Genomic DNA, 55,778 nt, shown 5'->3' with positions numbered 1-55,778 from the left:
TCGGCACGCCGATCACCACGGACAACACCACGACGGCCACCGCGACCTGCAACGTCACGACCAGCACGTCGAGCAGGTTCATCTCGGCCCACGCCGTCGAGTACCACGACGCGGTCAGCCCGGCGGGCCACCACGTGCCGAACCACTGGGTGGCGAACGAGTTCACGACGACCGAGGCCACCAGGCCGAACAGGTTGACCAGGAAGAACGCGACCGCGCCCCACACGAGCCACGCGGAGAGCCTCATCCCTTGCCTCCCGTCGCGCCGCGGTAGAGCCGGGACCGCCACAGCAGCACCAGCCCGATCACCGCGAGCATCACGACCGCCATGATCATCGCGATGGCCGAGCCGAGCGGGTAGTCGGAGTCGCGGAACGCGGCCTCGTACGCGGCGATGGAGATCACGCGGGTCTCCCCCTGCGGCAACCCGACCAGGTACGCGGACGGGAACACCGAGAACGCCAGCACGAACGTCAGGCAGAACGTGATCGCGAGGCCCGGCGCGAGCAGCGGCAGCGTGATGTACCGGAAGCGGCGCCGCCGGTCCGCGCCCAGCGTCGCGGCCGCCTGTTCGAGCGTGGGGTCGATGCCGGACAGGTAGGAAAGCGTGAGCAGGAACGCGAACGGCAACCCGGTGATGATCAACGAGAACAGCACGCCCCAGTAGTTGTGCACGAGCCGCACGGGTTCGTCGGCGCCGAACAGGGCGAGGATCTTGTTGAACCAGCCGACCGGGTCGAGGTAGCGGATCAGGCCCTCGGCGGTGAGGACGGTGCCGAGCGTGATCGGCACGACGAGGATCGTGGTGAGCAGCCGTTTGCCGCGGAACCTGCCACGCATTCGGTAGGCGATCGGGATCGACGCGAGCACGTTGATCAGTGCGGCCGGGAGCGCCAGCCGCAGGGTGATCCAGATCGTGTCGAACAGGTACGGATCGGAGAAGAACCTGCGGTAGTTGGCGAACGGGCCGCCGCCCTCGCTGGGCTGGAACGACAGCTGGAGTCCATAGAGGACTGGATACGCGAACAGGAGCACGACGAACAGCACGCCCGGCACGAGCAGCAGCAGGGTGCGGTCGACCCCGCGCTCGGCCAGCCGGTGCTTGACGCTCGGTCGGTCCGGCGCTGGTGCGGTGACGGTCATGGCGCGAACACCAGGACCCGCTCGCGCGGCACGTGGAACAGCACCTCGTCGCCGGGCGCGAGACGGCTCTCGGTCCGCACGTGCAACGGTTCGCCGCCGGGCAGTCGTGCCTCGACGGCCTGCTCGCGGCCGTGGTACTCGACGATCTCCACGGCCGCGCGCACGGTGTTCTCGCCCTCGGTGTCGGCGACGGTGACGTCGGTCGGCCGGAACGCGGCGACCGCGTCGCCCTCGGTGAGCCCGTCGCGGTTGACACCTGTCAGGTTGAACCCGTTGCCGGTGACGGTGTCGGGCGCGGACAACCTGACAGGCAGTAGGTTGCGGTATCCCATGAAGGAGGCCACGTACCGGTTGGCCGGGTGCGCGTACACCTGCTCGGGTGAGCCGATCTGCTGCGCCACGCCGTCCCGCAGCACGATGAGCCGGTCGGCGAGCGCGAGCGCCTCCTCCTGGTCGTGGGTCACGTAGACGGTCGTCAGGCCGAGTGTCTGGTGCAGGCGGCGGATCTCGGTGCGCATCTCCAGCCGCAGCGCGGCGTCCAGGTTCGACAGTGGTTCGTCCATGAGCACGAGCCGGGGTTCGAGGACGATGGCCCGCGCGATCGCCACCCGCTGCTGCTGGCCACCTGAGAGCTGTGCGGGGAACTTCGTGGCGTGGCCGGCGAGCTGCACGAGCCGCAGCGCCTCGTCGACGCGGCGGTCCCGTTCGGCGCGCGTCACCTTGCGCATGGCAAGTCCGAACGCGACGTTCTTGCGCACCGACATGTGCGGGAACAACGCGTAGTTCTGGAACACCATGCCGAAGCCGCGTTTCTCGGGTGGCAGTGTGTCGATCCGCCTGCCGTCCACGAGGATCTGACCGCCGGTCAACGGAAGCAGCCCGGCGAGGCAGTTGAGCGCGGTCGACTTCCCGCACCCGGACGGCCCGAGCAACGCGACGAACTCGCCGCCCTTGATGGTGACGTCCAGCTCGCGCAGCGCGACGTGCTCGCCGAACGCGCGGCTGACGTGATCGATGTGCAGCTCGGCGAAGTTCACTTGGTCTTCCCCGACCCGATCTCCCGGTCCCAGCGCTGGAACGCGGCCACCTGCTGCTCCGCCGGGAGCGACGTCTCCTGCGGGTTGTCCGCGATCAGCCGGTCGTACTCGGGCCGCCCGAACTCCTCGATCGCGTCCCGCGAGTCCTGCGGTGCCATGTCCAAGGTGACGTCCTTGACCGCGGGCCCCGGGTAGAAGTAGCCCTTGTCATACGCCTTCGCCTGCTGCTGCGGCCGCAGCATCCACTCGATCAGCGCGAGGTTCGCCGACAGCACGTCCTCCGACACGCCGCGCGGCACGACCGCGTAGTGCGCGTCTGTCACCCAGTGGAAACCGTCGAGCGTGGTCGTCTTCATGTGCGCGGGCACCGTGCCGAGCACGCGCGGGTTGATGTCCCAGCCGGTCGTGGTCGCGACCATGTTGACCGTGCCGTTGGCCAGGTTCTTCATGGTGTCGGTGGTGCCGGTCGGGTAGTAGTCGACGTACTTGCCCAGCTCGGCGAGGTAGGCCCACGTCTTGTCCCAGCCGTTCACCGGGTCCTTCGGGTCCTCGTCACCCAGCAGGTAGGGCAGTCCCATGAGGAACGTGCGGCCAGGGCCGGAGTTGGCGGGCTGTGCGTACTGGAACTTGCCGGGGTTGGCCTTCGCCCAGTCGAGCAGCTCGTCGGCGCTGGTAGGCGGGTCCTTCACCACGTTCGGGTCGTACTCGAGCAGCGGACCTGACGGGTAGAAGGTAACGGTGATCCCCTGTCCCTGCGCGAGCTCCTGCATGTCCGCGGCCGCGGGCAGGTAGTTCTCGGTCAGCTCCGGGAAGCGCGAGGAGAAGTCCGGCAGCAGCGTCAGCACGAGCTCCTGCTCGATCACCGACGCGAGCCCGTCGGTGCCGGTGAGCACGAGGTGCGTCTGCGACTGGCCGCCGCGCTGCTCGGCCTGCAGCTTGCCGGGCATCTCCGGCGCGGTCGCCTTGGTGTAGTTGACCGCGCTGACGATGTCCGGGTGCTCGGCGACGAACTCGTCGATCATGCCCTGCGTGAGCTGCAGGTTGCCGGCCACGTCGAGGATGTTCAGCTCGACCGGCGCCGACGGCTTGTCGGGTACGGTGCTCGGCGCGTTCGCGGGTGCCTTCGTCTCGGGCGCGCCGCATGCCAGCGCGGCCACCAGCACCGCGGTGAGCGCGAAGGTCGACCTCGTTGTCCTACGCATTCGCCACGCTCCCATGTCGGGCCACGTGACCGTCGGTCCACTGTGGATGATCACATGGCGTCGTGACCTCACTTCTGAGCGTAGCGGCAGATTTTCCTGAGGAAAAGGCTTTCCTGCCGTGCGCGCTCCCGAAACTTTCGCCGTCACCCGCACGGCGGCACGGCGGCTGCCGGTCAGGAGATGTCTCGCGAAATTTTCTGCGGCAGGATGTCCTCGGCGGTCCGGCGGCTCCGACGTATCGCTGTAAGCCCCCCGAACGAAGGAGTGACCATGAAGTACATCCTGCTGGCCTACACCAACGCCAAGGCCTGGGAGGAGATGCTGGCCAACTGGGACCCGAACCAGCCCATGCCCAAGGAGGTCCAGGAGGCCTGCGACTTCTACGAGGAGCTGGGCAAGGAGCTGACCGCGACCGGCGAGTTCGTCACCACGGAGGGCCTGTCGGACCCGTCGCACACGAAAACGCTGCGCAGGAGCACCGACGGCGTGGTGGCCACGGACGGCCCGTATGCCGAGGTCAAGGAGGTGCTGGTGAGCTACGCGATCCTGGACTGCGCGTCCCACGAGCGCGCCATGGAGATCGCGGCACGCGTGTGCGACGCGGTCGGCGACACGATCGAGGTCCGGCCCATCCCGTCCGGGCCGGGGCAGCTCTGAGCACGCCAGCCCTCGAGGACCTGCTGCGCGAGCTGGCGCCGCAGGTCCTCGGGGCGCTCGTGCGCCGGTTCGGTGACTTCTCCGCCGCGGAGGACGCGGTGCAGGAGGCGCTGATCGACGCCGCCGTGCAGTGGCCGCGTGACGGCCGCCCGGACAACCCGCGGGGGTGGCTGATCCGGGTGGCGCACCGGCGGATGACCGACCACCTGCGCAGCGAGATCGCGCGGCGGCGGCGCGAGGACACCGAGGGCACGCACATCCCGCGCGACCACTTCCTGTCCCCCGCCGCGGACGCGCCGCCTGCCGACGTCGACGACACGCTGACGTTGCTGTTCCTGTGCTGCCACCCGGACCTGACCCCGTCGGCGCAGATCCCGCTCACGCTGCGGGCGGTCGGCGGTCTGACGACGGCGGAGATCGCGAGCGCGTTCCTGGTGCCCGAGGCGACCATGGCGAAGCGCGTGACCAGGGCGAAGCAGAAGATCAAGGGGTCGCGGTTCCGGCTCCCGACCGCCGCGGACTGGCCCGACCGGCTTGGCGCGGTGCTGCACGTGCTGTACCTGGTCTTCAACGAGGGCTACACGTCGACGTCGGGCGAGTCGCTGCAGCGGGTCGAGCTGGCGGCAGAGGCGATCCGGCTGGCGAGGTTGCTGAACCGGATGCTGCCGGACGACCACGAGGTCGCCGGCCTGCTGGCGCTGATGCTGCTGACGGACGCCCGGCGCGCGGCGCGGACGGGCCCGTCGGGCGAGCTGGTGCCGATGGCGGAGCAGGACCGGACGCTGTGGGACCGCGCGGAGATCGCGGAGGGCGTCACGCTGGTGTCGAAGGCCCTGACGTCGACGGACCGCTTCGGCCCGTACCAACTGCAGGCCGCGATCGCGGCGGTCCACGACGAGGCGGCGAGCGACGAGGCCACGGACTGGCCCCAGATCCTGGCCCTGTACCACCTGCTGGCGGGCATCACGGACAACCCGGTCACCACCCTCAACCAGGCGGTGGCGGAACTGAAGGTCAACGGCCCGGCAGCCGCCCTGGCCACCCTGGACCGAGCGGCCGCCGACGACCGCCTGACCGGCCACTACCGCATCGACGCCCTGCGCGCCCACATCCTGGAAGCAGCAGGAGACCAGGAAGCAGCCCGCACCCACTACCAAAAAGCCGCCCAATCCACCCAAAGCCCCCCAGAACGCACCTACCTACAAAAGAAAGCCACCCCCAACCCCTAACACACCCCCCGGCGAGTCGCGCCCCCACACACACCGACACGTCAGATTCGTGCACACAGACCCCCAGCCAACCCCCCAAGCACCCACACAGAACCGCAACTCACCATGCGCCGAAGCGCGACTCGCGAAACCACCACACCGCGAGTCACGCCCCCACACACACCGACACGTCAGATTCGTGCACACGGGCCTCCAGACAGACCCCCCAAGCACCCACACAGAACCGCAACTCACCATGCGCCGGAGCGCGACTCGCGAAACCACCACACCGCGAGTCACGCCCCCACACACACCGACACGTCGGACTCGTGCACACGGGCCTCCAGACAGGCGGCCCAAGCGCCTGCATAGAACCGCGACTCACCATGTACTGGAGCGCGACTCGCGAGGTCGGGTCTGCACGAAACTGGCAACTCGTACTGTCCGGGGGCGCGACTCGCGAGGGGGTTACCTGTTGGTGGGGTTCTTGGTGGGCTTCTCTTCTGCCTTGGCTGTCTTCCGTGCTTCCTTGGCGGCTTCCTTCGCCGCCTTCTTCTCTGCCTGGCGGTCCTCGTTGGCGTCGACCTGTTCCTCGGCCTTCGTGTTGCCGAGCGGCGGCTTCGGCGGGACCGTCGACGGTCGCGTCGGCACCACCGCCGAGGGCGCTTCTTCGGCAGGGGCCGGCTCCACCACGGCGGGCCTTCCGGCGTGTACCGGCGGCCGCATCGACGGCAGGGGCCCGTTGATGACCGTTTCCGCGGCCGACGTCGGATTGGCGAGCGCGGGCACGTGCGCGAGCGGCGTACGCCCGCCGTTCTCGGGTGCCGACGCCACCGTGGTCACAGCCGTCGCGGCGATCGCGATCACGGCCGCGGCCTTGGCGACGAGCGTCTTCGCGACGGTCGCGGGCGCGGCCGCCGGCAGGTAGGCGGCGGCAAGGGACGCGCCGAGCAGCAGCGGCGCCACCGACGACCGCAGCTCGGCGTTGACCGTCGCGAGCGTGTCGGCGCGGGCACGGCAGTCCGCGCACCGCGCGAGGTGCCTGCTGATCTTGCGGCCGAGCGGGTCGGGCACGCTCCTGCGCACCCACCCGGCGAGCTTCGACACCGTCGCGCGGCACTCGCGGCCCTCGACGTCGGCCAGGTGCGCACGCAGGTACGCCTGCCGCAGCCCTTCCCGAGCCCGGTACGCGAGCGCCGCGACCCCGTTGGGCCGCAGCCCGAGCAGCGGTGCGATCTCGGCGGGCGACTCCTCCTCGACCTCGGTGTGCCACAGCACCGTCCGCCACCGCTCCGGCAGGCTCGCGAACGCGCTGGCCGCCGCGTTGGCGTCCCATCGGTGGACCACCGGATCACCACCCGATCGGGGGAGGTAGGTTTCCGGCACGTCCGCGTACAGCGACACCGTCGCGCCCCGCGCCCCGCTGATGGCGGCGTTGCGGAGCGTGACCAGCAGGTAGGCGCGGAACTCCTCGGTCGGTCCGCGGCCGTCCCGCAGGACCCGTAACACCCGGGTGAAGGCATCCGCGACCAGGTCTTCCCGTTCCGCGAGCGTGCCGGACAGGCACGACGCGGCCCGTTTGGCGGCCTGCAGGTGGCGCTCGTAAAGCGCGCCATACGCCGCGGAGTCACCACGGCGCACCGCGGCGATCAACTCCGCGTCGGACCTCCGGTCCAGTGTCACTCAACCTACCTACCCCGTGCCGACGCGCGCGTCAACGCCAGTCCACGACCTCTCGCATGAGCCCCGGATGCCGCCGCCGCACATATGCGGCGTATTCCGTCATGTGCTCACGCATGAGTTCCTCGGCCCTGGCCGCGTCGCCGTCGATGATGGCGCGGGCGATGTCACAGTGGACATTCATCACCGCGGGCCGTCGCGACTTGGGAAACAGCGGCGGGGAAAGCCGGTCGCGGACAATGTCGCCGAGCGACTGCCCGTACAGGCTCATCACCGGGTTGCCGGACATGGCGGCGACGAGCCGGTGGAAGTCGGCCGCCTCACGGGTGTACTCCTCGTCACCCGTGCGCGCCGGCCGGGTGAATCGGGACATCTCGGAGACCAGGTGCTGGTCGCTTCGTTGCGCGGCGAGCCACGCGAGCGTCGGTTCCATGATCACCATGGCGTCGAGCAGGTCGGCGAACGTCACACCGTCCATCTGGAAGAACAGGGTCGCCATGCGGCCGAAGTTCTCGGTGTGGACCTGGTCGACGGTGGGGCCGCCGCGAGGACCGGGTTTGATCGAGATCAGCCCGTGGACCTCGAGTATGCGCAACGCCTCGCGCAGCGAGCCGCGGCCGACCCGGTACTCCTCGAGCATCTTGGCTTCGGGCGGCAGTTGTGTTCCCGGGGTCAGCTCCTCGGCGCCGATTCGCCGGACGATATCTCGTGCGATCGCCTCTGACACCTTGTCACTGCGTCTGACCGGCCTCCTGGGCGTCCCCGCGCCTGTTGCTGCCACTCGCACATGTTAGCGACGTCGGCGAGATTGTCTCCCATTTTGGTCAGGCTTTTTCCAAAGGCAACGGGAAGATTCCGGGGCCCGGACCGCCGGATATTCCCGGGCAATGGTTTACCCACACGGGTGACGGGCCGACTCAGCATCGCCGCACGGGCCAGCGCCGTTACAAGTCTCGCCCAGAGTTGTCACGGAAGCGCGAAAAATATCACGTCGGCCGTCGTACGCCGAAATATCCACGGCCCGGCCTGTTCTCGTCGAAGGCGAGCGCGCCGCCCGAGGGTCCGCGGATTGGACGCAAGCCGGACGCCGTGGTGCGCCGAATGAGGGGCATGACTACGGAGAGGGTTGCCGTCATCGGGTCCGGTGTCGCCGGTCTGACCGCCGCCTACCTGCTGCAACGCCGCTACGACGTGCTGCTGTTCGAGGCCGCGCCCAGGCTGGGCGGCCATGCGCACACCCACGACATGCCGACGCGCGACGGCACGGTGGCCGTCGACAGCGGGTTCATCGTCCACAACGAGCGCACCTACCCGAACCTGCTGCGCCTGTTCGGCGAGCTGGGGGTGCGGACCCAGGACTCCGAGATGTCGATGAGCGTGCGCTGCCTCGGCTGTGGGCTGGAGTACGCGGGCGCGCGGCGGCTCCCCGGCCTGTTCGCGCGGCCGCGCAACGCCGTGCAGCCCCGCTACCTGCGGATGCTTGCCGAGATCGTCCGGTTTCACCGGCACGCGCGGCGGGTACTGGTGGAAGGCGGGGAGGAGGTCACGTTGGGCGCGTTCGCCGCCGGGTACTCCCGTTACTTCACCGAGCACTTCCTGCTGCCGATGGTGTCGGCGGTGTGGTCGGCGCCGGAGGAGGTGAGCCGCGCCTACCCCGTGCGGTACCTGTTCCGTTTCCTCGCCCACCACGGGCTGCTGTCGGTCGGCGGCTCCCCCACCTGGCGGACCGTGGTCGGCGGGTCCCGCGAGTACGTCGAGCGTGCCGCGAAGGACCTGACGGCGGTGCGCGTCGGCACGCCGGTGCGTGCGCTGCACCGCACACCGGACGCGGTGGTGGTCCGTGACGACGGCGACGAGACGCACACCGTGGACCGGGTGGTGGTGGCGACGCACGCCGACGAGGCGCTCGGGCTGCTGGCGGACCCGACGCCGGAGGAGAAGCGGGTCCTGGGTGCGTTCACGTACTCGCGCAACGAGACCTTGCTGCACTCCGACGAGTCGCTGCTGCCGGCGGCCCGCGGTGCGCGTGCGTCGTGGAACTACCTGAAGCCCGCCTGCCGCGGCGGCGAGAAGGTTCTGGTGAGCTACGACATGAACCGCCTCATGCGGCTGGGTGAGCCGCGCCCGTACGTGGTGACGCTGAACGCGACCGACCGGGTCGACCCGTCGTCGGTGCTCGCGACCATGACCTACGAGCATCCCGTCTACACGCCGGAGTCCGTTGCGGCGCAACAGTTCCTGCCCAACCTGACAACTGTCAGGACCACGTACGCGGGCGCCTACCACGGCTGGGGGTTTCACGAGGACGGCTGCGCGTCGGGGGTGCGGGCGGCGGCCGCGTTCGGGGTGACCTGGTGATCCTGTACTCGGCGAACCTGACACACGTCAGGTACCGGGCGTCGACCCGACGTTTCACGCACCGGCTGCGGCTGTGGCTGGTCGATGTCGACGACCTGCCGGTGTCGTCGCCGCTGTCCCGGCTGGTGTCGTTCCGCGCCGCCGACCACGTCGGCGCGCCGGACCGGTCGATCCGCGCGAACCTGACCGCGTGGCTCGCGACGCGGGGGGTCCCGGCGCCGGGGCGGGTGCTGATGCTGACGGCGCCGAGGTCGTTGGGCTACGTGTTCAACCCGCTGACCGTGTACTGGTGTGAGGACGACGGGGGCGCACCGCTGTGCGTGGTGGCGGAGGTGCACAACACGTACGGCGAGCGGCACTGTTACCTGCTGCGGCCCGACGAGCGGTGGCACGCGGAGACGGACAAGGAGTTCTACGTGTCGCCGTTCTTCGAGGTGTCGGGCCGCTACCGGATGCGGCTGCCACCGCCGGACGACCGGTTGGCCCTGACGATCACGTTGCGGCAGGACGACGAGCCTGCGTTCACGGCGACCCTGGTCGGCCGCCGTGTGGGCCCGGCCACCCCGCGACGGATGCTCGGGTACGCGTTTTCCCTTGCGCCGCAACGAGTGCGGTTCCTGATCCAACGGCATGGCATCGCGCTGTGGTTGCGCAAGCTCCCGGTGGTGCCGCGTGCTCCCCACGTTCCACAGGAGGGTGTGCAGTGACCACAACCATCGAAACCCTCCCGGCGGCACCGCCCCGCTCACCGTTCCGGGCATGGGCGGCGGAACGCGTCTTCCGGTACGCGGTGCGGGACCTGCCGGTCACCGTGTCCTTCCCGGACGGCTCCAGACTCGGCCGGGGCGGCCCGGAGCTGCGGATCGTCCGCCCGTCGGCGTTCTTCCACCGGCTCGGCGCACAGGCGAACATCGGCTTCGGCGAGGCGTACATGGCGGGCGACTGGACGGCCGACGACCCGGCCGCGGCGCTGACCCCGTTCGCCGCCCGGATGGCGACGCTCGTGCCCGCGCCACTCCAGGTGCTGCGCCGCTGGGTGGACGCGCGCCGCCCGGCGGCGGAACGCAACACCCCGGACGGCGCGCGGGCGAACATCCACCGCCACTACGACCTGTCCAACGAGCTGTTCGAGGCGTTCCTGGACGAGTCGATGACGTACTCGTCGGCGTGGTTCGAGCCGGGCGACGACCTGCACGCGGCGCAACTGCGCAAGATCGACGGCATCCTGGACTACGCGGGCGTCCGGGCGGGCAGCCGGGTGCTGGAGATCGGCACGGGCTGGGGCGCGCTGGCGATCCGAGCGGCCCAGCGGGGTGCGACGGTGACGTCGCTGACGATCTCCGTGGAGCAGCGGAGACTGGCGGAGGAACGCGCGGCGGCGGCGGGCGTGGCCGACAGGGTGACGGTCTCGCTGACGGACTACCGCGACGCGGGCGGCACGTACGACGCGGTGGTGTCGGTGGAGATGATCGAGGCGGTGGGCGAGGAGTTCTGGCCGGCGTACTTCGCGACGCTGGCAAGGGTCCTGGCCCCGGGCGGCCGCGTCGGCCTGCAGGCGATCACGATGCCCCACGACCGGCTGATGGTGACGAGGCGGTCGCACAACTGGATCCAGAAGTACATCTTCCCGGGCGGCGTGCTGTTGTCGGTGCCGGTGATCGAGGAGCAGGCGGCGCGGGTGGGACTGCGGGTCGTGCGACGCAGAAGCCTGGGGCCGCACTACGCGCGAACGCTGGCCCAGTGGCGTGCCCGTTTCGAGGCGGCCCGCGAGCAGGTGGCGGCGCTGGGCTTCGACGAGGTGTTCGGGCGGTTGTGGGAGTTCTACCTGGCGTACTCGGAGGCGGGGTTCCGTTCGCGGTACCTGGACGTGTGGCAGTTCGGCCTCCGCGCGGCCGGGTGAGCGTTCGTCACAGCAGGATCAACAGGAGCGCGAGCCCGCCCACCGTGCCCACGGCGACCGTGAGCACCAGTGCGGGCACGGCGAAGTCGACGGACCGGCGTTCCTCGAGCCGCCGGGCCGCACGCAGGTAGCGCGCGTGCGACCACCCGACCACCCCGACGGCGAGGAGAGCGGAGGCGAGCGCGGCCCCGACAGCCCAGGCCTCGTCGCGGACGATGGCCAACCGCCCGGCGAGCAACGCGCACGCGGCGAGCCCGAGCGCGGTGCGCACCCAGGCGAGGGAGGTCCGCTCGTTCTGCACACCGGGCGGCTCAGTCACCAGCACCTCCCGCAACCGTCGCTCCCCCGAACTGTCGGCCCACCAAGGTAAGCTTGAAATCGGGGGAACCCCTGGGGCCGCACGAATGGACCGTTCGTACGCCACCCGCCGCCCGCGGCCGTGCCGCACCGGCTCAGCCCCGAACGCATCTCGCCACCCCGCCCAACTCCCGCCCTGCGAGCACCGGAAATGTCGGTCCCCCACGGTAAAGTCGAAACCGGGGGACCCCCAGGCGAGCGAATGGACCGTTCGTTCGGTCTCCCAGGCCACCGACCGAGGACACCGCTGCGGCGGGCGAGCGCACCGGGAATGTCGGTGCCCCACGGTAGAATGAAAACCGGGGGTCCCCCGGGTCGAACGAATGGACCGTTCGTACGACTCCCAGATCGTGCCCGTGGATGCCGGAATCGTCGGTCCTCCAAGGTAAGTTGGAACTGGGGGTCCCCAGCCGAGCGAATGGACCGTTCGCGCGGTGCCGCGCCACCGCGCCCTTGCCAACGACCGCCAAACGCCTCTCGCGTGCCGACCCAGGGGTCGTGCCGCGGACACCGGAAATGTCGGTGCCCCACCGTAGAATGAGAACCGGGGGTCCCCCGGGCGAACGAATGGACCGTTCGTACGGGGGACGTCGCGGGTGGGCCGGGTCAACGCAGATTGGCCACCACCAGCAGCACGAACACCACCAACGCGACCGCGGCTATCCCGTACGACAACCATGGCGCCAATTTCGGTGGCGGCAACGGTTTCCGCTCCCGCATGGCTTCCTCGCTGCGCAACCAACGCCGGAACGCCGCCCCGCTGATCCCCACCCCCGCCAGCACCAGCAGCGCCGCCAGCACCTGCCGCAACCCCGGCACCGCCAGCGGTGGCGCGAACGCCTCCAGCCCGATCCCCGCGGCCAGCAGCGCCAGCGCGGTACGGATCCACGCGAGAAAGGTCCTCTCGTTCGCGAAACTGAACCTCGGATCCGGGTCCGAGCCCCGCGCACGCAGCCGCGACGCCCACCTCACCCTGCCCACTCCCCCGCCGGCAGACCCGCAACCCCCGCGTCCACCGCGAACAACGACCCCGCCGCCGGCTGGTCCGCGACATCCGCCAACCCCACCCGCGCCGTCGTGATGTACAGCGTCGACAACGTGGGCCCGCCGAACGCGCACGACGTCACCCGCTGCGCGGGCACCTCCACCGTAGCCAGCAACCGGCCGTCCGGCGCGTACCGGCGCACCGCCCAGCCGTCCCACAACGCCACCCACAGACAACCGTCGGCGTCGACGGTCATGCCGTCCGGCCAGCCGCGGTCGATGTCGACGATCCGGCGCCGCCGGGACAGCGCGCCCGTCGACGGTGCGTGGTCGAACGCGTCGACGCCGCCGGTCTGCGTGTCGATGTAGTACATGGTCGTCCCGTCCGGCGACCACGCCAGACCGTTCGAACAGGACACTCCGGTCACCATCGTGTGCAGTGACCGGTCCGGGTCCAGCCGGTACAGCGCGCACGCCCCGTGCGGGTCGTCCAGCATCGTGCCCGCCCAGAACCGGCCCCACGGGTCGGCCTTGCCGTCGTTGCACCGGCCGCCGGGCGGGTCGGTGTCCACGGCGTGCAGCAACGTCCGCCGCCCGCCGTCCTCCAGGCACGTGTACAGGCCGGTCGTCGTCGCGATCACCAGCCCGCCCGCGGCACGCACCGCGACCGTGCCGACGTCCTCGCCGACCTCGAAGAACGTGTCCACCCCCGTCGCCGGGTCGAACCGGTGCACCCGGCCCCGCAGGATGTCCACCCATCGCAGGCACGAGCTGCGGGCATCCCAGACCGGGCCCTCCGCGAGCAGCGCCTCCGCTGCCAGCACCACATCGACGATCACAAGCAGGACCGTACCCGGGACCGCGTGTTAGCGAGTTGTTAGCGCCCTCTCCGAGCATGGGTTCCGCTTGGGGAGGTTCATGCCATGGAGACGTACGAAGGCATCCGGTATCGCCTGCTGGGTCCGGTCGAGCTGTACCACGGCGGGTCCGCCGTCGACCTGTCGTCGACGAAGATCCGGTTGATGCTCACCGCGCTGGCGCTCGCGCCGAACACGGTGGTGTCGTTCGCGGCGCTCGGCGAGGTCCTGTGGGAGAGCGGTCCACCGGCGTCCGCCCGGTCCAACGTCCGCACCTACGCGACCGCGCTGCGCCGCGCGCTCGACCACGGATCCCGCAACCGCCTCGTCTCCAAGGGCGGCGGCTACCTGCTCGCCACCGCGCCCGAGGAACTGGACGTGCACGTCTTCGGCCGCCTCGCGGAGATCGGCCGGAGAGCGCTCTCCGACGGTGAGGCCGCGTCCGCCCGTACCCACCTGCGCCAGGCGCTCGGGCTGTGGCGTGGCCACCCCGGCGAGGGACTCCCACCTCGGAGAGCGCTCTCCGGGCACCTCGACGCGCTCGCCGAGCAGCGCCTCCTCGCCGAGGAGGACCTGATGGAGGCGGAGCTGGCCGTCGGCAGGCACGCCGAACAGGTCGGCGTCGCACGCAGGCTCGTCAGCGACCACCCGCTGCGCGAACGCTGCTGGGCGGCGCTGATGATCGCGCTCTACCGCAGCGGGGACGTCGCGGCGGCGCTGGAGGCGTTCACCGAGGCCAGGAAACGCCTGGTCGAGGGGCTCGGCCTGGAACCGGGGCCGCGGTTGCAGCAGCTGCACGCCGCGATGCTGAACCGGGACAGCGCTCTCCTCGCACAGCCGACCGCGACCGCGCCGGTCTCCGCGGGCAGCCGTTGCCAGCTGCCGCACCAGGCGCCGCTGGTGGACCGCGGCGAGGAGGTGCGGTCGGTCGTGACGTCCGCCTGCGACGCCACGACGGGCCCGCAGGTCGTCGTCGTGCACGGACCGTCCGGCGCGGGCAAGTCGGCGGTGGCGCTGCTGGCCGCGCACCAGGCGGCGTGGCACTTCCCGGACGGGCAGCTGTACGTGGACCTCGCGAGCGCGGGCCTGTCCGCGGAGACCGCCGCGCGCTGGCGCGAGTCGCTGGCCGGAAAGCGCTCTCTCGTCGTGATCGACCACTGCACGACCGCCGCGCAGCTGCGGCCGCTGCTGGTGTCGGAGCCGGGCTGCGCGTTCGTGGTGACGGCCGACTCACCGCTCGCGGCGGTGGACGCCACCGCCCGCGTGGCCGTCGAGCGGCTGAGCCCGGCGGCCGCGGTCGCGATGCTGAGCAGGCTCGTCGGTCGGGCACGGCTCGTGTCGGAGCGGCACGCCCGTGACCTCGTGGCCCGCTGCGACCACCTGCCGCTGGCGATCCGCGCCGTCGCGGCGGTACTGATCCAGAGCCCAGGTCTGCGCATCGAGGACCTCGCGCCGCGACTGCACGACCGCGACCTGCTCGACGAACTGGCGGTCGACGACCTCGACCCGAGGGCGCGGCTGCTGGGCCGCTACCGCGAGCTGACCGCGTCGGATCCCACGGCCGCCACGGCGTTCCGGCACCTCGGCGGCGGCATGCCGGTCGCGGACCTGCCACCGCACCTGGCGAGGCGGCTGGTCGAGTACGGCCTGCTCGAGGACGGCCGCATCGGCCTGTTCGCGAAGCTCGTCGCGGCGGAGCTGACCGAACAGGACACGGAAGCGAACGTCGTGAACGTATCCTGACCTGCATGCGCGTGACGATCGCCGAGGTCGCGAGAAGAGCGAGGGTCAGCAAGACGACGGTGTCGCGCGTGCTCAACAACAAGGGCGACGTGGACGCGGCCACCGCCATCCGGGTGCGCGAGGTCATCGCGGCGACCGGCTACACGCCGAGCGCGGGCGCGGTCGGCCTCGCGCGCGGGCGCACGCAGACCGTCGGCATGCTGGTGCCCGGGCTGACGTGGCCGTGGATGGGTGACGTGCTGCAGGGCGTGTCCGATGTGCTGGAGGCGCGCGGGTACGGCCTGCTGCTGCACACCGTCAACCGCGGCGAGCAGTCGATCACGCAGTTCCGGCGGCACGTGTCCGCGAACGCGTTCGACGGGTTGCTGCTGGTCGAGCCGCCGGACACGCTGTCGTACATCACGAGCCTGCACGAGAACGGTCTCCCGGTGGTCATGATCGACGACCGCGGCCACCACCCCGGCTTCCCGTCGGTCGCGACGAGCAACGACACCGGCGCGTCCGACGCGGCCGCTCACCTGCTGGCACTGGGCCGCCGCCGGCTCGCCATGGTGACCGGCCCGTCGGAGTTCGGCTGCACCCGCGACCGCGCGACGGGTTTCCGCGAGACGGCGGGCCCGTCGTGCGACCCGGCCTTGGTGGTGGAGGGCGACTTCACGAGGGGCGGCGGCCAGGCGGCGATCGAGGAGCTGCTGGCGCGGGACGTGTCGTTCGACGGGGTGTTCGCGCACAACGACCTGATGGCGGTCGGCGTGCTGGACGGTCTGCGCGCGGCCGGGAGGGACGTGCCCGGGGACGTGGCGGTGATCGGCTTCGACGACATCTCGATCGCCGAGCACACCCAGCCCGCGCTGACGACGGTGCGCCAGCCGTCCCGGGAGATGGGTGAGGCGGCGGCGACCATGTTGCTGGCCCACCTGTCCGGGGAGACGCCGCCGGAGAAACCGCTGGTGGTGCCCACGTCGCTGGTGGTCCGGGAGAGCGCCCCGGCCGTCTGACCCGCGCCGGGGCGGCCGCCGGCCCCCCGATTTCCAGCGTACGGCCCGGCACCGACAGTCCCGGCTCGGCAGGCTCGGGTTGTCCACAGCCGGTGCGGCCATCCCCAACCCGGCGCGACGACGGCCGTTCCCGTCGGTGCCCCTCACTACGCTGGATTCCGGGGGCCGGAGGCCGCCCACCGGGACCGATCCGAGCGCTCCCCCATTCGACGCCTTGACTGACCTGCTGAACCGATTGTTGAATGCATCACAGGTTCGGAACCGGTTCCGGTACCGGTTCCGAACCGCCGTCCGATCCATCCCCTGCACGCTTCTGGATCGAAACAGGTACGCCCATGAAACGCATCCTCGCCGCCGCGACAACGATGTTCGCGGCCGCGGCCCTTCTCACGGTTCCCCAGGTCCAGGCCGCGCCACTGGCCTGTGGCACCACCAACGTGGCGCAGGGCAAGACCGCCACCGCCTCCTCGGTCGAAAACGCCGGGACGCCCGCCTCGGCCGCTGTCGACGGGAACACGTCCACCCGCTGGTCCAGCGCCTTCTCCGACCCGCAGTGGCTGCAGGTCGACCTCGGCTCCTCCCGGCAGATCTGCCGCGTCGGGTTGAACTGGGAGACCGCCTACGCGCGCTCGTTCCAGCTCCAGGTCTCCGACAACGCCGCCACCTGGACCACGATCTACTCGACGACCACCGGCACCGGAGGCAACCAGGCGCTGGACGTCACCGGCACCGGGCGCTACCTGCGCGTCACCGGGACCGCCAGGGCCACCCAGTGGGGTTACTCGCTGTGGGAGCTGTCGGTCAACACCGACAACGGCGGCACCTCGATCCCGCCGACCGACCCGCGCAACCCGAACCTCGGGCCGAACACGTTCGTCTTCGACCCCTCGACGCCGCAGTCGACCATCCAATCACGGTTGAACAGCATCGCGGCCGAGATGAGGACCAACCAGTTCGGCACGCAGCGGTACGCCGTCCTGTTCAAGCCCGGCTCCTACAACGCCGACGTCGACCTGCGCTTCTACACGCAGGTCGCCGGGCTCGGGTTGCTGCCGGATCAGGTGAACCTCAACGGACACGTGCGGGTGGAGGCCGACTGGCTCCAGCAGGGCGACAACCCGAACAACCTCGGCAACGCCACCCAGAACTTCTGGCGCTCCGCCGAGAACCTCTCGGTCACCCTCCCCAGTGGACAGATCGAGCGGTGGGCGGTCTCGCAGGCGGCGCCGTACCGGCGGATGCACCTGCGCGGCCAGGTCCAGCTCTGGAACGGCGGCGACGGCTGGGCGTCCGGCGGTCTGATCGCCGACTCGCGGATCGACGGGGTCGTCGAGTCCGGGTCGCAGCAACAGTTCTTCACCCGCAACAGCGACCTGCGCGGCGGCTGGTCCGGCTCCGTCTGGAACATGGTGTTCACCGGCTCCACCGGCACGCCGCCGCAGCACTTCCCGAACCCGTCGCACACGGTCGTCGACACCACGCCGAAGATCCGCGAGAAGCCGTTCCTGTATGTCGACGGCACCGGCGAGTACCGCGTCTTCGTCCCCGCCCTCCGCGAGAACACCCGCGGCACGTCATGGGCGAGCGGCAACCCCGCAGGCACGTCGATCTCCCTCGCGGACTTCTACGTCGTGCAGGTGGGCACCCCCGCCGCCACGATCAACGCCGCGCTCGCACAGGGCAGGCACCTGCTGTTCACGCCCGGCATCCACCACCTCGACGACACGATCCGGGTCACCAACCCGAACACCGTCGTGCTGGGGATCGGGCTCGCCACGCTCACACCTGACACCGGTCAGGCAGCGATCACGGTGGCCGACGTGGACGGTGTGAAGCTCGCGGGCCTGCTGATCGACGCGGGTCCGACGAACTCGCCGGTGCTCGCGGAGATCGGGCCGGCCGGGTCGAGCGCGAGCCACGCGGCGAACCCGACGTCCCTGCACGACGTGTTCTTCCGCGTCGGCGGCCAGCACGCGGGCAAGGCGACGGTGTCCTTGCGCATCAACAGCAAGGACGTGATCGGCGACCACATGTGGCTGTGGCGCGGCGACCACGGCACCGGCATCGGGTGGAACGTGAACACCGCGCAGAACGGCCTGGTCGTCAACGGCGACAACGTGATCATGTACGGGCTGTTCGTCGAGCACTACCAGCAGTACAACACCATCTGGAACGGCAACAACGGCCGGACGTACTTCTACCAGAACGAGATGCCCTACGACCCGCCGAGCAACGCCGCGTGGGGCTCCAGCGGCGGCGGCTCGCTCGGCTGGGCCTCCTACAAGGTGGCCGACTCGGTGACGAACCACGAGGCGTGGGGTGTCGGGTCGTACTGCTTCTTCAACACCAACCCGTCGGTCGTCGCGAGCCGTGGCTTCGAGGCGCCCAACCGAACGGGTGTCAGGTTCCACGGTCTGGTCACGGTGTCACTGGGCGGCGTGGGCACGATCAACCGCGTCATCAACGACACGGGCGAGGTCGCGAACCAGCCGCACCAGGTGAGCTACGTGGCCAACTATCCGTGATCCGACTACAGCGCGGACGCCTGGGGACGGACTCGCGGGTCCGTCCCCAGGCTCAGCAGCGCCTCAACCGGCAGGGTGGCCGCGCCGACGGCCACCGCGTCCGGGCCGAGCTCACAGAGGACGATCGAGGTCTGCTCGTAGGCGTGCCGCAGGGCGTGGGCGGCCGTGGCGGTGCGGATCTCGGGCAGCAGCCGCGCACCCAGCGCCATGCCCGCCCACCCGCCGAGCACGATCCGCTCCGGGTTGAACAGGTTAACGAGGTTAGCGATGCCGGCACCGAGGTAGCCGACGGTCTCCTCCACGACGGCCGCCGCGATGTCGGAACGGTCCACCGAGGACAGCAGGAAGTCCAGTTGGGACTGTTCGTCGGTACGCGGGATCGCCTTGCCGCCACGGGCTTTCCGGAACCGGTCGAGGATCCCCTCGGCGCCAACGTACGCCTCGAGGCAGCCCATCGCCCCACACCGGCACAGGCGGCCACCGTAGGACAGCGTGGTGTGCCCCCACTCCCCCGCGCTGCTCGTCGCGCCCCGGTACGTCGTGCCGTCGGTGATCACCGTGGCTCCTATCCCGGACCCGATCAACGCGATCACCGCGTGCCGGGCGCCGCGCCCGGCGCCGAACCACATCTCCGCCTGCCCCTGCGTCTTCGCGCCGTTCTCCACGAACACGGGCACCGTGATCCCGTGGTGATGAACCAGATCCGCGAGCGCGACCCCGTCCCACCCGATGGTCTGGGCGTGCACGCGGATCGTGTCGCCCTGCTCGACCGTGCCCGGCACGCCGATGCCGACGCCCAGCAGCGACGACTCCGCCACCCCGGCCTCCGCGAGCAGCGCGCCGAAGCCCGCCGCGATGATCTCACCGACCAGCGCGACGTCCGGTTGCGGGCTTGCCAGCGGCCGGTCGACCGTGGCGAGGCGGGTCATCGACAGGTCGAACAGCTCCATGGTCACGCCGGTCTCGCCCACGTCGATGCCGACCACGTGCCCGTACGCGGGGTTGACCCGCAGGAGCACGCGGGGGCGGCCGCCGTCCGACTCGACCAGCCCGGCCTCGATCACCAGGCCGTCGTCGATCATCTCGCCGACCACGTTGCTCACGGTCGCCGCCGAGAGACCCGTCAGGCCGCCCAGCTCGTGCCGGGAGAGCGGTCCCTCGAAGAAGAGCGTGGACAGCAGCGTCGACCGGTTGCGCCTGCGCAGGTCACGGACCGTCGCACGTCTCGGCTGCATGGGCACCGTCCTCTCCCGACCTGGTCGCGTCAGCCTAACGAGCCAGCACGATAGTTCATGCGCAGACTTTATTCGCGTCTTTAAATAAGGCTAAGTTCGTTACCTGTCCGTTATTGACGTGACCCGGCTCACCCGGTTGACTCCGAGCCAACAGGCAGCGTGCACGCTCGCGATCCCTTTCCCCGACAAAGGAGTCCGGTTCCATGCGACTCAGGCGAAAGGCCGTGGCGGTCGCCGCGGCGTTACTGCTCACCGCCGGTCTGGCGGCCTGTGGCGATGGCAAGACGGGCGGCGGCGGCAACGCCGGCGGTGTGCTGAACATCGGCATGCCCAACGGCCCGCAGACGGAGAACCACAACCCGTTCCTGCCGTCCAGCTCGAGCAGCTCGCTGGGCTACCGCTGGGCGCTCTACGAGCCGCTCGTCATGACCAACCAGGTCAAGCCGGCCGAGGAGGGCAAGCCCTGGCTCGCGAGCGAGTGGACGTGGTCGGACAACTACCGCAAGCTCGAGCTGACCATCCGCGACAACGCGAAGTGGTCCGACGGGCGGCCGCTGACCGGCGCGGACGTCGCCTACACGTTCACGCTGCTGAAGAACACCCCGGCGCTGAACATCAACGCCATCCCCTACGCCGACGCGACCGCCAACGGCAACAAGGTGACCGTGACCTTCACGAACTCGCAGTTCGTGAACCAGATGGACATCCTCACCCAGACCCCGATGGTGCCCGAGCACCTGTGGTCGAAGATGGCCGACCCGGCCACCGACACCGTGAAGGACCCCGTCGGCTCCGGCCCGTACACGCTCAAGTCGTTCACGCCGCAGACCGTCACGCTGACCGTGCGCGACGCGTACTGGCAGGACCTGCCGCAGGTCAAGGAGCTGCGCTACACGTCGTACAACGACAACAACGCGCAGACCACCGCCCTCGCGAACGGCTCGTCGGAGTGGGCGTTCACGTTCATCTCCAACTACAAGGCCGTCTACGTCGACAAGAACCCGGAGCACCACAAGCTGTGGTTCCCGCCGGTGCTGGCCGCGCACGGCCTGTTCCTCAACACCGAGCTGAAGCCGTTCGACGATCCGGTCCTGCGTCGCGCGATGAACATGGTGATCAACCGCAACGACGTGTTCATGCAGGGCGAGGCGGGCTACTTCTACCCGGAGATCAAGAACGTCACGGGCATCCCGACCCCGGCCGGTGACGCGTTCCTCGCCGACGAGTTCAAGGGCCAGGAGTTCACGGTCGACGTCGAGGGCGCGAAGAAGCTCCTGACGGACAACGGGTACACCTACCAGGGCGAGACGCTGCTCGACAAGACGGGCAAGCCGGTCAAGCTCACGATGTCGAACCCGGCCGGCTGGTCGGACTACATCACCACGCTGGAGATCCTGAAGGACAACTTCTCCGACATCGGCATCGCGGCCACCGTCGACAAGGCCAACCAGGACACCTGGACCACCAACGTCGACACCGGCCAGTTCGAGGCCGCCATGCACTGGACCAACAACGGCGCCACCCCGTACGACCTCTACCAGTCCATCATGGACGGTGCGCTGTACAAGCCGGCCGGCACGTCCGGTGTGAACGGCAACTGGGGCCGGTTCCGCAACGCCGACGCGACCGAGGCGCTCAACCAGTACGCCAACGCCGCCGACGAGCAGGTCCGCAAGGAGGCGATGGACGAGCTGCAGCGGATCTACGTCGAGCAGGCGCCCGTCCTGATCACCGGCGCGGCCAACGCGGGTGGTGAGTACAGCACCAAGAACTGGGTCGGCTGGCCCGACGAGAACGACCAGTACGCGCCCGCCCAGCCGACGCAGCCGAACGCGCTCGACATCATCCTGCACCTGAAGCCGGCCTCGTGACCTCATGACGGCGAGCACAAAGCCCACCGCCCCCAGTGCCACCGACGTGGTGCTGGAGGCGGTGGGCCTCACCAAGCACTTCCCGATCCGCCGCAGGCTGCGGACGCTGTTCGCGCCGCGGCGGGCGGTCCACGCCGTCGAGCACGTCGACTTCGTGCTGCGCGAGGGCCGGGTCACCGCGATGGTCGGCGAGTCGGGGTCCGGCAAGTCGACCGTGGCACGGCTGATGGCGCAGCTCATCCACCAGACCGACGGCCAGGTCCTGTTGCACGGCGAACCGGTGCGGGCCAGGGGCCGCCGGTTCCGCGCCTACTGCCGCCGTGTCCAGATGGTGTTCCAGGACCCGTTCGCGTCGCTGAACCCGGTCCACACCGTGCGCTACCACCTCACGCGCGCGCTGAGGATCCACGGCAGCGACACCACGGCCGAGGAGCTGCTCACGCGGGTGGCACTGACGCCGCCCGAACGGTTCCTCGCGAAGTTCCCGCACGAGCTGTCCGGCGGGCAGCGGCAGCGGGTCGCGATCGCCCGCGCGCTCGCGGCCGGCCCGGAGGCGCTGCTCGCCGACGAACCGGTGTCCATGTTGGACGTGTCGATCCGGCTCGGCGTGCTGAACCTGTTGCGGGACCTGCGGGACCGGCTCAACCTCGCGATCCTGTACATCACGCACGACATCGCGTCGGCGCGGTACTTCGCCGACGAGGTACTGGTGATGTACGCGGGGCAGGTCGTCGAGGGCGGCAGCGGCGAGGCGGTGACGCAGCACGCCGCGCACCCGTACACGCGGCTGCTGATCGCGTCCGCACCCGACCCGGACCGGATCGCGGGCGCGGAGACGGAGGTCGCGGACGTGGGTGGCGGCGAGCCGCCGAGCCTGATCGAGCCGCCCACGGGGTGCCGGTTCCACCCGCGCTGCCCCCACGCGATGGCACGGTGCCGGGTCGAGGCGCCGCCCCGGCTGGCCGTGGAGTCCAACGGCGACGGTCCGCACTGGGCGGCGTGCTGGCTGTACGACAAGAACACGGTGGAGGGAACCTGACATGGGTTATCTCCTGCGCCGCATCGGGTTCTACGTGTTCACCGCGTGGGCCGCGATCACCATCAACTTCTTCCTGCCGAGGCTCATCCCGGGCGACCCGGTCCAGGCGCTGATCGCCCGCTCACGCGGCCAGCTCGACGCGAACGCGATCCAGTCGCTGTACATCCTCTTCGGGCTGGACACCGACAGGAGCATCGTCGAGCAGTACGTCGACTACCTGGGCCAGCTGTTCCGCGGCGATCTCGGCCTGTCGTTCACGTTCTTCCCGACCCCGGTGTCCGAGGTGCTGTCCGACTCGCTGCCGTGGACGCTCGGGCTGGTCGGCCTGACGACCGTCATCTCCTTCCTGCTCGGCACGTTCATGGGCGTGCTCGCCGGCTGGTGGCGCGGCTCGTGGGCGGACATGCTGATGCCGGTGACGACGTTCCTGTCGTCCATCCCCTACTTCTGGCTCGGCCTCATCGCGATCACGCTGCTCGCCGACGCGGGCGGTCCCTTCCCGTCGTCAGGTGGCTACGACCCCGGCGTCGTGCCCAGCTGGGACATGGACTTCGTGTGGAGCGCGGTCTACCACAGCCTCCTGCCCGCGATCACGATCCTGATCTCGTCGATAAGCGGCTGGGTCCTGTCGATGCGCAACATGATGCTGACGGTCTCCTCCGAGGACTACATCACCGTCGCGCACGCCAAGGGCCTCTCCGAGCGCCGCGTGATGATCGGCTACGCGGCACGCAACGCGCTGCTGCCGAACGTGTCCGGGTTCGCGCTCTCCCTCGGCCTGATCGTCGGCGGCACCCTGCTGGTGGAGATCGTGTTCTCCTACCCCGGCGTCGGGTTCCAGCTGTTCCAGGCGGTCGGCGCGAAGGACTACCCGCTGGTGCAGGGCATCTTCCTGATCATCACGCTGTCGGTGCTGGTCGCGAACCTGTTCGCGGACCTGATCTACCTCCTGCTGGACCCGCGCACCAGGAAGGAGGGCTGAGCCGTGGCACTGCCCACCGCGGACGTCATGACGGCCGTCCCGCCCGCCGCTCCGGTCAGGCGCCGCCGCTCCCGGTTCCTCGGCAACCGCAAGGCCCGCGCCGGGATGGCCATCTTCGGTTTCTTCTGCCTGCTCGCGATCTTCGGGCCGGTGCTCGCGCCCTACGACCCCGGCGAACGCGGCGAAGCGCTGCTGGTCTCCCCCAACGGCGACCACTGGTTCGGCACCACCCACCTCGGCCAGGACCTGTTCAGCCAGATGCTCGACGGCTCCCGCAGCGTCATGCTCGTCGGGATCGTCGCCGGCGTCGTCGCGACGGTGCTGGCCGTGCTGATCGGCGTGACCTCCGGTTACCTGACAGGTGTCAGCTCCGAGGGGCTGTCCGCGTTGTCGAACGTGTTCCTGGTGATCCCGGCGCTGCCGCTGATCCTGATCATCACGCTGTCGCTGCCGGACACCGACGACATGACGATCGCGCTGGTCATCGGGTGCACGTCCTGGGCGTGGGGCGCCCGCGTGCTGCGTGCGCAGACGCTGTCGCTGCGGCGGCGGGACTACGTCGAGGCGGCCCGCGCGACCGGCGAGTCGACGTGGCGGATCATCGGGTTCGAGATCCTGCCGAACCTGACCGCCGTCATCGCGGCGAGCTTCATCGGCACGGTGATCTTCGCGGTGCTGTCGGAGATCACGCTCGCGTTCATCGGCGTGCCCGGGGTGTCCGAGTGGAACTGGGGCGCGATCCTGTTCTGGGCGCAGAGCCAGCAGGCGCTCGCGCAGGGCGCGTGGTGGTGGTTCGTGCCGCCGGGCGTCGCGATCGCGTTGCTCGGCACCGGGTTGGCGCTGCTGAACTTCGGCATCGACGAGTACGTCAACCCGCGGCTGCGCACCAGCAGCACGGTCCGCGGCGTGAAGATGCGGGTCGGTTTCACGCCCGTGGTGAAGGGGGCGGGCAATGACTGAGCCCGTGCTGGAGATCAGGAACCTGAACGTGCACTACGGCCTCGGCGACGAGGCCGTGCACGCGGTCCGGGACGTCAGCCTCACGCTCCACCGCGGCGAGGTCCTCGGCCTGGCGGGCGAGAGCGGCAGCGGGAAGTCCACCCTGGCGTACGGGATGCTGCGGCTCCTGCCGCCGCCGGGCGTGATCACCGGCGGGCAGGTGCTGTACCACCCACGCGACGGCGAACCCATGGACCTGATGACACTGTCGACCGCGAAGCTGCGCCGCTTCCGCTGGTCGGAGATCTCGATCGTGTTCCAGGGCGCGATGAACTCGCTCAACCCCGTGCACACGATCGCCGCCCAGCTGTGCGACGTGATCGCCGCGCACGAGCCGAGGACCAGCCGGGCCGCGCAACGTGCCCGCGCGAAGGACCTGCTGAAGCTCGTCGGCATCAACGCCGACCGGCTGGGTAGCTACCCGCACCAGCTCTCCGGCGGCATGCGCCAGCGCGTGATGATCGCGATGGCGCTCGCGCTGGAGCCGCGCGTGGTGGTGATGGACGAGCCGACCACCGCGCTGGACGTGGTGATGCAGCGGCAGATCCTCGCCCAGCTGGTCGAGCTGCGGGAACGGATCGGGTTCTCGGTCCTGTTCATCACGCACGACCTGTCGCTGCTGGTCGAGTTCTCCGACCGGATCGCGATCATGTACGGCGGCAGCATCGTCGAAGCCGCACCCGCGCACGACCTCTACCGGGAGTCGCTGCACCCGTACAGCGACGGCCTGCTGCACTCGTTCCCGGCGTTGCGGGGGCCGCGCCGGGAGCTGACCGGCATCCCCGGCTCGCCGCCGGACCTGCGTGCGATGCCGTCGGGGTGTGCGTTCCATCCCCGCTGTCCCCAGGCGTTCGAGCCGTGCGCCGACCGGTCGCCGACCCTGTCGGCGCCCGAGGATGCGAGCAACCGGACGGTGGCCTGCTGGCTGCATTCGGTGGAGAAGGTCAACACCTGAGATTACGGAGGATGGATCTCTTGGATACCACGGTGGCACGGGGGGATGGGACAGACGTCGAGGCAGAGGCGGAGCTGATCGCGAGCCTGCCGTCGGACTTCCGGTGGGGGGTGGCGACCTCCGCCTACCAGATCGAGGGGGCCTACGACGAGGACGGCCGTGGTGTGTCCATCTGGGACACCTACTGCCGCACACCGGGCATGGTGGAGGGCGGCGAGAACGGTGACGTGGCGTGCGACCACTACCACCGGATGCCGCAGGACGTGGCGCTGATCTCCTCGCTGGGCGTGGACGTGTACCGGTTCTCCGTGGCGTGGCCCCGGATCCAGGCGGACGGCACCGGCCCGGCGAACGAGAAGGGGCTCGCGTTCTACGACCGGCTCGTCGACGAGCTGCTGCGCACGGGCATCGACCCGTGGGTCACGCTCTACCACTGGGACCTGCCGCAGGCCCTGGAGGACAAGGGTGGCTGGCCGGAGCGGGACACCGCGTACCGGTTCGCCGACTACGCGATGCTGGTGTTCGACCGGCTGTCCGACCGCGTCCGCACCTGGACCACGCTCAACGAGCCGTGGTGCTCGGCGATGCTCGGCTACTACGAGGGCCGCCAGGCCCCCGGGCGGCAGAACTTCGCCGACGCCATGGACGCCGTGCACCACCTGCTGCTCGGCCACGGCCTGGCCGCACAGCGGATGCGGGCTGCCGCGACCGAGCCGATCGAGCTGGGCATCACCCTGAACATGGGCACCGCGATGGCGGCGTCGGAGAGCCTCGCCGACCAGGAGGCGGCGCGGCGGGCCGACGGTCTCGGTGCCCGCGTCTACCTCGACCCGCTGCTGCGCGGCCAGTACCCGGGCGACATCGTCGACGACCTGTCCGTACGCGGGATCAAGCTGCCGGTGGTCGACGGCGACCTCGCGATCATCAGCGAGCCCATCGACGTGCTCGGCGTGAACTACTACTCGTCCCACCGCTTCACCGGTGTCGACGCCGCGGGCCGCACCGAGGACGACGATGGCAACCCGATCACGGTGAACGTGCCGCTCGGCCGCCCCGTGACCGCGATGGACTGGGAGATCGTGCCGGAGGGCTTCACCGAGCTGCTCGTGCGGCTGTCGCGGGAGTACCCCGGCACCCCGCTGGTGATCACCGAGAACGGTGCCGCGTTCGACGACGAGCCGGACCCGTCCGGGTACGTCGCCGACCACGACCGCACCGGCTACCTGTCGTCGCACCTCGCGGCGGTGGCGGCGGCCCGGCAGCAGGGCGCGGACGTGCGCGGCTACTTCGCGTGGTCGCTGATGGACAACTTCGAGTGGTCGTACGGCTACGCGAAGCGTTTCGGGCTGGTGCACGTGGACTACGAGACCCAGGTGCGGACCCCGAAGCAGAGCGCCCTCTGGTACCGGGACACGATCCGGCGGGCCAAGGGCAGCTGATCGCGTGCGGGTGGCTCGCCGACGCACGGTGAGCCACCCGCATGAAGAAACTCTCATCTTCTCCTCACCTGGGCGCGTCCGTCGCGCCCCGACAGTGGGGACATGCGGTTCACCTCCCGGACGGTGGTGCTGACAGCGGCGGTGTGCCTGCCGCTGGGTGCCGCGCTGGCCAGCTACGTGCTGGCCGGGGACCCGCAGGCGCCGACGGTCCCCTCGGTCGTCCGCATCGGCGAGGAGAACCCGGCGCCACCGGCCACCACCACGACCCCACCGACGACCACGACAGCGCCGCCGAGGACGACCGCGAAACCCCCGCCCGCCACCACCGTCGTGCCGCACGTGCCACCGGTCCACGGTGACGACGACGACGATGACGGTGGCGGCGATGACGACGACTGAGCGCCGCCGTGCCGTCCCCGCCCGTGTGCGGATCATGTGCTGGCTCTTGCTGTTGATGGCGGTGGTGCTGGCCGCGGTCTGCCTCGTCACCCGCAACCTGCTCCGCCAGCAGGCGCACGACCACGTCAGCTCGGCGCTCCAGCAGGAGGCGCAGGAGTTCACCGAGGTCGCGAAGGGCGGGGTGGACGAGCGGAACCAGCGCTTCGACAGCGCCGAGGCCCTGCTGGTCCACCACCTCGCCCGGCAGTTCCCGGACGACGACGAGATCCTCGTCGGCTGGGTCCCCCGCGACGGCGGCACGACACTGCGCCAGGAAGGCGGCGGAGCACTCGACGCGGCCGTGCTCGACCGCATCCTCGCGACCCCGTTCGCGTCCGGTGTGGACAGCCGGGTGCACTGGGCGAAGGTCGTCGTGGAGGAAGGGGACGGCGGGCGTGGCGTGTTCGTCATCGGCTACCTCGTCGACCGCGACCTGGCCGAAGTGGACGCCACGGTCCGCACGCTCGCCTACGTCTGCCTCGCCGGGCTCGTGTTCGCCGGTGTCGCCGCGTGGGTCGTGGCCGGGCAGATCCTCGCGCCCGTCCGGCTGGTCCGCCAGACCGCCGCGCAGATCACCGAACAGGACCTCACCCGCCGCATCCCCGTGCACGGCAAGGACGACATCGCCGCGTTGGCCGAGCAGTTCAACGCCATGCTCGACCGCCTGGAGCAGGCGTTCGCGACACAGCGGCGGTTCCTCGACGACGCGAGCCACGAGCTGCGCACACCGATCACGATCGTCCGCGGCCACCTCGAGCTGGCCGAGCCCGACGACCTCCCGTCGGTCGTGCGGATCTGCACCGACGAGCTGGACCGCATGGCCCGCATAGTCGACGACCTGCTGCTGCTCGCGAAGGCCGAACGGTCCGACTTCGTGCGGCCACAACCGGTGGAGCTGGCCGAGCTGACCAGCGACGTCGACGCGAAGGTCCGCGCGCTCGGCGACCGGGACTGGCGCCTCGACGGCATCGGCACCGGCACCGTCCACGTCGACCCACAGCGCGTCACGCAGGCCGTGGTGGCGCTCGCGCACAACGCCGTGCAGCACACCCGCGACGGCGACCGGGTGCTGGTCGGGTCCGCGTTGCGGGACGGGCGGGTGTCGTTCTGGGTCACCGACACCGGGCCGGGCGTACCGGAAGCGGACCGGGAGGCGATCTTCGATCGGTTCCAGCGCGGCAGCACTCCCGGACACCGCGGCGGCGCCGGCCTGGGGCTTGCGATCGTGCGCGCGATCGCGGAGGCGCATCATGGACGGGTCGTACTGCTCTCCACGCCGGGCGAGGGCGCCACGTTCGGCATCGAGCTACCGTCAGGAGAACCGTGCACCGCATACTGATCGCCGAGGACGAGGAACGCATCGCGTCGTTCGTCCGCAAAGGACTGTCCGCCAACGGGTTCACGACCACCGTGGTGTCCGACGGCCGCGGCGCGATCGACCACGCGTGCGCGGGCGGGACCGACCTGCTGATCCTCGACCTCGGCCTGCCCGACATGGACGGGTTCGCCGTGCTGCGCGCCATCCGAGACGCCCGCGTGGCCATCCCCGTGATCATCCTGACCGCACGCGACTCCGTGCGGGACACGGTGGCCGGGCTGGAGGGCGGCGCGGACGACTACGTTACCAAGCCGTTCCGGTTCGAGGAGCTGCTCGCCCGGGTCCGGTTGCGGCTGCGTGGCTCCGACCACGCCGTCGAACCGACCGTGCTCGCCGCCGAGGGCCTGTCGCTGGACCTGCGCACCCGCCGCGCCCGCGTCGGTGACCAGACGGTCGACCTGACCGCACGCGAGTTCACGTTGCTGGAGCTGTTCCTGCGGCACCCGGGGCAGGTGCTGTCGCGTGAGCAGATCCTGTCGCACGTGTGGGGGTACGACTTCGACCCCGGCTCCAACATCGTCGACGTGTACGTGCGGGCGCTGCGCCGCAAGCTCGGCGCGGACCGGATCACCACCGTGCGTGGCATGGGGTACGCGGTCGGCAGGTGAAAGCCTCTTCATCGACGACTCAGGTTGGTGTCACGTCCGGCGACCAGAGTCATTGGTGTGAGCACGGAACTGGAGCTGCTGTCCGGACCGGACGCGGGTGACCTGCTGGCCGCGGTACTCGGCCGGGCCCCGCTCGACTGGTCGGTGACGCAGGTCGACCACGACCACACGACGGTGTCGTACGCGGCGCGGGTCGAGTGGCCGGACGGGACGGTCACGGCCGAGACGTTCGGCGCGGCCGCCGGCCGGGTGCCGGACGGCGTGCTGCGCGTGACCGACGGCGAGACCGAGGTCGGCGTGTGGCGGTTCCCGTTCGACCCGGACCTGCCGGGGCTGGCGGTGGCGTGCGACCCGGTCCGCATGGGCGGGCTCGTCGACCGGCTCGGTCTCGGCACCCTGACAGGACTCGCGGTGCGGACGTACCGGCCGCGGCGGCGCGCGGTGGTGGCGGTGACCACGTCGGCGGGCACGGTGTTCGTGAAGGTGCTGCGGCCGGACCGGGTCGAGCAGGTGCACGACCTGCACCGGCGCGCGGCCGGTGCGTGCACGCCGGTGCCGCTGGGGTGGACGCCGGACGGGCTGCTGGTGCTGTCCGCGTTGCCGGGCAGGACGTGGCGTTCGGCGCTGCTGGCCGGTGACGGGGACGTGCCCGCGGACGACGTGGTGGCACTGCTGGACGCCCTGCCGGTGGCACTCGCGGACGGTGCGCCGCGGCGTACGTGGGGGCAGAAGGCCGGGCACTACGCGGGCACCGTGGCCGCGGTCGTGCCGTCGCTGTCCGACCGGGCCCGCGCGGTGGCGGCGGCGGTCGACCACGACGCGCCGGAGGGCCCGGCGGTGCCGGTGCACGGGGACTTCTACGAGGCGCAGGTGATGGTCGACGGCGGCCGGGTGACCGGGCTGCTGGACATCGACACGGCGGGGCCGGGTGAGCGGCTGGACGACGCCGCGTGCCTGCTGGCGCACCTGGACGTGCTCGCACTGATCAACCCCGGGCTCACGCACCCCGGGCCGGAGTTGCGGACCCGGTTCGAACGGGACCTGGACGCGTCGGCACTGGCGCGGCGGACGGCGGCGGTCGTGCTGTCGCTCGCGACCGGGCCGCACCGGGTGGCCGAACCCGGGTGGGAACTCGCGACGGCCGAGCGGATCGCGCTCGCCGAGCGGTGGTTGGGAGAGGAGAGGTAGATGAACATCAAGCGCACGTGGGTAGTGGTGGGCGCGACGATCGGGGTGGCGGGCTTCGCGGGCGCCGGCATCGCGATGGCCTCCGACGACGTGGAACTGCGCGACCCGCGGCACGCGCCGGTGGTGCAGGTGGACCACGACTCGGGGAACTCGCCCAACGCGCCGGGCGCGGGTGACTCGCCGGGCGGGAAGGCGGCCGCGAGCGCCGACTCGCCCGCCGCACCGGCACCGCAGAAGGCGAAGGCGCCGGCACCCGCGAAGGTGGCCGCGTCGGCGGACAGCCCGGCCCCGGCGCCCGTGCGGGTGGTGGCCTCGGCGGACAGCCCGGCCCCCGCCCCGGTCCGGCCCCCGGCCGCCGACAGCGCGAACAGCGGCGCGAGCGCCGACAGCGGCGACTGACCGGTCACGGTGGAGTGGCGCCTCGAACGTCGGCGCCACTCCACCGGCGACTCACGCACCGAAGGATCCCCTCCAGCACAGTGCATCGCGCCGACTCCGGGTCACCGCGTCGGAGCCACCCGCAGCCACCGAATGCCGTACCTCCCTTTAATCTGCACGTGAACGCGAGGAGAACGCATGGTTGCGCAGATCGAAACCCCGGTGCGGTTGAGACGGGTCGGCTGGTGGCTGCTCGGCGTGAGCGTCACGCTCTCGTTCCTGAGCATGGCCATCCCCGCGCTGATCGATCACCCGCTCACCACCGAACGGGGCGAGATCCGCGTCTACTTCGACGTCTTCTCCGAAGGCAACCTGCCCACCTGGTGGAGCACCGCGCTGCTCGCGCTCACCGCGGTCACGCACGCGGTCACCGGCGTGCTGGCGCCCCGCTTCAAGTTCGCCTGGTTCGTCTCCGCCGCCGTGCTCGCGGCGCTCTCGCTCGACGACCACACGTCGCTGCACGAGCGCCTCGAACGCGTCGGCCAGTCCTGGGTCACGTTCGAGCGCTTCCCCGGTTACTGGCTCGTGCCCGGGATCTTCGCCGGGCTCGCCGTCGCGGCCGCGCTCGGGCTGCTCGCCGTGAAGCTCACCGGCGTGACCCGCTGGTGCATGGTCGCCGGGCTCGCGCTGTTGCTCGGCTCCGCCATGGGCATGGAGTTCGTGCAGGGACTGCTGGTCGCCGAGGGGGAGAGCGGCCCGCTGTACGTGCTGGTCCTGCACGCCGAGGAACTGGGCGAGAACATCGGCGTCCTGCTGATGCTGACCGCCGCGATCCGGTCGCTCGCGATCACCAGGGACGCGGACGGGCGCCTGTCGGTCGGCTACGTCACGCAGCCGTGAAACCCCGCAGCCGCAAGCTGTTCGTCACCACGAACACCGAGCTGGCGGCCATCGTCAGCCCCGCGAGCATCGGGTTCAGCAGGCCCGCCGCCGCCAGCGGGATCGCCGCCACGTTGTAGGCGAACGCCCAGAACAGGTTGCCCTTGATCACCGCGAGGGTGCGGCGGGACAATCGGATCGCGTCCGCCGCGGCCCGCAGGTCGCCCCGGACCAGCGTCAGGTCGCTCGCCTCGATCGCCACGTCCGTGCCCGTGCCCATCGCGAGCCCCAGGTCGGCCTGCGCGAGCGCGGCCGCGTCGTTGACACCGTCGCCGACCATCGCGACGACCCGGCCCTCGTCCTGGAGCCGCTTGACGGTGTCGACCTTGTCGGCGGGCAGGACCCCGGCGATCACCTCGTCGATGCCGACCTTCGCCGCCACGGAGCGGGCGACGGCCTCGTGGTCACCGGTGAGCATGATCGGTGTGAGGCCCAGCGCACGCAGCCCGCGCACGGCGTCGGCGCTGGTCGGCTTGACCGTGTCGGCGACCACGAGCAGGCCGCGGGCCGAGCCGTCCCACGCGACTGTGACCGTCGTCCTCCCCTCGGCCTCGGCGGCGGCCTTGGCGGACGCCAACGCCTCCGGCAGCGCGGGCAGCCACTCGTCGCCGTCGACCACCCGGCCCGCCACGACCTCGTGGCCGTCGACCGTGCCGCGCACGCCGAGGCCCTCGCGGGCGGCGAACCCGGTCACGGCGGGCAGCGTGCCGACCCGGTCCCGCGCCCCGTCCGCCACGGCCTTCGCGATCGGGTGCTCCGACGCGTCCTCCAGCGCGCCCGCGTACCGCAGCAACGTCTCCTCGTCGACGCCGTCGGCGACGACCACGTCCTCGAGCGACATCTGACCGCTGGTCACCGTGCCGGTCTTGTCCAGCACCACCGTGTCGACCCGGCGCGTGGACTCCAGCACCTCGGGGCCCTTGATCAGGATGCCCAGCTGCGCGCCCCGGCCGGTGCCGACCAGCAACGCCGTCGGCGTCGCGAGGCCCAGCGCGCACGGGCACGCGATGATCAGCACGGCGACGGCCGCGGTGAACGCCGCCGACGGTGTCGCGTCCGTGCCGAGCCAGAAGCCCAGCGTGCCGAACGCGAGAACGATCACGATCGGCACGAACACCGCCGACACCCGGTCCGCGAGCCGCTGGACCTGGGCCTTGCCGGTCTGCGCCTGCTCGACGAGCCGCGCCATCCGCGCGAGCTGGGTGTCCGCGCCGACGCGGGTGGCCAGCACGACGAGCCGCCCGCCGACGTTCACGGTCGCGCCGACCACGTTCGCCCCCGGCGCCACCTCGACCGGCACCGACTCGCCGGTGAGCATGCTCTCGTCCACGGCGGACGAGCCGTCCTCGACGACCCCGTCCGTCGCGATCTTCTCGCCCGGCCGCACCACGAACCGGTCACCGACCACGAGCGACGCGACGGGGATCCGCGTCTCGGTCCCGCCGCGCAGCACGGCGACGTCCTTGACGCCCAACGACAACAGCGCCCGCAACGCCGACCCGGCGCGGCTCTTCGCGCGTGCCTCGAAGTAGCGGCCCGCGAGGATGAACGTGGTGACGCCCGCGGCGACCTCGAGGTAGATGTTCCCGGCGCCGCCGGTGCGCTCGATGGTGATCCGGAACGGGTGCTCCATGCCGGGGATGCCCGCCGTGCCGAGGAACAGGGCGTACAGCGACCACCCGAACGCGGTCAGCGTGCCGATGGAGATCAGGGTGTCCATGGTCGCCGCGCCGTGCCGGGCGTTCACCCAGGCGGCGCGGTGGAACGGCAGCGCACCCCAGACGACCACGGGCGCGGTGAGCACGAGCGACGCCCACTGCCAGTACTCGAACTGGAACGCCTGGACCATCGACATCGCCACGACCGGGATCGTGAGCACCGCGCCGACCAGCAACCGGGTGCGCAGCGACCGCAGCTCGACGTCGTGCGGCTCCTCGGGCTCCTCGGCCTTGGGCGGGGCCGGGAGGGCGGCGGTGTAGCCGAGCTTCTCGACCGTCGCGATGAGGTCCTCGGTGGCCGCGGTGCCGCGGACCAGGGCCTTCTCGGTGGCGTAGTTGACGCTCGCCTCGACGCCGTCCATGCGGTTGAGCTTCTTCTCGATCCTGGCCGCGCACGACGCACAGGTCATGCCGCCGATCACCAGCTCGACCTGGTCGGTGGCCATGTGCCCTCCTAGTGCCCGTGCCCGCCGGCGACGGCGGTGAACTCCGCGGTCGCCACGACGTCGCCGTGCTTGAAGTCCAGGTACAGCCGGTAGGTGCCCGCGCTGGGGACCTCGGCGTAGAAGACGATGTTCGGCCCCGGCCTCGTCTTCCCGTCTCCGGGTTCGCCGTCGGGGTGGACGTGCAGGTAGGCGAGGTCGCCCTGGCGCAACGCGATGAGGTGGCCATAGGCGGCGAGGTAGGGCTGCAGGTCGGTGACGGGCTCCCCGCCCCTGTCGACCGACAGGGTGAGCTTGCTGGTGGTGCCCGGTGTGAGCGTGCCGCTCAACGTCACCCGGTACTCCCCGACCGTGGCCGTCAACGCGGCGGGCGGCAGCGGCACCGGCTGGTAGGCCCCGGTGACCGGCACGTCGACGCCGAGGGTGTGGCCCTCGTCCTCGTCCGCGAGCTGGAAGTCGGCGAACACCCGGTGGTCGCCCGCGGCCGCGAAGGTCAGCGGTACGCGCCACGTCCCGTCGGCGGCCATCTCGGGGTGCACGTGCTGGAACCCGGACAGGTCGCGGCGCGCGACGATCAGGTGCATCAGCTTGTCGTGCGTGGGCTGGAAGTCCGTGACCGCGTGCCCGTCCTCGCCGAGGATCCGGAACGCGAAGTCGGTGCCACGCCCGGCGACGACCCCGTCGGTCAGCACGTCGAGCGTGACGCCACCCTCGCTGACCTGCAGGCCCGTGGGCACGACGGCGGCATGACCGTCACCGTGGCCCGCGTCCTGCTCGCCGCCGCCCATCCCCTCGTGCGCGGCGGCCTCGGGCTTCGGCTCGGCCGCGACGGGCCCCACGACCTTGCCGATCCCGTAGGCGGCGCCGAACACGGCCGCCACGACCAGGACAAGACCGCCGAGCTTCGCCGCGGGGTGCACGGTCAGCTCGCCAGTTCGTAACCGGCCTCGTCGACGGAGGCGCGGACGGCCTCGACGTCGACGGGTGCGTCGCTGGTCACCGTGACCTGCCCGGTCGAGAGGTCGACCTGGACGTCAGTGACGCCCGGGATCCGCGAGACCTCGCCGCGCACCGCGCCGACGCAGTGCTCGCAGGTCATGCCGGTCACCGTGTACGTGTTCGTCGCCACCAGCTCACTCCTCGTGTCCGTATCGCCGCTTACGAGAACGCTACTATACCCCCGCACGGTATCCAAGCGGGTGAGACTCATGTCCCGGTCGAGCGAGACCTGAGAACCTCGCGACATGACCCGTGAGGACCTGGCTGGCGAGATCACCCGCATCGCCGGAGTGTCCCATGAGGACGTTCACGCCCTGTCGTCGGTGGACGTCATGCGGGTGGTCAACACGCTGCGCGTGCGCGGACTTCCCGTGACCTACCGGGAACTCGCCACGGAGCCCACCTTCGACGCGTGGTGGGCACGGATCAGCCACCTCCTCGCGGCGAACCCCCATCTGGCGGCATGAGATTGTCATGCCCGATCCCTCACGGGCACACTGGTTCCCGGCACGTGACGGCGCTCACACTTGGGGACATGAGCACGCTGGAAGAAATGGGCCACGTGATGCGCACCGCGCCCGGACCGGCGGCCGGTACGCGTGAGGTCGCCGACTGGTACCGCCGCAAGGCACTGCTCCTCGACCATCTCGCCAACGGTGGCCCCGCCACGGAGGCCACCCACATGCACGCCCTCGCCGACGTCGCCCGGCAGCACGCCGCCGACCTGCTTTCCTTGTCACGGAACGACCTCGCCCCCGCCTCCTGGGCCGTCGGCCGAAGGACGGTTCAGAACAGCGTTGGCGGGCTTGCCGCTTCGAACGGGTCGTAGGTGTCCAGGCGGGTGCCCGCGTCCACGGTGAACCGGATCGACAGTCCTGAGTGGTCGGTGAGGCGGGTGGACCTCGGCTCGTGGACGTACTCGCACTCGACGAGTTCCTCGGCCAGTTCCTTGCTGCAGTGGGCGTGGTCGTAGCGGTAACCGTCGCCGGTGCGGCCGATCCAGCTGTGCTCGACGCGGTCCGGGTTCAGGTGCCGGTAGGCGTCCAGCAGGCCGTGCTTGTCGGTCAGGCCCCGGTAGAAGTCGTACTCGAACCAGCGGAACGTCGTGTACGCCGGGTCGTGGTCCGGTTCGACGACGTTGAGGTCGCCGAGCACCACGGTTTGCGCGCCCGCCTCGGTCATGCCCGCGGCGCCCATGGCCGACGAGAACTCCGACAGCCAGCGGCGTTTGCGTTCCGTCTTCTCCGCTGTCGCGTCTCGTGTCGGAACGTAGGTGCCCAGAATGCGGATCAAACCCATACGGGTGGAAATCATTGCGCCGGTCACCCGATTGGGTAGGTACGACAGCATTGTGCCGATCGGATCGACCTGGAGTGGCAGTTTGCTGACGATCATGACGCCGTACTCCGCGGGCGCCGGCTTGGGATAGAGCACCGCGTAACCGGCCGTGCGGAACGCGTCGGCCAGGTGTTTGCACCCGTCGCTCGTCCTCGTCTCCGTCAGCACCAGCACGTCCTCGTGCCTGGTGGCGAGCCAAGCGAGCTGGCGGTGGGCGCGCTCCTCCGAGGGGCTGCCGATGTTGAGCGTCAGCATGCTGAGACCGGACATGAGAAGTGATGGTAGAGAGCTGATCGATGCGGGAGAATTCCACCCGTGAATGACGCCCCGGTCGTCGCCAGGTCCCCCTTCGCCGCGGCACCGGTAACCCTGGTCGCCGCCACTTTGTTCACCGCGCTGATGGCCGTCAGCACGCGATACGGCTATCACCGCGACGAGTTGTACTTCCGCCTCCTGGGTGAACAACCCGCGATCGGGTACTTCGACACGCCGCCGCTCACACCGGTGGTCGCGAAACTTTCGATGGCGCTGTTCGGCGACAACGTCGTGGCGCTGCGCGTGGTGCCCGCGCTGGCCGTCGCCGTGACGGTCGTGCTCGTGGCGATGGTGTGCCGGGAGTTCGGCGGCACGACCGGCGCGCAGGTGCTGACCGCGGTCGCGATCGCCGTGTCGTCGATGGCGTTGATCGCGGGCCACATGCTGCTCACGCTCACCCTCGACCTGCCGCTGGGGGCGGCGGCGATCCTGTTCCTGTGCAAGGCGATCACCCGGGACGGGCGTTGGTGGCTCGCCTTCGGCGCGGTCGTCGGGGTCGCCACCTACAACCGGCTGCTGATCGCGTTGCTCGTGCTGGGCGTCGCCGTCGGCGTCCTCGTCGCCGGGCCGCGGTCGGTGCTCGCGGTCAGGTGGCTGTGGCTCGGGGCCATGCTGGCGCTGGTGATCGCGCTGCCCAACCTGCTCTACCAGTCGGCGCACGACTGGCCGCAGGCGCAGATGGCCGAGGCGCTCGAGGCCGAGAACGGCGAGGACAACCGGATCATGTTCGCGCCGCTGCAGTTCGGGCTGCTCGGGTTCGGCTCGGTGATGGCGGTCGCCGGCCTCGTGTCGCTGTGGCGGCGCCGCACGTTCCGGTTCCTCGTCATCGCCTACCCGGTGGCGAGCGCGATCACCCTCTACTCGGGTGGCCGCCCTGACTACGTCGCCGGGTTCCTGATGGCGTTGTGCGCGGCGGGTTGCGTGCCCACGGCGCAGTGGCTGACGACCACCGTGCGGCGGGCCGTCGTCGTGGTCGGGATCGTGGTCACCGCGGTCGTGTCGGTGCCGCTCGGGCTGCCCGTGCTGCCGGTGTCCGCGCTCGACGACCTGCCGATCGGCGAGCTGAACGAGACCGCACCGGAGTCCGTCGGGTGGCACCGGTTCGCCCAGCAGATCGGTGCGGTCGCCGCCACGATCCCGGCGGAGGAACGCGTGCACACGATCGTGCTCGCCGAGAACTACGGGCAGGCGGGTGCCGTGGACCGCTGGACGGAGGAGCTCGACCTGCCCGCGGTCTACAGCGGGCACAACGAGCTGTGGTGGCGTGCCGTACCGGAGGACCACGTCGCGACGGTCATCACCGCGACGGACTCGCCCCGGATCCGTGGCTTCTTCGGCTCGTGCGAGCAGCACGGTGTCGTCGACGACGGCGTCGGGTCGTGGAACGAGGAGCAGGGCAAGCCGATCCTGCTGTGCCGCGAGCCGGTGCGGGCATGGGCAAACCTGTGGCCAGAGTTCCGCCACTACAGCTAGAACTGCCCCATGCACTCCGGTATGCATCCCATTGACGACGACCTCGTGCGGCGGCTGGTCGCCGGGCAGTTCCCGCGGTGGGCGGACCTGCCCGTGCGACGGTTCCCGTCCGGCGGCACGGTCAACGCCATGTACCGGCTGGGCGACGACATGGTCGTCCGCCTTCCGCTGGTCGCGGGCGGTGCGGGCGACGTGGCCACCGAACGGGCGTGGCTGCACCGCCTCGCACCCCACCTGCCCACCCCCATTCCCGAGATGCTCGGCGCCGGGCAGCCCGCCGAGGGGTTCCCGTGGCCGTGGTCGGTGTACCGGTGGCTCGCGGGCGAGAACCCCGAGGAGGGCGCACTCGACGACCCGGACCGGCTCGCCGAGGACCTGGCCGGGTTCGTCGCGGCGATGCGCGGCGTCACCCTGTCCGGTGCGCCGCCCGCCTACCGCGGCGGCCCGGTCGCCTCGCTCGACGCACCGACCCGCGCGGCGATCGAGCAGCTTCGTGGCATCCCGGAAGAAGGTGTCGACTGCGACGCCGCGGTAGGCGTGTGGGACGAGGCGCTGCGGACGCCGGGCTGGGACGGCCCGCCGGTGTGGCTGCACGCCGACCTCATGCCGGGCAACCTGCTGGTGTCCGGGGGCAGGCTGACCGCAGTGATCGACTTCGGCTGCCTCGGCACGGGTGACCCGGCGTGCGACCTGTTCCCGGCGTGGAACCTCCTTCCCGTCAGTGCGCGCCAGGTCTTCCGCGAGGCGCTCGGCGTGGACGACGCGACCTGGCTCCGCGGCCGGGCGCGCACGCTCTCGCAGGCGCTGATCGCGTTGCCGTACTACCGGAACACGAACCCCGCGATGGCGGGCAACGCCCGGCATGTGATCCGGGCGGTGCTCGGCGAGAACTAAGCGGACGCGTCCGCCATCGCCAGCAGCTTGGTGACGGTGTTCCAGTTGCGCATGGTCGCGATCTGCCCCTTGCGTGCCGGGAACGCCGCCAGGAGCTTCGAGCTCTGCGTGCCGTCCGGCACCCAGAAGTACGCCTCGCGCTCGGCGAGGTGGACCCGCTCCGGCTCGAAGGCGGCCGCGTCGATCTCCGGCCACTCCCCTGCCACGTCCACAAAGGACACGAAGTAGCGGGATGGGTTGGTGGCCACCGAACCCAGCGGGTCCGCGGCGACCACCGCGCGTAACTCGTCCGCGGTCCGCAGCACACAGTCGATGGGGAACCCGGCGCCCTCCGCGAGCGCCGCCTCGACCTCCTTGCGCACGGTCGCGGGCTTCTTGCTCGTGCGGAACACGGCGTTGCCGCTCTGTAACAGCGTCCGCACGTCCTCGTACCCGAGGCCGGTCAGCCACGCACGCAGGTCGGCCATCGCCACCCGCCGCTTGGCGGCGAGGTTGATGGCCCGCAACAGAGCGATGTACACCATGCCCGCACGATAACGCGCGGCACCGACATTTTCCGGGCCGCGCTCAGGGGTTGACCGCGAGGAACACGAACGCGGCGAACAGCACCAGGTGCACACCGCCCTGCAGGCGGGTGGCCCGGCCGGGCACGACCGTGAGCACGCTGACCACGACGGTCAGCACGAGCAGCACCAGCTGCGTCGAACCGAGGCCCAGCACCAGCGGCCCGTCGAGCCAGGTCGACGCGAGCGCGATCGTGGGGATCGTGAGACCGATGCTCGCCATGGCCGAGCCGTAGGCGAGGTTGAGGCTGGTCTGGATCCGGCCGCGCCGGGCGGCGCGCACGGCGGCGAGCGTCTCCGGCAGCAGCACCAGCAGCGCGATCACCACACCGACGAACGACGGCGGGAACCCGACCGCGGCCACCCCTTCCTCGATGGCGGGCGACTCCACCTTCGCGAGCCCCACCACGGCCACCAGCGACAGCAGCAGCATCCCCAGGCTGACCAGCGCCTCGCGACCGCTGGGCGGCGCGGCGTGCTCGTCGCAGTCCTCCTGCTCCTGCTCCTGCGCCTTCTGGGCGACCGGAAGGAAGAAGTCGCGGTGCCGCACGGTCTGCGTGAGCACGAACATCACGTACAGCGCGAGCGAGGCCAGCGCGGCGAACGTGAGCTGTGCCGGGGAGAACTCAGGGCCGGGCTGGCTCGTGGTGAAGGTGGGCAGGACGAGGCTCAGCGCCGCGAGCGTCGTGGCGGTCGCGAGCGCGGCGCCGCTGCCCTCCGCGTTGAAGAGCGTGACGTGGAACCGCCGCGCGCCGACCATGAGCGCCAGGCCGACGATCCCCGTCGTGGTGATCATGAACGCCGCGAACACGGTGTCCCGCGCCAGCGACGCGGACTCCGGTCCGCCGGACACCATGAGCGTCACGATCAGCGCGACCTCGATGACGGTCACCGCGACCGCGAGCACCAGCGACCCGAACGGCTCCCCCACCCGGTGCGCGACCACCTCCGCGTGGTGCACGGCCGCCAGCACGGCGCCGGCCAGCAGGACCGCGACGATCAGGACCAGTACGGCGCCGAGGTCACGTCCCCAGGTCGCCACGAGCGCGCCGATGGCGAGCACGGGCACCACACGAGTCCACGACAACCACGCCCTGCGCCCGTCCGCTCCCACACGACGACACTAATCGCCAAGGCAGGACACATGCCCACCGACCGGACCGGTTTGTCCGATTGGTCACACTGAGGTGATTGAGGCTGGAGTGAGTCTCCACCCGCCCGGCCTACCGTCGCGGACATGCACCTCCTCTTCCTCAGCCGGCCCGCCCCGGGACACCTGTACCCGACGCTGCGGCTCGCGGAGGAGCTCGGCGCGCGCGGCCACCGCGTCACCTTCGCGTCCTCGGACCCCTACCTCGACGAGCAGGCCGAGGCCGGCGTGCGGCCGATCCGGTTCGGCCGCAACGAGCGGCGCCTCCTCGAGACGTCGATGCTCGGCGTGGTCGACGCCGTGGTCGCCGACCCGAGGACCGCGGCCGTCGCGACCGACCTGGCCCGGGCATGGGACGTGCCGCTGCTGGTGGCCGGCGAGAACCTGCCCTCGTCACCGTACGGCTGGCCGCACGAGCGGGCGTACGAGTCGTACGTGTTCAGCATCCCGGGGACACGCGGCACCGTGCACAACACGTGGCGCCGCCACGGGGAGCGGCCGGTGCTGCTGGTCGACGGCCCGCCGATCGGCCCGCTGGTGCGCGCGTTCGGCGAGACCCCGTGGCAGGTCGTGGTCAGCGACACCGAACTGCCGCACGCCGACGTGTTCCTCACCGACGGCCGGCTCGCCGCGGTGAGCGCCGGGCTGCGCGCCGGGGTCCCGATGGTGCTGGCCCCCACGACGGCCGAGGAGGTCGCGCACGCGGAGCGGGTCGCGGCACTCGGCGTGGGCACCGTCGTCACGGCGCTCGGGGACACGCACGCCGAGGAGCTGCGCGACGTCGTCGAGCACCTGCGGTTCGACGAGCCGACCCGCATCACCGCACAGTGGTTGCGGGAGCTGGTCACGGCCGAGGGCGCGCCGGCGCGGGCGGCGGACCGGGTGACGGAACTCCTCGCGACGCCCCCGCTCACGCAGGCCGCCTGACCGGCTCTACACAGCCCGGCTGACGCCGCTCGCCTTCGATCCCGCCACGCCGAGCTGGGCGAGCACCTCGTCGAAGCCGCCGCCGTCGTGCGCTCCCACGAGCATGGCGGCGAGGTCGCGCAGCTTCTCGTTCCGGTTCTGGGACGTGCGTTTGAGCAGGGCGAACGCGTCCTCGGACGGGCAGTCGAAGTGCCGCATCAACAGCCCCTGCGCCTGGCCGACCAGCGAACGGGTGCGCAGCGCGGTCCGCAGCTGCGTCACCAACTCGCGCGAGTCGTGGTAGAGCGACGCGTTGTCGAACGCGACGCCGGCGTGCAACGTCAGCAGCAGCACCACGTCGAACGCGGCCTCGCCGAACTGCTCCGGTTGGCGCGACAGCAGGGACAGGACCGCGGTCTCGGCGCCGTCGGTCGACAGCGGCAGGCACAGGCAGCTGCGGTAGCCGGCGTTCACGAACTGGGTGCCGAAGGCGGGCCAGCGCTGGTCGGCCGCCACGTCGTCGAGCCTGCGCGGCTCGGAGTACGTCACCGCCTCGACGATGGGCCCCGGCACGAGCGGGTCGAAGCCGAGGTCGTGGGACGAGTCCACGGTCTCCACGCCGGACGCCGAGCGCACCGTGATGATCGCGTCGTCACAGCCCGGAACCGTGCGCACGATTCGCGTGACGAACCGTGCCATGGTGGAGCCGAAGTCGTCGTCGGCGACCAGCTTGGTTATCTCGGCGAGTTCTCTCGCCAGCGTCAGGATGTCGTCGGGCACGTCAGGAGTCTCTGCGTTCCGGTCCCCGGAGGCAACTCCCCCGGGGTTGGTAGTGTGGTGCTGAAGTTCACGGTTACGAAGTCAGCCGTGCGTCCTCTTCTCCAGGAGACCACATTGGCTGATCTGTCGTCGCTGCGCATCCGTCATCGGCTCGTGACCACCGGGGTGGTGGTGGTGTCCGTCGGTGGCGAAGTGGACCTGGCCACCGTCGACACTCTCCGCGACAACCTCACACCACATGTGTCCGATCCCGCTACGCGACTGCTCGTGTGCGATCTGTCGCAGGTCGGGTTCCTGGCGTGCAGCGGGTTGTCCGCACTGCTGGACGTGCGGTCGGAACTGGAGGCCAGGGGCGCGCGGTTCGCCGTGGTCGCGAACAGCCCCGCCGTGCTGAGACCGGTGACCATCACCGGTCTGCCGGAGGCGCTCGGCGTGCATCCCAGCCTGTCCGCCGTCCTCCGTCAGTCCATTGTGGAGTGATGGGGTCCTTTGTGGACATCACGGTGCGGGCGCGGGTGCCGTGGAGATCACCACCTGACCCGCCCGAGCTGGCAGAGTATAGGTATGGATGACGTCATCGACCGCATCACGGAGCGGGGCGCGGAAGCGCGGCAGGCACAGATCGTGGACGTGCTGGTGGACGCGTTCGACGAGCTGATGAGGGCGGACCCGGTGGCGTTCCGCAGGAAGTTCCGGAAGATGGCGGCGGCGCCGTTCGCGTTCTACCGGGGCAGCGCGGTGCTGTTCTACGCGGACATGGCCCAGGACATGGACCCGTGGGCCGACGAGCGCACCAGCAGGGTGTGGATCCAGGGCGACCTGCACGCGGAGAACTTCGGCACCTACATGGACTCGTCCGGCACGCTGGTGTTCGACGTGAACGACTTCGACGAGGCGTACCTGGGCAGTTTCACCTGGGACCTGAAGCGGCTGACGGCGAGCGTCGCGCTGATGGCGTGGAGCAAGGCGATCTCCGACGACGACATCGCGGCCCTGATCGGCACCTACCTGCGCGAGTACGTGCGGCAGGTGCGGTCGTTCGCCGACAACCCGGGCGACGAGGGTGTGCGGCTGCAACTGGACAGCACGGAGGGGACGCTGCACGAGGTGCTGCTGCGGGCACGCCTGCGCACGCGGACCGGCCTGCTGTCGACGATGACGAAGGTGGAGGACTACGAGCGCCAGTTCTCGCGTGGCCCGGGGGTGCGCGAACTGCCGGACGCGGAACGGTCGACGGCGCTCGAGGCCTTCGCGTCGTACCTGGACACCATCCCCGCCGGGAAGCGGTTCAGCGCGGGCACGTACCACGTGAAGGACCTGGTGGGACGCAGCGGGTTCGGGATCGGGTCGGCCGGGCTGCCCGCGTACAGCGTGCTCGTGGAGGGGCACACGCAGGCACTGGAGAACGACGTCGTGCTGTCGATGAAGCAGGGCAACGTGCCGGCGCCCAGCCGTGTCGTCGACGAACCGCGGATCCAGTCGTACTTCGAGAACGAGGGCCACCGCACCGCCGTGTCCCAGCGGGCGCTGCAGGCGCACGCGGACCCGTGGCTGGGCCACACCACGGTCGACGGCAAGGGGTTCGTGGTCACCGAGCTGTCGCCCTACGCCGGTGACCTGGACTGGTCGGAACTGACGGAGCCGACCGACATCGCCCCGGTCCTCGCCTACCTCGGCCGCGCGACCGCCAAGATGCACTGCGTCTCGGACTCCGACTCGGAACAGACACTGGTCGGCTTCCAGAGCGAGGAGGCCATCGCGTCGGTCATCACGGACGAGGACGAGTTCACGAAGACACTGACCCGGTTCGCGATGGCGTACGCCGCCCAGACCCGCGAAGACCACAGCCTCTTCGTGAACGCCTTCCGCGGCGGCCGCATCCCCGGCATCTAGACCTGGGCGCGCGTACAGCCGTGCCGAATCACGACATATGCGTGCCCGCCGCCTTCAACACCGTCGACAAATGGGCCGCGGGCACAGTGGGGAGCGGTCGTGCTGCCCAACGAAAACATCCGTGCGGACAGCGGATTCGACTGGAAACCGGTGCTCGCGGCGCTCCCCTGAGCCGGGGCGTGACGTGCTGACGCCGAGCGTTTACAATCCGCAACCCCGGGTATGCAAATTGCATATTCCCCGCCGATCACCGAGACGAGAGATGATCGATCCGCCCGAGTTGATGCTCGCAACGCCGACCGATCGCCGCTTCTCCGACGACGACTGGCTGTTCGAACGGAAGCTGAACGGGGTGCGCGCCCTGTCCATCCGCGACGGGTGGCGGCCCCAGCTGTGGTCCCGCGCCCACAAACGCCTCGACGACACCTACCCCGACCTGGTCGAACTGCTGGCCGGGGCGGGCACGACCCGCTTCGTCGCCGACGGCGAGATCGTCCGCGACGGCGACACCGTGCGGTACCACCTGTTCGACCTGCTCTATGTCGATGGCACAGACCTCACCGGACGGCCGCTGTGGGAACGCAAGGAAATACTGCGCACGGCGTTCCGTTTCGGTGGCCCGCTGCACTACACCGAGCACCGCGAGGGCGACGGCGAGGACTACTACCGGCACGCGTGCGACAACGGCTGGGAAGGACTGATCGCCAAACGCGCCGACTCGCCGTACGTCGGCGGGCGCTCCGCGGACTGGCTCAAGTTCAAGTGCGTGCGCAGCCAGGCGTTCGTCGTCGGCGGGTTCACCGAGCCGCAGGGGTCGCGGGCCGGGTTCGGCGCGCTGATCGTCGGCTACCACGAGAACGGCGCGCTGCGGTACGCGGGCAAGGTCGGCACCGGCTACGACCACGCGACCCTGCGTGCGCTGCGGGCCCGCATGGACGCCATGGCCCAGGACACCTCCCCGTTCGCCGACCCGGTGCCGGAGCCGACCGCGCACTGGATCCGGCCGGAACTGGTGGTGCACGTCGGGTTCAGCGAGTGGACGCGGGAAGGCAGGCTGCGCCACCCCCGCTTCGGCGGCCTGCGCACCGACACACCACCGGCCGACGTCGTGCGTGAGCAGCGTTGACGTTTTGCCCGACGAGCGCGGCGGTATCCCCCGGGCGAGGTGATACCGGTGCGTGAGTTCGCGAAAGAAGGACCGCGGGCGCAGGGCAACCCCGTGGTGTGGGCGGGCCGTGAGGACGGTCCCGCGCTGGTGGTGGTCGACCCGGCGGGCACGGCCAAGCACGACGAGCTGCCACCGACCTGGGACCAGCTCGCCGCCCACTTCCAGGTGGCGTGGTGCCGGGTCCCGGCGAGCAAGCAGTCGATAGAGGACGTCGAGGACGTGTTCGAGACGCTCGCGGACCGGCAGTCCGCCGCGAACCTCGTGGCGAGCGGCGAGGCCTGCGAGGCGGCGCTCGCACTGGCGCGCGAATACTCCGACATCGTCACGTCCGTCCTGCTGGTCGACCCGCCGGACGGCGACGAGTCCCTCCCCGGCAGCGACATCGAGGTGCGCGTCGTGGCCCGCAGCCACCGCGGCCCGGACGACCGCGTCGAGGCGCCGCTCCCGCTCGGACACCCGGAGGTGGTGGCGGGCCTGGTGACCGCGCTGGCCACGATGAAGTGACGTTTCCGCCGGTCCGGCGAGGGCATCCGAGGACCATGACCAGCGCGATCATCACCCGTGCCTCCGCGACCGACACCGCCCGCGTGCTCTCGACCGTGCTGCTGCCCACGCTCGCGGGCGGTGTCATCAAACGGCGACCCCTGCTGATGGGGCTCGTCGACCGGCTCGGCGGCGACGATCGCGCCGTCCGCGAGATCGCCCGCCTCGCCGACCGGTACGGCGCCGGTCCGGTGCTCCTGCGCGTACCGGGGCACCGCGAGGTCGCGGTCGTCCTGTCACCGGACCACGTCGGTGCCGTGCTCGCGGCGTCGCCCGACCCGTTCACGCCGGCGAGCACCGACAAGGTCAGCGCGCTGAAGCACTTCCAGCCGCACGCCGTGCTGATCACCCGCGACGAGGCGACACGCGCGAAACGCCGTGCGGCCAACGAACACGCGCTGGAGACCGCGCGCCCGCTGCACCACCTCGCCGTCCCGATCCACCGGGTCATCACCGAGGAGGCGGCCACGCTCACCGACCGCACCCTCGAATGGGACACCTTCGACACCACCTGGCAGCGCGTCGTCCGCCGGGTCGTGCTCGGCGACGCCGCCCGCGACGACGAGCGGCTCACCGAACTCCTCGACCGGCTGCGCCGCACCGCGAACTGGGCGTGGGCGATGCCCCGGCGCGAGCGGCTCCTGTCCGAGTTCACCGAACGCCTCCGCACGCACGTCGAGCGCCGCGACCCGGACTCCGTCGCCGCCGGGTTCGGCGCGGACGTCGACCCGGTGGGCCAGGTGCCGCACTGGCTGTTCGCGTTCGACGCGGCGGGCATGGCGGTCATGCGCACGCTCGCCGTGCTCGCCACGCACCCGGACGCCGCCGCGCGGGCCGAGCGGGACGCGGGCGAACCGGCACAGCTGCCGTACCTGCGGGCGTGCGTGCTCGACACGCTTCGGCTGTGGCCGACGACCCCGGCGATCCTGCGCGAGAGCACGGAGAAGACGACGCTCGGCGGCCACGAACTGCCCGACGGCACGACGGTGCTCGTGTTCGCACCGTACTTCCACCGCCAGGTCTCGCAGCGGTTCGACCCCGGCATGTGGTTGGACGGTCGCGCACAGTCGCATCCGGCGCTGGTGCCGTTCAGCGGCGGGCCGGGCCAGTGCCCGGGCCGCAACCTCGTGCTGTACACGACGAGCACGATGCTCGCGGTCATGCGGACGCACCGTGACTACGCGTTGACCGACGACCACGGCCTGCGCGGCCACGAGCGGCTGCCCGGCACGCTCGACAACTTCCGCCTGGAGTTCCGCGCCACAGCACGTTGACCGCCGACCTGGCGGGGTACCCGGACGCATGGAGATGACGAGGCCGGGCCCCGTGCGGTGGCTTCACTACGCGTACGGCGGGCGGCTGCCCGACCGCTACCGCGAGTGGGTGTTGCACGACGCGACCGACCGCGGCTGGCTGGCGCGCTTCGCGCTCCTGGTGGTTGCGCAGACGCTGCCGTGGCTGGTCGCGGCGTTTCTCGTACTGGTGCTGTTGACGCCGTTGTCCCTCGGCTGGGCGCTGCTGGCGGTCGGCGCCGCGCTCGCGCTGAGCCTGTTCTTCACGCTCACGAGCGCGGACGAGCTGACCGAGGCGCGGCTGGTCAAGCACGGTTTCGCCCCCGGTACCGGCAAGAACCGCCGCAGGGCAAGACATGTTTCGTCGTGGTGAGACGTGGAACGTCTTGCCACGCACGCGATCGAAGGAGGACAGACAGTGACCACCATCGAGAAGTCGGTGGATGTGCAGACTCCCGTGCGGACCGCGTACAACCAGTGGACGCAGTTCGAGTCGTTCCCGGCCTTCATGGAGGGCGTGGACCGCATCGAGCAGCTCACCCCGACGCGCACCCACTGGCACACCACGGTCGGCGGCGTCACCCGTGAGTTCGACGCCGAGATCACCGAACAGCACCCGGACGAGCGGGTGGCGTGGCGGTCGATCACCGGCCCGGAGCACTCCGGTGTCGTGACGTTCCACCGCATCGACGACAGGACGACGCGGGTCCACCTGCAGATGGACTACGAGCCGGACAGCCTGACCGAGAAGGCGGGCTCGGCACTGGGCGTCGTGGGTCACCGGATCCAGGGCGACCTCGGCCGGTTCAAGGAGTTCATCGAGCACCGCGGCGCCGAGACCGGTGGCTGGCGCGGTGACGTGGAGCGTTCGCCGCAACAGGGCGAGTCGCGGATGGCTCCCCGTGGCGGCAGCCCGGGCCAGAGCGTCCCGCCGGGCGACCCGGACTTCGCGGCCGAGCACACCCGCCCGACGTACGCGGACGAGCCCGCGCCGGAGGGGCCCGACGAGTCGGTGCCCGGTAACCCGGCCGGCATGGACCGCAACCGCCGCAACCCGTTCTGACGGCGGGCGACTCCGAGGGGCGGTGCGATGAGTTTCGCGCCGCCCCTCGGTCTGTACGGGTATGAACCTGCCGAGCATCGTGAGCCGCGCGGAGTGGCTCGAGGCCCGCAAGGAGCTCCTGGCCAGGGAGAAGGCGCTGACCAGGGCACGTGACGAGCTGGCGGCGGCCAGGCGGTCGCTGCCGATGGTGCCGGTGGACAAGGAGTACGTGTTCACCGGCCCGGACGGGCCGGTGACGCTGCTCGACCTGTTCGACGGGCGCGCACAGCTGATCGTGCACCACATGATGTGGGCGTTCGACGTCGACGAGGACGGCACCGAGGTACCCCGCGACACGGGCTGCCCGAGCTGCTCGGCGCACGCGGACAACATCGGCAACCTCGTCCATCTGCACCAGCGGAACACGTCGTTCGTGGCGGTGTCACGGGCGCCGTACGAGAAGATCGGGCCGTTCCACGAGCGGATGGGGTGGGCGTTCCCGTGGGTCTCCTCCCACAGCAGCGACTTCAACCACGACTACCACGTGACGGTGGACGAACGGGTCCAGCCCGTGCTGCTGAACTACCGGACGGAGCCGGAACTCGCCGAGCAGGGCTTCGAGTGGTCCCCCGCGAGGCGCGGCGACTACCCCGGCATGTCGTGCTTCCTCCGGGACGGGGACCGGGTCTTCCACACGTACTCGACGTACGCCCGCGGCCTCGAACAGATCGGCGGCACCCACTACTTCCTGGACATGACCGCCCTGGGCCGCCAGGAACCATGGGAAAAACCAGCAAACCGCGCCACCACCTTCGCCGCCCAGGCAGGCAACCCAACCCTCCGCTTCCACGACGAATACTGACCCCGCGAGTCGCGCCCCCAGACACCGCGAGTCGCGCTCTCAGACACCGCGAGTCGCGTTTTCGCACATGGCGAGTTGTGGGGGGGGGGGGGGGGGGGGCGGGGCCCGCGGGGGCAGCAAAACCACCCAAGGAGGGCCCGGGGACCACCCCCGCCCGCCGCCCCCCCTCGCCGGTGTGGTTTTTGTCCTCGGCGGGGGTTGTGCGCACTCCCCCCCGTCTCCCACACCACTCCCCCCCCCCCCCCCCCCCACAACTCGATGCGCCTGGGAACGCGACTCGCGAGGGGTTACGCCGCTTGGTGGACGGTGCGCTGGAAGCCCGCGTCGCGGGTGCCGGACTCGCCGTCCAGGTTGAAGCTCCACGAGACGGTCGGCGTGATCCGCATGTACGCCCCGGCGCCGAACTGGCCCTCCCGCTCCACCAGCTCGGCCGTGCCGTAGACGCGCAGGAACCGGGGCCGCCACGGGTCGACGGACTTCAGGTCGTCGACCACCAGCGCCACCTTCTCGTTCCCCGCCTCGACGTTGCGGTATTTCCGGGTTCGCACCGGGTCGTGACCACCGACGTAGAAGTACGTGCCGTCGAACTCGAAGCCCACCGGCGCCACGTCCGGCTGCCCGTCCGGCGCGACGGTCGAGATGCGCGCCAGCGGCTGGGACCGCAGGTACGCGACCTCCTGCTCGGTAAAGGACATGTCCACTCCCTTGACTGTCAATGGCACTGATTGTACGCGGCATTAACTATCTACGTCGGGTACCGTAGGGCCGTGGAGGAGATCGCGCAAGTGACCGCCGGGTTGGTGCGGCTGTCGTTCCTGGTCCAGGACGTCTACGCCCGCGTCTCCGAAAACCACGACCTCACGCCCGTGCAGGCCAAGCTGCTGTGCGTGATCGCGGACGGCCCGCGGGGCATGGCCGACCTGGCCAACCACTTCGGCGTGGAGCGTGCGGCACTCACCGGCCTGGTCGACCGTGTCGAGCGCCGCGGCCTGGCGGAACGCACGGCGGTGCCCGGCGACCGCCGGGCGTTGAACGTCGCGCCGACCGAGACCGGTTGCCAGGCCGCGCACGCCTTCAAAACGGAAGTGGGGGAGGAACTCGGCAAACTCGTCGCCGGGCTCTCCCCCGAACTCCGCAAACACCTCGGTCAGGCGCTGGTCCAACTGCTGAGCAGCGACCTAGGCGCGCCCATGTGCCGCCCGTGACCGTCGGGCCACCGAGTCGAGCGCGACGGCCAGCGCCAGCACCAGACCCGTCACCATGAAACGGAACGACGAGTCGAGGTCGAGCAGTGTCAGTCCACTTGAGATGGACTGGATCACCAGGATGCCCAGCAGCGCCGAGAACGCGCTTCCCCGCCCGCCGAACAGGCTGGTGCCACCGATGACGGCCGCCGCGATCGCGTTCAGGTTCACGTCACCGGCGCCGCTCGCCTGGTTCGCCGCCGCCAGACGCGCCGCGGCGATCAGTCCACCCACCGCCGCGAGCGAGCTGCACAGCATGAACACGCTGGTGTACATGCGTTTCACGTTGATGCCGGCGCGCCGGGCCGCCTCGACGTTGCCGCCGATCGCGAACACGGCGCGGCCCCACGCGGTGCGGGTGAGCACGTAGTTCATCACCAGCACCAGCGCGACGAACGTCACGAACATCCAGCCGACGCCGCGGGCCTGGTTCAGGTACCAGACCGCGAAACCCAGCGCCACCAGCACTGCCACGCTGCGGATGACGAGCAGCAGGGTGGACCGTGCGGACAGCCCGGCGGCACGGCGGGCGCGGGCCAGCGAGTACCCGGTCACGAAGATCCCACCGGCCGCGAGGACCACCAGCACGTACGACAGCCATGCCGGCACGAACGCGAGCTGCGCGAAGTGCACCAGCCCGGAGTCGAACGGCAGGTTGATCGTGCCCTTGCTGCCGAGCAGCCAAAGCTGCAACCCGAGGAACCCGAGCAGCCCGGCGAGGGTGGCGACGAACGACGGCACACCCAGCCGCGTCACCATCTGCGCGTACACCCAGCCGATCGCCCCGCCCGCCGCGATCGCGGCGAGGATCGACGCCCAGAACGGCCAGCCGGCGTCGACGAACGTGACCGCCGTGAGCGCCGCGGACAGCCCGCTGACCGACCCGACCGACAGGTCGATCTGCCCGACCAGCAGCACGCACACGACGCCGAGCGCGATGATCCCGACAGACACGCTCTCCATCAGCAGGTTCACGAGGTTCGCGCTCGACAGGAACACGGGGTTGAGGAGCTGGAACACCGTCCAGATCACGACCAACCCGACCACGATCGGCAACACCCCGAGGTCCCCACCACGGACCCGCTCGGCAACCGCCCCGAGCACACCCCTGACCCCGTCGCCACGCCGCAACCGCTCGTCGAGCAGGTCCATCGCAGGCGCAGCAGCCTTCACCTGAGTCATCGCGAGTCTCGCTCTCGAACAGCGCGAGTCGCGCTCCCGAACATGGCGAGTTGTCGACCTCGTGCAGGAGCACCCGCACGAAAACGCAACTCGATACGCCGGAGCACGCGACTCGCGGTGTCCGCACACGCGACTCGCGCGACCTCGGTTCGCAACTCTCCCGTTCGAGACCCGCGAGTCGCGCTCCCAGACAGGGCGAGTTGTCGACTTCGCGTAGGAGCACCCGCACGAAAACGCAACTCGGTGTGCTGGAGCACGCGACTCGCGGTGTCTGAGCGCGCGACTCGCGCGGCTTCAGCCATGGTTCCTCCTGGCGCGTTGTGTGGCCACGTTGTCCGCAGCGCCGGTGATCGCGGCCACCAGGTCCTCGGTGGTCACCTCGGCCGCGTCGAACTCGCCGTTGTTGCGACCCAGCCGCAGCACCACGATGCGGTCGGCGACCGCACGCACGTCCTCCATGTTGTGGCTGATCATGATCACGCCGAGACCGCGCTCGCGCAGCCGCTCGATGAGGTTCAGCACCTCCGCGGTCTGCTCGACGCCGAGCGCGGCGGTCGGCTCGTCCAGGATGATGATCTTCGGGTCACCGAGCAGGGACCGCGCGATCGCGACCGTCTGCCGCTGCCCACCCGACAGCGACGCCACCGGGATCCGGACCGTCGGGATCTTCGCCGACAGCTGCCGCAGCAGCTCCCACGACCTGGTCTCCATCGCGACCTCGTCGAGCCGCCCGCGCCGGATCTCCCTGCCCAGGAACAGGTTCTCCACCACGTTCAGGTTCTCGCACAACGCGAGGTCCTGGAACACGGTCGCGATGCCGAGCGCGTGCGCGGCCGCCGGACTGCCGATGGTCACCGGCCGGTCGGCGAACGTGATCGTCCCCGCGTCCGGCCGGTGCACCCCCGACAGCACCTTGACCAACGTGGACTTGCCGGCACCGTTGTCGCCCACGACCGCCACGACCTGACCGGCGGACACGTCGAGGTCGACGTCGGTGAGCGCGGCGACCGCGCCGAAGTTCTTGCTGATGGCTCGCAGTGACAGGACAGCGGTGTCCGTTGTCGCGGTCATCAGGCCACCCCGTGCTCCGTGCACGCCGCCGCGTACTCCTTCACGCACACCTCGGACGGCTTGATCTGCTCGGACTTCGACAGCACCTCCGCGAGGTTGTCGAGCGTCACCACGGTCGGGTCGAACAGCTGCGACGGCGTGTCGAAGAGCATCGTCTTGCCCTCGGGCTTCTCCCCCTTGACGAACTGGTACGCCACCTCGGCCGCGGCCTCCGCGACGATCTTGATCGGCTTGGAGATCGTGTTGTACTGGTCGCCCGCCACGACCCGCTGCGCGGCGGCGACCTCGAAGTCGTTGCCGGTCACCGGCGGTACCGGGGTGACGCCCGCGGCCTTGAACGCGGCGATCGCGCCGCCGCCCGTGCCGTCGTTCGCGGCGACCACGCCGACGATCCTGTCGCCGAAGCGGGTGATCTGGCCGGACACCCAGTCCTGCGCCTTCGACGGCTGCCAGTCCGGCGTGTCGTACTCGGCGAGCAGCTCGAACCCGCTGTCGTCGATGGCGGAGTGGATACCCTTCTTGATCAACCCGGCGGCCGCGTCCGTCGGCGAGCCGTTGACCTGCAGGATCCCACCCTTCGCGCCGGTCTCCTTCAGGTGCGCGACGAGCGAGTCGCCGATGGACTTACCGATCTTCTCGTTGTCGAACGAGATGTAGTAGTCGGCCGGGGTCGACGGGATCGGCCGGTCGTAGGCGATCACCGGCACACCCTGCGCACGGGCCGTGTTGACGATGGACGCCGCGGCCGTCGAGTCCACCGGGTCGATCACGATGGCCTTCACGCCCTGGGCGAGCGCGGAGTTCGCCTGCTGCTGCTGGCGGGACGCGTCGGCCTGCGCGTTCTGGTAGATGACCTCGCAGTCGGAGCACAGCTCCTTCATCTTCGCCTTGAACAGCGGGCTGTCGTACAGCTCGTAACGGGTCGACGCGATGTCCGGCATCAGGAAGGCGATCTTGGCGCCAGCCGCGTCGCCGCCACCACCGTTACCGGACGAGCAGGCGGAGACGACCAACGCGAGCACCGCGACGAGGACCGAGAGTCGGCGCATGGCGGTTCCTTTCAAGGCAAACGGTTCATGGAAAGCAGGGAAGCGGGCTGGGCAGGATCGGTCGGCAACCGGATCTCGGTCAGTGCGACGTTTTCCAGCAGGGGGAAGACATGGCGGTACCGGGCGACCGGCAGTCCGATGAGGACACACAGGCCGATGCGGAACAGACTGCTGTGCGCGACGACGAGGACGGTCCCGTCGTGTTCGGCGTCGACCGCCCGCAGCGCGGCGGCACACCGCTCCCCCGCGACCTGGAGCGGTTCGGCGTTCGGGAACGCGTTGGTCTCGGGGTCCTGGCGGAACCGGCGGACGGCCTCGGGGTCCATTTCGGACAGCGTGTGGCCCTCGAGGTCGCCGAAGTCGACCTCACGGAGGTCGGGTCGCAGGTGCAGCGGCACCCCGAGCGCCTCCGCGGCTGGCGTGGCGGTGGTGACGGCACGCCGCTGCGGCGAGCTGACCACCACGTCGACACCGAGCGCGACCGCGGTCTTCGCGAGTTGCTCGGCCTGCCGCAGCCCCCGGTCGGTCAGCTCGGGCTCGCTGCGTCCGCCCGCGTACCGGTTCTCCTCGTGCCACACGGTTTCCGCGTGCCGCGCCAACAGGAGCCGGGTCATGACAGCACCTCCGGGTTCGCGCAGTGCAGCGGTGGTTCACCGGCGAGCCAGCGGGCGGCCTCGACGCCGACCATGCGGGCGGCGCGCGCCGCGACGGCCCGGCTCGCGCCCGCGAGGTGCGGCGTCATCACCACGTTCGGCGCCGCACGCAGCGGATGCCCGGCGGGCAGCGGCTCCTCGTCGTACACGTCGACCGCGGCCGCGAACAGGTGGCCGTCGGTCAGCGCCTTGGCAAGTGCGTCGTAGTCGAGCAGGCCGCCGCGCGCGCAGTTCACCAGCACCGAACCCGCCGGCATGAGAGCGATTTCCCGCGCGCCGATCATGCCGCGCGTCTCGTCGGTGAGCCTGGCGTGCAGTGAGACCACTGTGGACCGTCGCAGCAGCTCGTCGAGCGGCACCGACTCGACGTCCGCGTACGGGTCGGCCACCAGCACGGTCGCGCCCATGGCCCGCAACGCCGCGGCCACCCGCGACCCGATCGCGCCGTAGCCGACGAGCCCGATCGTGCTGTCCGCGATCTCCAGCCCGGTCTCGGTGTAGGCGAACATCGCGCTCTCCCACCGTCCGGCCACGACGCTGTCGTGCGCCACGGGGATCCGGCGCATGGCGGCGAGCATCATGCCGATGGTGTGCTCGGCGGTCGACTCGGCGTTGCGTCCGGGCGCGAACGTCACCGCGACCCCGTGCTCGGTGGCGGCGGCGAGGTTCGCGTTGACCGGACCGCCACGCGACACCGCGAACAGTTCCAGATCGGGACAGGCGTCCAGAACGCGTGCCGTGAGCGGAGCCATCTGCGTCAGGCACACCCTGGCTCCCCGCAACGACTCGATGAGCGCGTCCTCCACATCGGACGCCTCGTCGACCTCCGCGACCTTGCCGAACGGCACGTGCGGCCACGGCAGCTCCAGCGTCCGCACGTCCCACGCGTCCGGCGCCAGCTCGGCCGCCAGCAACCGGTTCAGCACGAACCGGTCACCCGCCAACAGGATCGGTTCTGGCACAGTCATCCCTTCCACCAGCCGCGTTCGGTCAGCGCGGCGACGAACGAGGAGTACGCGGGCGTCAGGTCGGCGTGCCGCGTGAGGTCCGGCTCCAGCGTGCGGCGCACCCGCACCAGGCGCTTCGCCGCGGCGGGGATGTC

General features: G+C 70.6%; 57 protein-coding genes and 1 pseudogene (2 of these 58 running past the window's edge). 34 read left to right on the top strand and 24 right to left on the bottom strand.

The window, feature by feature from the left end; all coding sequences use genetic code 11:
* The 4 genes in view from ACIBVP_RS31040 to ACIBVP_RS31025 are tightly spaced (each overlapping or abutting the next) and all read right to left on the bottom strand, a layout consistent with a single transcriptional unit that may run on beyond the window.
* On the bottom strand, positions 1-247 hold the 5' end (the start) of the coding sequence (locus ACIBVP_RS31040; RefSeq protein WP_396109928.1) for an ABC transporter permease. The gene continues 560 nt to the left of window position 1, outside the view; 247 of the gene's 807 nt are visible here — the first part of the coding sequence; the start codon lies at positions 245-247; its stop codon lies off the left edge, out of view.
* Positions 244-1,143: an ABC transporter permease gene (locus ACIBVP_RS31035; RefSeq protein WP_396109927.1), complete on the bottom strand. Its 900-nt coding sequence runs from the start codon at positions 1,141-1,143 to the stop codon at positions 244-246. The genes ACIBVP_RS31040 and ACIBVP_RS31035 overlap by 4 nt, the downstream gene beginning before the upstream one ends.
* Positions 1,140-2,180, bottom strand: a complete 1,041-nt coding sequence (locus ACIBVP_RS31030) for an ABC transporter ATP-binding protein (RefSeq protein ID WP_396109926.1) — start codon at positions 2,178-2,180, stop codon at positions 1,140-1,142. Before ACIBVP_RS31030 ends, ACIBVP_RS31035 begins: the two co-directional genes overlap by 4 nt.
* Positions 2,177-3,382 carry an extracellular solute-binding protein gene (locus tag ACIBVP_RS31025; protein ID WP_396109925.1) on the bottom strand — a complete coding sequence of 402 codons (1,206 nt, stop codon included), beginning with the start codon at positions 3,380-3,382 and terminating at the stop codon, positions 2,177-2,179. The genes ACIBVP_RS31030 and ACIBVP_RS31025 overlap by 4 nt, the downstream gene beginning before the upstream one ends.
* Positions 3,383-3,652: 270 nt before the next feature.
* On the opposite strand from ACIBVP_RS31025, the gene ACIBVP_RS31020 reads away from it, so the two are divergent.
* On the top strand, positions 3,653-4,039 hold the full coding sequence (locus ACIBVP_RS31020; RefSeq protein ID WP_396109924.1) for a YciI family protein: 387 nt from the start codon (positions 3,653-3,655) through the stop codon (positions 4,037-4,039).
* A complete protein-coding gene (locus ACIBVP_RS31015; protein WP_396110016.1) occupies positions 4,036-5,268 on the top strand; it encodes an RNA polymerase sigma factor in 1,233 nt (410 codons plus the stop codon). The genes ACIBVP_RS31020 and ACIBVP_RS31015 overlap by 4 nt, the downstream gene beginning before the upstream one ends.
* A 447-nt stretch (positions 5,269-5,715) precedes the next feature.
* On the opposite strand, the gene ACIBVP_RS31010 is transcribed toward ACIBVP_RS31015, so the two are convergent.
* Together ACIBVP_RS31010 and ACIBVP_RS31005 are read right to left on the bottom strand one after the other, a co-directional pair.
* Positions 5,716-6,930, bottom strand: coding sequence for an RNA polymerase sigma factor (locus ACIBVP_RS31010; protein ID WP_396109923.1), 1,215 nt, complete (start codon positions 6,928-6,930; stop codon positions 5,716-5,718).
* A gap of 31 nt (positions 6,931-6,961) precedes the next feature.
* Positions 6,962-7,654: a FadR/GntR family transcriptional regulator gene (locus tag ACIBVP_RS31005; protein WP_396109922.1), complete on the bottom strand. Its 693-nt coding sequence runs from the start codon at positions 7,652-7,654 to the stop codon at positions 6,962-6,964.
* 383 nt (positions 7,655-8,037) lie between these two features.
* Here ACIBVP_RS31005 and ACIBVP_RS31000 point away from each other — a divergent pair, with 383 nt between their 5' ends.
* Genes ACIBVP_RS31000 through ACIBVP_RS30990 form a run of 3 tightly spaced genes read left to right on the top strand, consistent with a single transcriptional unit; the run spans position 8,038 to position 11,185 of the window.
* Complete coding sequence (locus ACIBVP_RS31000) at positions 8,038-9,285, top strand: NAD(P)/FAD-dependent oxidoreductase (RefSeq protein ID WP_396109921.1); 1,248 nt, start codon at positions 8,038-8,040, stop codon at positions 9,283-9,285.
* On the top strand, positions 9,282-9,992 hold the full coding sequence (locus tag ACIBVP_RS30995) for a DUF1365 domain-containing protein (RefSeq protein ID WP_396109920.1): 711 nt from the start codon (positions 9,282-9,284) through the stop codon (positions 9,990-9,992). The genes ACIBVP_RS31000 and ACIBVP_RS30995 overlap by 4 nt, the downstream gene beginning before the upstream one ends.
* Positions 9,989-11,185 (top strand): class I SAM-dependent methyltransferase, encoded by a 1,197-nt coding sequence (locus ACIBVP_RS30990; RefSeq protein ID WP_396109919.1) that lies wholly within the window; start codon positions 9,989-9,991, stop codon positions 11,183-11,185. Before ACIBVP_RS30995 ends, ACIBVP_RS30990 begins: the two co-directional genes overlap by 4 nt.
* A 7-nt stretch (positions 11,186-11,192) precedes the next feature.
* Here the strand turns inward: ACIBVP_RS30990 and ACIBVP_RS30985 are convergent, their stop codons facing one another.
* The 3 genes from ACIBVP_RS30985 to ACIBVP_RS30975 all read right to left on the bottom strand — a co-directional run bounded on the left by ACIBVP_RS30985 (position 11,193) and on the right by ACIBVP_RS30975 (position 13,365).
* Entirely contained in the window at positions 11,193-11,504 is a 312-nt protein-coding gene (locus ACIBVP_RS30985) for a DUF202 domain-containing protein (protein WP_396109918.1), read from the bottom strand.
* Between the two features lie 644 nt (positions 11,505-12,148).
* Complete coding sequence (locus ACIBVP_RS30980) at positions 12,149-12,514, bottom strand: YidH family protein (protein ID WP_396109917.1); 366 nt, start codon at positions 12,512-12,514, stop codon at positions 12,149-12,151.
* Entirely contained in the window at positions 12,511-13,365 is an 855-nt protein-coding gene (locus ACIBVP_RS30975) for an SMP-30/gluconolactonase/LRE family protein (RefSeq protein ID WP_396109916.1), read from the bottom strand. The genes ACIBVP_RS30980 and ACIBVP_RS30975 overlap by 4 nt, the downstream gene beginning before the upstream one ends.
* 84 nt (positions 13,366-13,449) lie before the next feature.
* Between ACIBVP_RS30975 and ACIBVP_RS30970 the strand changes: the two genes are divergently transcribed.
* From ACIBVP_RS30970 to ACIBVP_RS30960, 3 genes are all read left to right on the top strand, one after another.
* Entirely contained in the window at positions 13,450-15,126 is a 1,677-nt protein-coding gene (locus ACIBVP_RS30970; RefSeq protein ID WP_396109915.1) for a BTAD domain-containing putative transcriptional regulator, read from the top strand.
* 5 nt (positions 15,127-15,131) lie between these two features.
* Entirely contained in the window at positions 15,132-16,124 is a 993-nt protein-coding gene (locus ACIBVP_RS30965; protein ID WP_396109914.1) for a LacI family DNA-binding transcriptional regulator, read from the top strand.
* A gap of 335 nt (positions 16,125-16,459) precedes the next feature.
* A complete protein-coding gene (locus ACIBVP_RS30960) occupies positions 16,460-18,649 on the top strand; it encodes a discoidin domain-containing protein (RefSeq protein ID WP_396109913.1) in 2,190 nt (729 codons plus the stop codon).
* A gap of 5 nt (positions 18,650-18,654) precedes the next feature.
* Here the strand turns inward: ACIBVP_RS30960 and ACIBVP_RS30955 are convergent, their stop codons facing one another.
* Entirely contained in the window at positions 18,655-19,884 is a 1,230-nt protein-coding gene (locus tag ACIBVP_RS30955) for an ROK family protein (RefSeq protein WP_396109912.1), read from the bottom strand.
* 203 nt (positions 19,885-20,087) lie between these two features.
* Between ACIBVP_RS30955 and ACIBVP_RS30950 the strand changes: the two genes are divergently transcribed.
* From ACIBVP_RS30950 to ACIBVP_RS30895, 12 genes are all read left to right on the top strand, one after another.
* A complete protein-coding gene (locus tag ACIBVP_RS30950) occupies positions 20,088-21,755 on the top strand; it encodes an ABC transporter substrate-binding protein (RefSeq protein WP_396109911.1) in 1,668 nt (555 codons plus the stop codon).
* 4 nt (positions 21,756-21,759) lie between these two features.
* Entirely contained in the window at positions 21,760-22,794 is a 1,035-nt protein-coding gene (locus ACIBVP_RS30945; RefSeq protein ID WP_396109910.1) for an ABC transporter ATP-binding protein, read from the top strand.
* A 1-nt stretch (position 22,795) separates the two neighbouring features.
* Positions 22,796-23,776 carry an ABC transporter permease gene (locus tag ACIBVP_RS30940; protein ID WP_396109909.1) on the top strand — a complete coding sequence of 327 codons (981 nt, stop codon included), beginning with the start codon at positions 22,796-22,798 and terminating at the stop codon, positions 23,774-23,776.
* A 3-nt stretch (positions 23,777-23,779) separates the two neighbouring features.
* On the top strand, positions 23,780-24,736 hold the full coding sequence (locus ACIBVP_RS30935) for an ABC transporter permease (RefSeq protein ID WP_396109908.1): 957 nt from the start codon (positions 23,780-23,782) through the stop codon (positions 24,734-24,736).
* Positions 24,729-25,730 carry an ABC transporter ATP-binding protein gene (locus tag ACIBVP_RS30930; protein ID WP_396109907.1) on the top strand — a complete coding sequence of 334 codons (1,002 nt, stop codon included), beginning with the start codon at positions 24,729-24,731 and terminating at the stop codon, positions 25,728-25,730. The genes ACIBVP_RS30935 and ACIBVP_RS30930 overlap by 8 nt, the downstream gene beginning before the upstream one ends.
* 11 nt (positions 25,731-25,741) lie before the next feature.
* A complete protein-coding gene (locus ACIBVP_RS30925; protein ID WP_396109906.1) occupies positions 25,742-27,169 on the top strand; it encodes a GH1 family beta-glucosidase in 1,428 nt (475 codons plus the stop codon).
* 102 nt (positions 27,170-27,271) lie between these two features.
* Entirely contained in the window at positions 27,272-27,568 is a 297-nt protein-coding gene (locus tag ACIBVP_RS30920; RefSeq protein ID WP_396109905.1) for a hypothetical protein, read from the top strand.
* Positions 27,555-28,946: a sensor histidine kinase gene (locus ACIBVP_RS30915; RefSeq protein ID WP_396109904.1), complete on the top strand. Its 1,392-nt coding sequence runs from the start codon at positions 27,555-27,557 to the stop codon at positions 28,944-28,946. Before ACIBVP_RS30920 ends, ACIBVP_RS30915 begins: the two co-directional genes overlap by 14 nt.
* Positions 28,931-29,593, top strand: a complete 663-nt coding sequence (locus ACIBVP_RS30910; RefSeq protein WP_396109903.1) for a response regulator transcription factor — start codon at positions 28,931-28,933, stop codon at positions 29,591-29,593. Before ACIBVP_RS30915 ends, ACIBVP_RS30910 begins: the two co-directional genes overlap by 16 nt.
* A gap of 57 nt (positions 29,594-29,650) precedes the next feature.
* Positions 29,651-30,781 carry a phosphotransferase gene (locus tag ACIBVP_RS30905; RefSeq protein ID WP_396109902.1) on the top strand — a complete coding sequence of 377 codons (1,131 nt, stop codon included), beginning with the start codon at positions 29,651-29,653 and terminating at the stop codon, positions 30,779-30,781.
* Entirely contained in the window at positions 30,782-31,180 is a 399-nt protein-coding gene (locus ACIBVP_RS30900; protein ID WP_396109901.1) for a hypothetical protein, read from the top strand. It abuts the gene before it with no gap.
* Positions 31,181-31,357: 177 nt separating this feature from the next.
* Positions 31,358-32,059: a hypothetical protein gene (locus ACIBVP_RS30895; RefSeq protein ID WP_396109900.1), complete on the top strand. Its 702-nt coding sequence runs from the start codon at positions 31,358-31,360 to the stop codon at positions 32,057-32,059.
* Here ACIBVP_RS30895 and ACIBVP_RS30890 read toward each other — a convergent pair.
* The 3 genes from ACIBVP_RS30890 to ACIBVP_RS30880 are packed head-to-tail and all read right to left on the bottom strand — an operon-like array spanning position 32,046 to position 35,388.
* Complete coding sequence (locus tag ACIBVP_RS30890; RefSeq protein WP_396109899.1) at positions 32,046-34,262, bottom strand: heavy metal translocating P-type ATPase; 2,217 nt, start codon at positions 34,260-34,262, stop codon at positions 32,046-32,048. The two genes, ACIBVP_RS30895 and ACIBVP_RS30890, sit on opposite strands and share 14 nt — an antisense overlap.
* A gap of 8 nt (positions 34,263-34,270) precedes the next feature.
* Entirely contained in the window at positions 34,271-35,179 is a 909-nt protein-coding gene (locus tag ACIBVP_RS30885) for a hypothetical protein (RefSeq protein WP_396109898.1), read from the bottom strand.
* A gap of 2 nt (positions 35,180-35,181) precedes the next feature.
* Entirely contained in the window at positions 35,182-35,388 is a 207-nt protein-coding gene (locus ACIBVP_RS30880) for a heavy-metal-associated domain-containing protein (RefSeq protein ID WP_396109896.1), read from the bottom strand.
* A 115-nt stretch (positions 35,389-35,503) separates the two neighbouring features.
* Between ACIBVP_RS30880 and ACIBVP_RS30875 the strand changes: the two genes are divergently transcribed.
* Together ACIBVP_RS30875 and ACIBVP_RS30870 are read left to right on the top strand one after the other, a co-directional pair.
* On the top strand, positions 35,504-35,725 hold the full coding sequence (locus tag ACIBVP_RS30875; RefSeq protein ID WP_396109895.1) for a hypothetical protein: 222 nt from the start codon (positions 35,504-35,506) through the stop codon (positions 35,723-35,725).
* Between the two features lie 68 nt (positions 35,726-35,793).
* A complete protein-coding gene (locus ACIBVP_RS30870) occupies positions 35,794-36,087 on the top strand; it encodes a hypothetical protein (RefSeq protein WP_396109894.1) in 294 nt (97 codons plus the stop codon).
* Here the strand turns inward: ACIBVP_RS30870 and ACIBVP_RS30865 are convergent.
* Positions 36,045-36,866 carry an endonuclease/exonuclease/phosphatase family protein gene (locus ACIBVP_RS30865; protein WP_396109893.1) on the bottom strand — a complete coding sequence of 274 codons (822 nt, stop codon included), beginning with the start codon at positions 36,864-36,866 and terminating at the stop codon, positions 36,045-36,047. The two genes, ACIBVP_RS30870 and ACIBVP_RS30865, sit on opposite strands and share 43 nt — an antisense overlap.
* 45 nt (positions 36,867-36,911) lie before the next feature.
* Between ACIBVP_RS30865 and ACIBVP_RS30860 the strand changes: the two genes are divergently transcribed.
* Together ACIBVP_RS30860 and ACIBVP_RS30855 are read left to right on the top strand one after the other, a co-directional pair.
* The gene (locus tag ACIBVP_RS30860; RefSeq protein WP_396109892.1) at positions 36,912-38,384 is read left to right on the top strand and encodes a glycosyltransferase family 39 protein; all 1,473 of its coding nucleotides are present in this window, start codon (positions 36,912-36,914) and stop codon (positions 38,382-38,384) included.
* A 9-nt stretch (positions 38,385-38,393) separates the two neighbouring features.
* Positions 38,394-39,278, top strand: a complete 885-nt coding sequence (locus ACIBVP_RS30855; protein ID WP_396109891.1) for an aminoglycoside phosphotransferase family protein — start codon at positions 38,394-38,396, stop codon at positions 39,276-39,278.
* Here ACIBVP_RS30855 and ACIBVP_RS30850 read toward each other — a convergent pair.
* Positions 39,275-39,802, bottom strand: a complete 528-nt coding sequence (locus ACIBVP_RS30850; protein ID WP_396109890.1) for a DUF1697 domain-containing protein — start codon at positions 39,800-39,802, stop codon at positions 39,275-39,277. The two genes, ACIBVP_RS30855 and ACIBVP_RS30850, sit on opposite strands and share 4 nt — an antisense overlap.
* Before the next feature lie 43 nt (positions 39,803-39,845).
* Positions 39,846-40,955, bottom strand: coding sequence for a calcium:proton antiporter (locus tag ACIBVP_RS30845; protein WP_396109889.1), 1,110 nt, complete (start codon positions 40,953-40,955; stop codon positions 39,846-39,848).
* Positions 40,956-41,078: 123 nt separating this feature from the next.
* Here ACIBVP_RS30845 and ACIBVP_RS30840 point away from each other — a divergent pair, with 123 nt between their 5' ends.
* Entirely contained in the window at positions 41,079-41,918 is an 840-nt protein-coding gene (locus tag ACIBVP_RS30840; protein WP_396109888.1) for a glycosyltransferase, read from the top strand.
* Between the two features lie 6 nt (positions 41,919-41,924).
* On the opposite strand, the gene ACIBVP_RS30835 is transcribed toward ACIBVP_RS30840, so the two are convergent.
* Positions 41,925-42,677: a GAF and ANTAR domain-containing protein gene (locus ACIBVP_RS30835; protein WP_396109887.1), complete on the bottom strand. Its 753-nt coding sequence runs from the start codon at positions 42,675-42,677 to the stop codon at positions 41,925-41,927.
* Between the two features lie 87 nt (positions 42,678-42,764).
* On the opposite strand from ACIBVP_RS30835, the gene ACIBVP_RS30830 reads away from it, so the two are divergent.
* From ACIBVP_RS30830 to ACIBVP_RS30795, 8 genes and pseudogenes are all read left to right on the top strand, one after another.
* Positions 42,765-43,157, top strand: a complete 393-nt coding sequence (locus ACIBVP_RS30830; protein ID WP_396109886.1) for an STAS domain-containing protein — start codon at positions 42,765-42,767, stop codon at positions 43,155-43,157.
* 84 nt (positions 43,158-43,241) lie between these two features.
* Positions 43,242-44,570: a DUF2252 domain-containing protein gene (locus tag ACIBVP_RS30825; protein WP_396109885.1), complete on the top strand. Its 1,329-nt coding sequence runs from the start codon at positions 43,242-43,244 to the stop codon at positions 44,568-44,570.
* A 262-nt stretch (positions 44,571-44,832) separates the two neighbouring features.
* The gene (locus ACIBVP_RS30820; RefSeq protein WP_396109884.1) at positions 44,833-45,696 is read left to right on the top strand and encodes an ATP-dependent DNA ligase; all 864 of its coding nucleotides are present in this window, start codon (positions 44,833-44,835) and stop codon (positions 45,694-45,696) included.
* 48 nt (positions 45,697-45,744) lie between these two features.
* Positions 45,745-46,242 (top strand): hypothetical protein, encoded by a 498-nt coding sequence (locus ACIBVP_RS30815; protein WP_396109883.1) that lies wholly within the window; start codon positions 45,745-45,747, stop codon positions 46,240-46,242.
* Positions 46,243-46,277: 35 nt separating this feature from the next.
* Entirely contained in the window at positions 46,278-47,555 is a 1,278-nt protein-coding gene (locus tag ACIBVP_RS30810; RefSeq protein ID WP_396109882.1) for a cytochrome P450, read from the top strand.
* 28 nt (positions 47,556-47,583) lie between these two features.
* Positions 47,584-47,946: a DUF5313 family protein gene (locus tag ACIBVP_RS30805; RefSeq protein WP_396109881.1), complete on the top strand. Its 363-nt coding sequence runs from the start codon at positions 47,584-47,586 to the stop codon at positions 47,944-47,946.
* Between the two features lie 45 nt (positions 47,947-47,991).
* Positions 47,992-48,450: pseudogene (locus ACIBVP_RS30800) on the top strand (SRPBCC family protein); the annotation flags it as partial.
* Positions 48,451-48,697: 247 nt separating this feature from the next.
* Positions 48,698-49,477 carry a DUF899 domain-containing protein gene (locus tag ACIBVP_RS30795; protein WP_396109880.1) on the top strand — a complete coding sequence of 260 codons (780 nt, stop codon included), beginning with the start codon at positions 48,698-48,700 and terminating at the stop codon, positions 49,475-49,477.
* A 287-nt stretch (positions 49,478-49,764) separates the two neighbouring features.
* Here ACIBVP_RS30795 and ACIBVP_RS30790 read toward each other — a convergent pair whose 3' ends face one another.
* Positions 49,765-50,172, bottom strand: a complete 408-nt coding sequence (locus ACIBVP_RS30790) for a PPOX class F420-dependent oxidoreductase (protein ID WP_396109879.1) — start codon at positions 50,170-50,172, stop codon at positions 49,765-49,767.
* Between the two features lie 72 nt (positions 50,173-50,244).
* On the opposite strand from ACIBVP_RS30790, the gene ACIBVP_RS30785 reads away from it, so the two are divergent.
* A complete protein-coding gene (locus ACIBVP_RS30785; protein ID WP_396109878.1) occupies positions 50,245-50,682 on the top strand; it encodes a MarR family winged helix-turn-helix transcriptional regulator in 438 nt (145 codons plus the stop codon).
* Here the strand turns inward: ACIBVP_RS30785 and ACIBVP_RS30780 are convergent.
* The 6 genes from ACIBVP_RS30780 to ACIBVP_RS30755 all read right to left on the bottom strand — a co-directional run.
* Entirely contained in the window at positions 50,656-51,903 is a 1,248-nt protein-coding gene (locus ACIBVP_RS30780; RefSeq protein ID WP_396109877.1) for a sugar ABC transporter permease, read from the bottom strand. The genes ACIBVP_RS30785 and ACIBVP_RS30780 overlap by 27 nt on opposite strands.
* Positions 51,904-52,197: 294 nt before the next feature.
* Entirely contained in the window at positions 52,198-52,974 is a 777-nt protein-coding gene (locus ACIBVP_RS30775; protein ID WP_396109876.1) for an ATP-binding cassette domain-containing protein, read from the bottom strand.
* Positions 52,974-54,023: a sugar ABC transporter substrate-binding protein gene (locus ACIBVP_RS30770; protein ID WP_396109875.1), complete on the bottom strand. Its 1,050-nt coding sequence runs from the start codon at positions 54,021-54,023 to the stop codon at positions 52,974-52,976. Before ACIBVP_RS30770 ends, ACIBVP_RS30775 begins: the two co-directional genes overlap by 1 nt.
* Positions 54,024-54,034: 11 nt before the next feature.
* Positions 54,035-54,637, bottom strand: a complete 603-nt coding sequence (locus ACIBVP_RS30765) for a histidine phosphatase family protein (RefSeq protein ID WP_396109874.1) — start codon at positions 54,635-54,637, stop codon at positions 54,035-54,037.
* Positions 54,634-55,644 (bottom strand): 2-hydroxyacid dehydrogenase, encoded by a 1,011-nt coding sequence (locus ACIBVP_RS30760; RefSeq protein WP_396109873.1) that lies wholly within the window; start codon positions 55,642-55,644, stop codon positions 54,634-54,636. Before ACIBVP_RS30760 ends, ACIBVP_RS30765 begins: the two co-directional genes overlap by 4 nt.
* On the bottom strand, positions 55,641-55,778 hold the end of the coding sequence (locus ACIBVP_RS30755; RefSeq protein WP_396109872.1) for an FGGY-family carbohydrate kinase. Its footprint extends 1,293 nt past the window's final position; 138 of the gene's 1,431 nt are visible here — the last part of the coding sequence; its start codon lies off the right edge, out of view — the gene reads right to left on this strand; the stop codon is at positions 55,641-55,643. Before ACIBVP_RS30755 ends, ACIBVP_RS30760 begins: the two co-directional genes overlap by 4 nt.

Origin of the sequence: Actinophytocola sp. NPDC049390, from assembly GCF_044466355.1 — a bacterium.
Classification (GTDB): domain Bacteria; phylum Actinomycetota; class Actinomycetes; order Mycobacteriales; family Pseudonocardiaceae; genus Actinophytocola.
The sequence above is the reverse complement of the archived record's forward strand: the minus strand, read 5'-3'. Positions and strand labels throughout refer to the sequence as shown.

What these genes read in the sequence shown, in the direction of transcription:
- ACIBVP_RS31035 (WP_396109927.1), bottom strand. Translation starts at nt 1,143, where the DNA reads ATGACCGTCACCGCACCAGCGCCGGACCGACCGAGCGTCAAGCACCGG.
- ACIBVP_RS31025 (WP_396109925.1), bottom strand. Translation starts at nt 3,382, where the DNA reads ATGCGTAGGACAACGAGGTCGACCTTCGCGCTCACCGCGGTGCTGGTG.
- ACIBVP_RS31020 (WP_396109924.1), top strand. Translation starts at nt 3,653, where the DNA reads ATGAAGTACATCCTGCTGGCCTACACCAACGCCAAGGCCTGGGAGGAG.
- ACIBVP_RS31000 (WP_396109921.1), top strand. Translation starts at nt 8,038, where the DNA reads ATGACTACGGAGAGGGTTGCCGTCATCGGGTCCGGTGTCGCCGGTCTG.
- ACIBVP_RS30970 (WP_396109915.1), top strand. Translation starts at nt 13,450, where the DNA reads ATGGAGACGTACGAAGGCATCCGGTATCGCCTGCTGGGTCCGGTCGAG.
- ACIBVP_RS30965 (WP_396109914.1), top strand. Translation starts at nt 15,132, where the DNA reads ATGCGCGTGACGATCGCCGAGGTCGCGAGAAGAGCGAGGGTCAGCAAG.
- ACIBVP_RS30960 (WP_396109913.1), top strand. Translation starts at nt 16,460, where the DNA reads ATGAAACGCATCCTCGCCGCCGCGACAACGATGTTCGCGGCCGCGGCC.
- ACIBVP_RS30955 (WP_396109912.1), bottom strand. Translation starts at nt 19,884, where the DNA reads ATGCAGCCGAGACGTGCGACGGTCCGTGACCTGCGCAGGCGCAACCGG.
- ACIBVP_RS30950 (WP_396109911.1), top strand. Translation starts at nt 20,088, where the DNA reads ATGCGACTCAGGCGAAAGGCCGTGGCGGTCGCCGCGGCGTTACTGCTC.
- ACIBVP_RS30945 (WP_396109910.1), top strand. Translation starts at nt 21,760, where the DNA reads ATGACGGCGAGCACAAAGCCCACCGCCCCCAGTGCCACCGACGTGGTG.
- ACIBVP_RS30940 (WP_396109909.1), top strand. Translation starts at nt 22,796, where the DNA reads ATGGGTTATCTCCTGCGCCGCATCGGGTTCTACGTGTTCACCGCGTGG.
- ACIBVP_RS30930 (WP_396109907.1), top strand. Translation starts at nt 24,729, where the DNA reads ATGACTGAGCCCGTGCTGGAGATCAGGAACCTGAACGTGCACTACGGC.
- ACIBVP_RS30925 (WP_396109906.1), top strand. Translation starts at nt 25,742, where the DNA reads ATGGATCTCTTGGATACCACGGTGGCACGGGGGGATGGGACAGACGTC.
- ACIBVP_RS30920 (WP_396109905.1), top strand. Translation starts at nt 27,272, where the DNA reads ATGCGGTTCACCTCCCGGACGGTGGTGCTGACAGCGGCGGTGTGCCTG.
- ACIBVP_RS30915 (WP_396109904.1), top strand. Translation starts at nt 27,555, where the DNA reads ATGACGACGACTGAGCGCCGCCGTGCCGTCCCCGCCCGTGTGCGGATC.
- ACIBVP_RS30900 (WP_396109901.1), top strand. Translation starts at nt 30,782, where the DNA reads ATGAACATCAAGCGCACGTGGGTAGTGGTGGGCGCGACGATCGGGGTG.
- ACIBVP_RS30895 (WP_396109900.1), top strand. Translation starts at nt 31,358, where the DNA reads ATGGTTGCGCAGATCGAAACCCCGGTGCGGTTGAGACGGGTCGGCTGG.
- ACIBVP_RS30890 (WP_396109899.1), bottom strand. Translation starts at nt 34,262, where the DNA reads ATGGCCACCGACCAGGTCGAGCTGGTGATCGGCGGCATGACCTGTGCG.
- ACIBVP_RS30875 (WP_396109895.1), top strand. Translation starts at nt 35,504, where the DNA reads ATGACCCGTGAGGACCTGGCTGGCGAGATCACCCGCATCGCCGGAGTG.
- ACIBVP_RS30870 (WP_396109894.1), top strand. Translation starts at nt 35,794, where the DNA reads ATGAGCACGCTGGAAGAAATGGGCCACGTGATGCGCACCGCGCCCGGA.
- ACIBVP_RS30865 (WP_396109893.1), bottom strand. Translation starts at nt 36,866, where the DNA reads ATGTCCGGTCTCAGCATGCTGACGCTCAACATCGGCAGCCCCTCGGAG.
- ACIBVP_RS30855 (WP_396109891.1), top strand. Translation starts at nt 38,394, where the DNA reads ATGCACTCCGGTATGCATCCCATTGACGACGACCTCGTGCGGCGGCTG.
- ACIBVP_RS30850 (WP_396109890.1), bottom strand. Translation starts at nt 39,802, where the DNA reads ATGGTGTACATCGCTCTGTTGCGGGCCATCAACCTCGCCGCCAAGCGG.
- ACIBVP_RS30840 (WP_396109888.1), top strand. Translation starts at nt 41,079, where the DNA reads ATGCACCTCCTCTTCCTCAGCCGGCCCGCCCCGGGACACCTGTACCCG.
- ACIBVP_RS30825 (WP_396109885.1), top strand. Translation starts at nt 43,242, where the DNA reads ATGGATGACGTCATCGACCGCATCACGGAGCGGGGCGCGGAAGCGCGG.
- ACIBVP_RS30820 (WP_396109884.1), top strand. Translation starts at nt 44,833, where the DNA reads ATGATCGATCCGCCCGAGTTGATGCTCGCAACGCCGACCGATCGCCGC.
- ACIBVP_RS30810 (WP_396109882.1), top strand. Translation starts at nt 46,278, where the DNA reads ATGACCAGCGCGATCATCACCCGTGCCTCCGCGACCGACACCGCCCGC.
- ACIBVP_RS30805 (WP_396109881.1), top strand. Translation starts at nt 47,584, where the DNA reads ATGGAGATGACGAGGCCGGGCCCCGTGCGGTGGCTTCACTACGCGTAC.
- ACIBVP_RS30795 (WP_396109880.1), top strand. Translation starts at nt 48,698, where the DNA reads ATGAACCTGCCGAGCATCGTGAGCCGCGCGGAGTGGCTCGAGGCCCGC.
- ACIBVP_RS30790 (WP_396109879.1), bottom strand. Translation starts at nt 50,172, where the DNA reads ATGTCCTTTACCGAGCAGGAGGTCGCGTACCTGCGGTCCCAGCCGCTG.
- ACIBVP_RS30780 (WP_396109877.1), bottom strand. Translation starts at nt 51,903, where the DNA reads ATGACTCAGGTGAAGGCTGCTGCGCCTGCGATGGACCTGCTCGACGAG.
- ACIBVP_RS30775 (WP_396109876.1), bottom strand. Translation starts at nt 52,974, where the DNA reads ATGACCGCGACAACGGACACCGCTGTCCTGTCACTGCGAGCCATCAGC.
- ACIBVP_RS30770 (WP_396109875.1), bottom strand. Translation starts at nt 54,023, where the DNA reads ATGCGCCGACTCTCGGTCCTCGTCGCGGTGCTCGCGTTGGTCGTCTCC.
- ACIBVP_RS30765 (WP_396109874.1), bottom strand. Translation starts at nt 54,637, where the DNA reads ATGACCCGGCTCCTGTTGGCGCGGCACGCGGAAACCGTGTGGCACGAG.
- ACIBVP_RS30760 (WP_396109873.1), bottom strand. Translation starts at nt 55,644, where the DNA reads ATGACTGTGCCAGAACCGATCCTGTTGGCGGGTGACCGGTTCGTGCTG.